Origin of the sequence: Quadrisphaera sp. RL12-1S (assembly GCF_014270065.1) — a bacterium.
Taxonomy (GTDB): domain Bacteria; phylum Actinomycetota; class Actinomycetes; order Actinomycetales; family Quadrisphaeraceae; genus Quadrisphaera.
The window spans coordinates 1-56813 of sequence record NZ_JACNME010000017.1 but is presented as its reverse complement, the minus strand read 5'-3'; the positions used below and the strand labels follow the sequence as shown (position 1 = coordinate 56813).

At 76.2% G+C, this 56813-nt stretch carries 52 protein-coding genes, 1 tRNA gene and 1 pseudogene (1 of these 54 running past the window's edge); 19 read left to right on the top strand and 35 right to left on the bottom strand.

Features of this window, described 5'->3' with window-relative positions:
* The 6 genes from H7K62_RS20285 to H7K62_RS24345 all read right to left on the bottom strand — a co-directional run.
* Positions 1-433, bottom strand: the start of a protein-coding gene (locus H7K62_RS20285; protein WP_186722103.1) for an MFS transporter. It extends 716 nt beyond the left edge of the window; only the first 433 of its 1149 coding nucleotides appear in the window; it begins with the start codon at positions 431-433; its stop codon lies off the left edge, out of view.
* 98 nt (positions 434-531) lie between these two features.
* The gene (locus H7K62_RS20280; protein WP_186722158.1) at positions 532-1260 is read right to left on the bottom strand and encodes a cysteine hydrolase family protein; all 729 of its coding nucleotides are present in this window, start codon (positions 1258-1260) and stop codon (positions 532-534) included.
* A gap of 12 nt (positions 1261-1272) precedes the next feature.
* The gene (locus tag H7K62_RS20275; RefSeq protein ID WP_186722101.1) at positions 1273-2688 is read right to left on the bottom strand and encodes a uracil-xanthine permease family protein; all 1416 of its coding nucleotides are present in this window, start codon (positions 2686-2688) and stop codon (positions 1273-1275) included.
* Between the two features lie 176 nt (positions 2689-2864).
* The gene (locus H7K62_RS20270) at positions 2865-3473 is read right to left on the bottom strand and encodes a helix-turn-helix domain-containing protein (RefSeq protein WP_186722099.1); all 609 of its coding nucleotides are present in this window, start codon (positions 3471-3473) and stop codon (positions 2865-2867) included.
* Complete coding sequence (locus H7K62_RS20265) at positions 3457-5019, bottom strand: potassium/proton antiporter (protein ID WP_186722097.1); 1563 nt, start codon at positions 5017-5019, stop codon at positions 3457-3459. Before H7K62_RS20265 ends, H7K62_RS20270 begins: the two co-directional genes overlap by 17 nt.
* A 120-nt stretch (positions 5020-5139) precedes the next feature.
* Positions 5140-5757, bottom strand: coding sequence for a 5-formyltetrahydrofolate cyclo-ligase (locus tag H7K62_RS24345; RefSeq protein ID WP_222437954.1), 618 nt, complete (start codon positions 5755-5757; stop codon positions 5140-5142).
* 47 nt (positions 5758-5804) lie between these two features.
* On the opposite strand from H7K62_RS24345, the gene H7K62_RS20255 reads away from it, so the two are divergent.
* From H7K62_RS20255 to H7K62_RS20235, 5 genes are read left to right on the top strand one after another with little or no spacing between them, the layout of a single operon-like run.
* On the top strand, positions 5805-6767 hold the full coding sequence (locus H7K62_RS20255; protein ID WP_186722095.1) for a UTP--glucose-1-phosphate uridylyltransferase: 963 nt from the start codon (positions 5805-5807) through the stop codon (positions 6765-6767).
* A gap of 6 nt (positions 6768-6773) precedes the next feature.
* On the top strand, positions 6774-8006 hold the full coding sequence (glp, locus tag H7K62_RS20250) for a molybdotransferase-like divisome protein Glp (RefSeq protein ID WP_186722093.1): 1233 nt from the start codon (positions 6774-6776) through the stop codon (positions 8004-8006).
* Between the two features lie 15 nt (positions 8007-8021).
* Positions 8022-8510, top strand: a complete 489-nt coding sequence (moaC, locus tag H7K62_RS20245; protein WP_186722091.1) for a cyclic pyranopterin monophosphate synthase MoaC — start codon at positions 8022-8024, stop codon at positions 8508-8510.
* The gene (locus H7K62_RS20240; protein ID WP_186722089.1) at positions 8494-8997 is read left to right on the top strand and encodes a MogA/MoaB family molybdenum cofactor biosynthesis protein; all 504 of its coding nucleotides are present in this window, start codon (positions 8494-8496) and stop codon (positions 8995-8997) included. Before moaC ends, H7K62_RS20240 begins: the two co-directional genes overlap by 17 nt.
* An 18-nt stretch (positions 8998-9015) precedes the next feature.
* Entirely contained in the window at positions 9016-9609 is a 594-nt protein-coding gene (locus H7K62_RS20235) for a GNAT family N-acetyltransferase (RefSeq protein ID WP_186722087.1), read from the top strand.
* A gap of 141 nt (positions 9610-9750) precedes the next feature.
* Here H7K62_RS20235 and H7K62_RS20230 read toward each other — a convergent pair whose 3' ends face one another.
* The 7 genes from H7K62_RS20230 to H7K62_RS20200 all read right to left on the bottom strand — a co-directional run bounded on the left by H7K62_RS20230 (position 9751) and on the right by H7K62_RS20200 (position 17816).
* Positions 9751-10509 carry a copper homeostasis protein CutC gene (locus H7K62_RS20230; protein ID WP_186722085.1) on the bottom strand — a complete coding sequence of 253 codons (759 nt, stop codon included), beginning with the start codon at positions 10507-10509 and terminating at the stop codon, positions 9751-9753.
* On the bottom strand, positions 10506-11699 hold the full coding sequence (locus H7K62_RS20225) for an ROK family transcriptional regulator (protein ID WP_222437953.1): 1194 nt from the start codon (positions 11697-11699) through the stop codon (positions 10506-10508). The genes H7K62_RS20230 and H7K62_RS20225 overlap by 4 nt, the downstream gene beginning before the upstream one ends.
* 143 nt (positions 11700-11842) lie before the next feature.
* Positions 11843-12877, bottom strand: a complete 1035-nt coding sequence (locus H7K62_RS20220; RefSeq protein WP_222437952.1) for an ROK family protein — start codon at positions 12875-12877, stop codon at positions 11843-11845.
* Entirely contained in the window at positions 12874-13806 is a 933-nt protein-coding gene (locus H7K62_RS20215) for a carbohydrate ABC transporter permease (protein ID WP_186722083.1), read from the bottom strand. Before H7K62_RS20215 ends, H7K62_RS20220 begins: the two co-directional genes overlap by 4 nt.
* Positions 13803-14759: a carbohydrate ABC transporter permease gene (locus tag H7K62_RS20210; RefSeq protein ID WP_222437951.1), complete on the bottom strand. Its 957-nt coding sequence runs from the start codon at positions 14757-14759 to the stop codon at positions 13803-13805. Before H7K62_RS20210 ends, H7K62_RS20215 begins: the two co-directional genes overlap by 4 nt.
* A gap of 43 nt (positions 14760-14802) precedes the next feature.
* Positions 14803-16110: an extracellular solute-binding protein gene (locus tag H7K62_RS20205; protein WP_186722081.1), complete on the bottom strand. Its 1308-nt coding sequence runs from the start codon at positions 16108-16110 to the stop codon at positions 14803-14805.
* Between the two features lie 146 nt (positions 16111-16256).
* On the bottom strand, positions 16257-17816 hold the full coding sequence (locus tag H7K62_RS20200; RefSeq protein ID WP_186722073.1) for a M81 family metallopeptidase: 1560 nt from the start codon (positions 17814-17816) through the stop codon (positions 16257-16259).
* A 137-nt stretch (positions 17817-17953) separates the two neighbouring features.
* Between H7K62_RS20200 and H7K62_RS20195 the strand changes: the two genes are divergently transcribed.
* Positions 17954-18844, top strand: a complete 891-nt coding sequence (locus H7K62_RS20195; protein WP_186722071.1) for a sugar phosphate isomerase/epimerase family protein — start codon at positions 17954-17956, stop codon at positions 18842-18844.
* The gene (locus tag H7K62_RS20190; protein WP_186722069.1) at positions 18844-19947 is read left to right on the top strand and encodes a Gfo/Idh/MocA family protein; all 1104 of its coding nucleotides are present in this window, start codon (positions 18844-18846) and stop codon (positions 19945-19947) included. The genes H7K62_RS20195 and H7K62_RS20190 overlap by 1 nt, the downstream gene beginning before the upstream one ends.
* Before the next feature lie 81 nt (positions 19948-20028).
* Here the strand turns inward: H7K62_RS20190 and H7K62_RS20185 are convergent, their stop codons facing one another.
* From H7K62_RS20185 to H7K62_RS20170, 4 genes are read right to left on the bottom strand one after another with little or no spacing between them, the layout of a single operon-like run.
* Positions 20029-20433 (bottom strand): RidA family protein, encoded by a 405-nt coding sequence (locus tag H7K62_RS20185; RefSeq protein ID WP_186722067.1) that lies wholly within the window; start codon positions 20431-20433, stop codon positions 20029-20031.
* A 56-nt stretch (positions 20434-20489) separates the two neighbouring features.
* A complete protein-coding gene (locus tag H7K62_RS20180; protein WP_186722065.1) occupies positions 20490-22148 on the bottom strand; it encodes an N-acyl-D-amino-acid deacylase family protein in 1659 nt (552 codons plus the stop codon).
* Positions 22145-23563: a type III PLP-dependent enzyme domain-containing protein gene (locus tag H7K62_RS20175; RefSeq protein WP_370591871.1), complete on the bottom strand. Its 1419-nt coding sequence runs from the start codon at positions 23561-23563 to the stop codon at positions 22145-22147. Before H7K62_RS20175 ends, H7K62_RS20180 begins: the two co-directional genes overlap by 4 nt.
* 8 nt (positions 23564-23571) lie before the next feature.
* A complete protein-coding gene (locus H7K62_RS20170) occupies positions 23572-24660 on the bottom strand; it encodes a lactonase family protein (RefSeq protein WP_186722063.1) in 1089 nt (362 codons plus the stop codon).
* A 184-nt stretch (positions 24661-24844) separates the two neighbouring features.
* On the opposite strand from H7K62_RS20170, the gene H7K62_RS20165 reads away from it, so the two are divergent.
* The 3 genes from H7K62_RS20165 to H7K62_RS24340 all read left to right on the top strand — a co-directional run bounded on the left by H7K62_RS20165 (position 24845) and on the right by H7K62_RS24340 (position 27462).
* Positions 24845-25618, top strand: a complete 774-nt coding sequence (locus H7K62_RS20165) for a hypothetical protein (protein WP_186722061.1) — start codon at positions 24845-24847, stop codon at positions 25616-25618.
* A gap of 34 nt (positions 25619-25652) precedes the next feature.
* Positions 25653-25725: transfer RNA gene (locus H7K62_RS20160), tRNA-Ala, on the top strand.
* A gap of 153 nt (positions 25726-25878) precedes the next feature.
* Entirely contained in the window at positions 25879-27462 is a 1584-nt protein-coding gene (locus H7K62_RS24340; protein WP_186722058.1) for a diguanylate cyclase domain-containing protein, read from the top strand.
* 36 nt (positions 27463-27498) lie between these two features.
* Here H7K62_RS24340 and H7K62_RS20150 read toward each other — a convergent pair whose 3' ends face one another.
* The 6 genes from H7K62_RS20150 to H7K62_RS20125 all read right to left on the bottom strand — a co-directional run bounded on the left by H7K62_RS20150 (position 27499) and on the right by H7K62_RS20125 (position 35245).
* A complete protein-coding gene (locus H7K62_RS20150) occupies positions 27499-29715 on the bottom strand; it encodes a beta-galactosidase (RefSeq protein WP_186722056.1) in 2217 nt (738 codons plus the stop codon).
* Positions 29712-30599 carry a carbohydrate ABC transporter permease gene (locus H7K62_RS20145; protein WP_222437950.1) on the bottom strand — a complete coding sequence of 296 codons (888 nt, stop codon included), beginning with the start codon at positions 30597-30599 and terminating at the stop codon, positions 29712-29714. Before H7K62_RS20145 ends, H7K62_RS20150 begins: the two co-directional genes overlap by 4 nt.
* Positions 30596-31540: a carbohydrate ABC transporter permease gene (locus H7K62_RS20140; RefSeq protein ID WP_222437949.1), complete on the bottom strand. Its 945-nt coding sequence runs from the start codon at positions 31538-31540 to the stop codon at positions 30596-30598. Before H7K62_RS20140 ends, H7K62_RS20145 begins: the two co-directional genes overlap by 4 nt.
* Positions 31537-32910 carry an ABC transporter substrate-binding protein gene (locus H7K62_RS20135; RefSeq protein WP_222437948.1) on the bottom strand — a complete coding sequence of 458 codons (1374 nt, stop codon included), beginning with the start codon at positions 32908-32910 and terminating at the stop codon, positions 31537-31539. Before H7K62_RS20135 ends, H7K62_RS20140 begins: the two co-directional genes overlap by 4 nt.
* Positions 32911-32983: 73 nt before the next feature.
* Positions 32984-34075, bottom strand: coding sequence for a LacI family DNA-binding transcriptional regulator (locus H7K62_RS20130; RefSeq protein ID WP_186722054.1), 1092 nt, complete (start codon positions 34073-34075; stop codon positions 32984-32986).
* Between the two features lie 138 nt (positions 34076-34213).
* Complete coding sequence (locus H7K62_RS20125) at positions 34214-35245, bottom strand: LLM class flavin-dependent oxidoreductase (protein WP_186722052.1); 1032 nt, start codon at positions 35243-35245, stop codon at positions 34214-34216.
* A gap of 137 nt (positions 35246-35382) precedes the next feature.
* On the opposite strand from H7K62_RS20125, the gene H7K62_RS20120 reads away from it, so the two are divergent.
* Both H7K62_RS20120 and H7K62_RS20115 read left to right on the top strand, forming a co-directional pair.
* Positions 35383-36288 (top strand): SGNH/GDSL hydrolase family protein, encoded by a 906-nt coding sequence (locus tag H7K62_RS20120; protein ID WP_186722050.1) that lies wholly within the window; start codon positions 35383-35385, stop codon positions 36286-36288.
* 114 nt (positions 36289-36402) lie between these two features.
* The gene (locus H7K62_RS20115) at positions 36403-36837 is read left to right on the top strand and encodes a hypothetical protein (protein WP_186722048.1); all 435 of its coding nucleotides are present in this window, start codon (positions 36403-36405) and stop codon (positions 36835-36837) included.
* Here H7K62_RS20115 and H7K62_RS20110 read toward each other — a convergent pair.
* The 3 genes from H7K62_RS20110 to H7K62_RS24335 form a co-directional block, all read right to left on the bottom strand.
* Positions 36834-38453 (bottom strand): dolichyl-phosphate-mannose--protein mannosyltransferase, encoded by a 1620-nt coding sequence (locus tag H7K62_RS20110; protein ID WP_222437947.1) that lies wholly within the window; start codon positions 38451-38453, stop codon positions 36834-36836. The genes H7K62_RS20115 and H7K62_RS20110 overlap by 4 nt on opposite strands.
* A gap of 156 nt (positions 38454-38609) precedes the next feature.
* A complete protein-coding gene (locus H7K62_RS20105) occupies positions 38610-39761 on the bottom strand; it encodes a pyridoxal phosphate-dependent aminotransferase (RefSeq protein ID WP_186722129.1) in 1152 nt (383 codons plus the stop codon).
* Positions 39762-39823: 62 nt separating this feature from the next.
* Positions 39824-42517: a diguanylate cyclase domain-containing protein gene (locus H7K62_RS24335; RefSeq protein WP_186722046.1), complete on the bottom strand. Its 2694-nt coding sequence runs from the start codon at positions 42515-42517 to the stop codon at positions 39824-39826.
* 50 nt (positions 42518-42567) lie between these two features.
* Between H7K62_RS24335 and rsmI the strand changes: the two genes are divergently transcribed.
* Positions 42568-43434 carry a 16S rRNA (cytidine(1402)-2'-O)-methyltransferase gene (gene rsmI, locus H7K62_RS20095; protein WP_186722038.1) on the top strand — a complete coding sequence of 289 codons (867 nt, stop codon included), beginning with the start codon at positions 42568-42570 and terminating at the stop codon, positions 43432-43434.
* A 3-nt stretch (positions 43435-43437) separates the two neighbouring features.
* Here rsmI and H7K62_RS20090 read toward each other — a convergent pair whose 3' ends face one another.
* The 6 genes from H7K62_RS20090 to H7K62_RS20065 all read right to left on the bottom strand — a co-directional run bounded on the left by H7K62_RS20090 (position 43438) and on the right by H7K62_RS20065 (position 49079).
* Positions 43438-44559: a hypothetical protein gene (locus H7K62_RS20090; protein ID WP_186722036.1), complete on the bottom strand. Its 1122-nt coding sequence runs from the start codon at positions 44557-44559 to the stop codon at positions 43438-43440.
* Positions 44547-45713, bottom strand: coding sequence for an ATP-binding protein (locus H7K62_RS20085; protein ID WP_186722034.1), 1167 nt, complete (start codon positions 45711-45713; stop codon positions 44547-44549). Before H7K62_RS20085 ends, H7K62_RS20090 begins: the two co-directional genes overlap by 13 nt.
* A 27-nt stretch (positions 45714-45740) precedes the next feature.
* Positions 45741-46415: a response regulator gene (locus H7K62_RS20080; RefSeq protein WP_186722032.1), complete on the bottom strand. Its 675-nt coding sequence runs from the start codon at positions 46413-46415 to the stop codon at positions 45741-45743.
* Positions 46416-46493: 78 nt separating this feature from the next.
* Positions 46494-47639 (bottom strand): acyltransferase family protein, encoded by a 1146-nt coding sequence (locus H7K62_RS20075; protein WP_186722024.1) that lies wholly within the window; start codon positions 47637-47639, stop codon positions 46494-46496.
* A gap of 141 nt (positions 47640-47780) precedes the next feature.
* Positions 47781-48260, bottom strand: coding sequence for a MerR family transcriptional regulator (locus H7K62_RS20070; RefSeq protein WP_222437946.1), 480 nt, complete (start codon positions 48258-48260; stop codon positions 47781-47783).
* A gap of 60 nt (positions 48261-48320) precedes the next feature.
* On the bottom strand, positions 48321-49079 hold the full coding sequence (locus H7K62_RS20065) for a DUF732 domain-containing protein (protein ID WP_186722022.1): 759 nt from the start codon (positions 49077-49079) through the stop codon (positions 48321-48323).
* Positions 49080-49309: 230 nt separating this feature from the next.
* On the opposite strand from H7K62_RS20065, the gene H7K62_RS20060 reads away from it, so the two are divergent.
* On the top strand, positions 49310-50014 hold the full coding sequence (locus tag H7K62_RS20060; RefSeq protein WP_186722021.1) for a GtrA family protein: 705 nt from the start codon (positions 49310-49312) through the stop codon (positions 50012-50014).
* Positions 50015-50018: 4 nt separating this feature from the next.
* Here the strand turns inward: H7K62_RS20060 and H7K62_RS20055 are convergent, their stop codons facing one another.
* Positions 50019-50786 carry a helix-turn-helix transcriptional regulator gene (locus H7K62_RS20055; protein WP_186722019.1) on the bottom strand — a complete coding sequence of 256 codons (768 nt, stop codon included), beginning with the start codon at positions 50784-50786 and terminating at the stop codon, positions 50019-50021.
* A gap of 249 nt (positions 50787-51035) precedes the next feature.
* Between H7K62_RS20055 and H7K62_RS20050 the strand changes: the two genes are divergently transcribed.
* Entirely contained in the window at positions 51036-52760 is a 1725-nt protein-coding gene (locus H7K62_RS20050) for a hypothetical protein (RefSeq protein ID WP_186722018.1), read from the top strand.
* Between the two features lie 31 nt (positions 52761-52791).
* Here the strand turns inward: H7K62_RS20050 and H7K62_RS23080 are convergent, their stop codons facing one another.
* Positions 52792-52914 (bottom strand): hypothetical protein, encoded by a 123-nt coding sequence (locus tag H7K62_RS23080; protein WP_255480858.1) that lies wholly within the window; start codon positions 52912-52914, stop codon positions 52792-52794.
* 190 nt (positions 52915-53104) lie between these two features.
* Here H7K62_RS23080 and H7K62_RS20045 point away from each other — a divergent pair, with 190 nt between their 5' ends.
* Positions 53105-54334: a glycosyltransferase gene (locus H7K62_RS20045; protein WP_186722016.1), complete on the top strand. Its 1230-nt coding sequence runs from the start codon at positions 53105-53107 to the stop codon at positions 54332-54334.
* A 2-nt stretch (positions 54335-54336) separates the two neighbouring features.
* Here H7K62_RS20045 and H7K62_RS20040 read toward each other — a convergent pair whose 3' ends face one another.
* Positions 54337-54582, bottom strand: coding sequence for a hypothetical protein (locus H7K62_RS20040; protein WP_186722160.1), 246 nt, complete (start codon positions 54580-54582; stop codon positions 54337-54339).
* 14 nt (positions 54583-54596) lie between these two features.
* On the opposite strand from H7K62_RS20040, the gene H7K62_RS20035 reads away from it, so the two are divergent.
* From H7K62_RS20035 to H7K62_RS20025, 3 genes and pseudogenes are all read left to right on the top strand, one after another.
* Complete coding sequence (locus H7K62_RS20035; RefSeq protein ID WP_186722014.1) at positions 54597-55223, top strand: hypothetical protein; 627 nt, start codon at positions 54597-54599, stop codon at positions 55221-55223.
* Positions 55224-55281: 58 nt separating this feature from the next.
* Positions 55282-55644, top strand: coding sequence for a hypothetical protein (locus H7K62_RS20030; RefSeq protein ID WP_186722013.1), 363 nt, complete (start codon positions 55282-55284; stop codon positions 55642-55644).
* A pseudogene (locus H7K62_RS20025) lies at positions 55641-56813 on the top strand (hypothetical protein); the annotation flags it as partial. The gene H7K62_RS20030 and the pseudogene H7K62_RS20025, both read left to right, overlap by 4 nt.

Below are 56813 nucleotides of genomic sequence, written 5' to 3'. Positions count from 1 at the left end.
CGGCCAGCGCACCGGCGAGGAGCGGTCCGAGGCCGAGCCCGGCCATGCTCATGGCGCCTGCGGCCGCGGACCAGCGCCGCCGCGCCACCTCGGGGGCCCGGGCGGCCAGCTCGCGCACCGCGACCGACGCCGTGGACGCCAGCACGCCGACGCCCAGGCCGCAGAGCACCCGTCCGGCCACCAGGCCGGCGGTGCCCGGGACCGCGGCGAGCACCGCGGCGGCCACCACCTCCAGGAGGGCCGCGGCCCGCAGCACCCTGCGCCGGCCCCACCGGTCGCTGGACCTGCCCGCCCCGGCCAGGCCCACCACCACACCGACGGCGAAGACGGCGAAGACGGCGGTCGTGGCCGTGGGCGTCAGACCGTCGCGCGCGGCGTAGAGGGGGAACAGCGGGGTGGGGGCGGTGGACAGGGCGGTGGAGGCGACGACCACGCCGACGACGGTCAGCGGCGCGCGCCACGAGGGACCCCCCGGCACCGGGGGTGCGGGGGAGTCCCTCGTGGTCCGAGCAGCCGCGGGGCTGCCGGTGATCACCGCACGGCCGCCACCGGGGCGACCCGCTGCTCGGGTGGGGCCAGCGCTGACCAGGCCCTCACGAGGTCGGAGGAGGACGTGACCAGTCCGAGGTGGAGCGAGACCACCGCCAGCGCCGAGGCCTCCAGCGCCGCGTCGGTGCCGCGGACCAGGTCCTCAAGCACGACGACGCGGTAGCTGAGGTTGCTGGCGTCGAAGGCCGTGTTGAGGACGCAGCAGTCGGCCATGATCCCGTCCAGCACCACGGTCCTGACGCCCATCTGCCGCAGCAGGAAGTCGAGGTCGGTGGGGTAGAAGGCGGACAGGCGCTTCTTGCCGGTCACCACCTCGTCACCGGGGAGGACCTCGGTGGTGAACCTCGTCCAGCGGCTCCCCGCCAGCGCGTGCTGGTCGGCGCCCGGGATGGGACCCACCCACTGGGGGAAGGTGGTGCGCCAGGCGCTGGGGACGCCGCGCACGTCGTCCACGCCGGAGGCGCGGACCTCGGAGCGGACGTGGATCACGGGCACGCCGGCCGCGCGCGCCGCGCGGTGGAACGCGTCGACCGGTGCCACCACCTCCCGCCCTCGGGGGGCCGGGCAGGGGCATCCGGGGTCCTCGGAGAGGTGGCCGTCGTGCATGTCGATCGACACGACGGCGGCGGCGGCGGGCTGGAGCCACTCGGCGAAGTCACCGGTCGGGTCCAGCGGCCGCTGGTCGCCGTGGACGCGGTGCGTGAGCTGCAGGTCCTCCACGGGTCAGGCCCTGGTCAGCTCGTCAGCGGCGCGCGGGGCCTGGCTGGGCAGCACGACCGCCTCCGGGCCCGCCGCCGTGTCCACCTCGGGCACCTCGGGCGTGCGCCTCGCGAGCAGCGGGCGCAGGCCCAGGTTCAGCAGGGCGTGGAGCACGAGCAGCAGGACGACGCCGACCATCATGGGGCTGGTGACGAGCCCGGCCAGCGCGGGCGGGGCGGCCTTCGCGACGTCGGCCGGGAGGAACTGCACGCCGAGCGCGACGAGGATGGACGGGCCGGCGACGGCGAGGTTGATGTCGTCCCACTCGACGTCGGCCAGCATCTGGATGCCCCCCACGGCGATGGTCCCGAAGAGGATGGTGGACGCGGCCGCCAGCACCGGGCCCGGCAGGCCGGCGACGAAGAGGCTGACGGCCGGGACGAAGGCGAGGACGACGGCGAAGGCCCCGGCCGCCATCGTGACGCGCCGGCTGCCGACGCCGGTCACGCGGACGATGCCGGCGTTCTCCGGGTAGGAGGTGGTGCCGATGCCGCCGAAGAGACCACCGACGACGCATCCGGCGAACTCGGTGAAGAGCCCGCGGTTGACGCGCTGGAAGGAGACCTGCTGCCCGGTCCAGCCGCCGATGAGGGAGTACATGCCCATCGACTCGGTACCGGCCTGCAGGAAGGCCAGCAGCATGAGGACCACCGCGGGCCACGCCACCCCGAAGCCGAAGGGGGGCGGGTGCGGCGCGCCCAGCACCGCGGCCGGCGCGGCGGGGGCCCAGGTGCCCAGGGCGGCGGCCACCGCGGTGCCCGCGGCGATGCCCCAGACCACCGCCCCCCGCTTGACGAGGCCCTCACGGCCCAGGACGAGGCAGGCGAGCACCACCACGGCGGTGACGGCGGCCACGGCGAAGCTGCGGACGCCGAAGGCGGGCGTGCCGGGCACGCCGAACCAGTTGGGCAGCCCGATGGCGGCGAGCTGGGCGCCGATGATCACGAACAGGGAGCCGAACACCACCGGGTGCGTGGCCACGCGCGACACGTGGCCGAAGACCCCGAGCCTGCCGAGCGGGACGGTCAGGGCCATGAAGACGAGGCCTGCGACCACCATGGACCCGAAGGCCGTGCCGAGGCCGTAGGTGGCGCCCGAGGTCATGAGCGCCACGAAGAACGCCGCCGTCGGGCCCTGCACGACGGGCAGCCGGAGCAGGCGGCTCGACTGCAGCAGGGTGACGACGCCCGTCAGCAGGAAGCACGCCTGGACGATCTGGGCCACCTGCGCGGTCTGCAGGTGCAGGGCGGCGCCCAGGAGCACCGGGAAGATGAAGATGCCGGTGAGGGCCAGGAGGTGCTGGACGCCGAAGAGCGCCGTCCTGCCGGCGGGGAGCCGGTCCTCGGGGCCGATGGAGAGCACGGGGGCGGGGGCGGGCATGGGGCCACCTCGGGTCGTCGGAGTGCGGGAGCGAGTCGTTCGACTTCGCTGACAGTGCAATTCCTACAACCCGGTTGTTGCTCCGGTGTTGCCCGCGACCCCTGCGCCGGTTACGGCGGCGTTACCGGCTCCTCCCCTCGGCCCGCGTGGGGCGGGCCGGGGCGGGCCGGGGCGGGTCAGAGGCGGCGGACGTTGACCCACACGGCGCGCGCCGGGGTGCCACCGGTGTTGCGGATGAGGTGCGCCTGCTTGGCCTCGTAGTGGACGGCGTCCCCCTCCTCCACGAGGTGGACCTCGTCGCCGAGCTCGACCTCCAGCGACCCCTCCAGCAGCACCCCGTACTCCTGGCCCGGGTGCTGGGAGGGGCGCGCGGCGTGGCTGGTGCCGGGCGGGTACTCGTCCACGTAGACCTCGACGTCGTTGTCGGGCTGGAAGACGGCGAGCCGGCGCACCAGCCCGCCCGGTGTGGTGTCCACGATCTGGTCGGCCGCCCGCAGGACGGGCGACCCCTCGCCGGGAGCGGCCGCGAACAGCGACGCCACGCTCACGCCCAGGCCCTGCGCGAGGCGCGCCAGCGTCCCCAGGGAGGGCGCGGTGCGCCCCCTCTCCACGGTCGAGACCATCGAGGCGCTCAGCCCGGTCGCGTCGGCCAGCTCGGACAGCGTCAGGCCCCGCTGCGAGCGCAGGGCCCGGACCCGGGCGCCCACGCCGGCGACGAGCCCGTCCAGGTCCGCGGCGCCGCCGGCGGGGGACCTGTCGCCGTCGTCGTCAGCGCTGGGAGTCACGCTGCGGCACTGTACGGTCGCGGCCGGGCGCCGGTCGCAGCTCCGGCACCCGGGTGGCCCCCGGCGTCGTCCAGCCCGCCAGCCTGCCGCGCTCGGACAGCGCGAACAGCCGCTCCTCGGTGAGCTCGCGCACCCCGGAGACGGCGACCACCAGCAGGTCGTCGCCGCGCTGCAGGGTGGTGGTGCGGGTGGGGACGCGGGCCCGGCCGTCGCGCACGAGCAGGGAGACCTCGGCGCCCTCGGGCAGGCGCAGCTCGAAGACCTCCAGGCCGTGCAGGTGCGAGCCCGGGCCCACCTTGACCTGCAGCACGTCGGCGCCGATCTCCTCCAGCGGGCTCGACTCCACCTCGAGGTCCCGCACGGCCGGCTCGCTGATGCCCAGGCGCCGCGCCACCCACGGCAGGGTCGGCGCCTGCACCAGGGTGAAGGCCACCACCAGCACGAACACCATCTCCACCACGCCCTCGGTGCCGGGCACGCCGGCCGCGGCGGGCACCGTGGCCAGCACGATGGGCACCGCGCCGCGCAGGCCGCCCCAGCTGAGCAGCACCTGGTCGCGGACGGGCACCTTGAACCACGACACCGAGACCAGCACCGACAGCGGCCGCGCCACCAGCAGCAGGGCGAACCCCACCACGAGCGCGGGCACCACCTGCCCGGGGATGTCGGAGGGCGAGACCAGCAGCCCCAGCAGCACGAACAGCCCGATCTGCGCCAGCCAGCCCACGCCCTCGGCGAAGCCGCGGGTGGCGGGGCGGTGCGGCAGCTCGGCGTTGCCCAGCACCAGGCCCGCGAGGTAGACGGCGATGAAGCCGGAGGTGTGCACCTCGGCGCTCAGCCCGTAGGCGAGCGCGCAGACCGCCAGCACGGTGATCGGGTACAGGCCCGAGGCGGGCAGCGCCACGCGCCGCAGGCCCAGCGCGCCCAGCCAGCCCAGCGCCAGCCCGATCGCGGCGCCGCCCACCAGCTCGGCCCCCGCCTCGAACACCAGGAAGCCCCAGCCGTGGGAGGACTCCCCGCCCAGCACGGAGGTCAGGGAGACCACGGCGATGACGACGGGCGCGTCGTTGAACCCCGACTCCGCCTCGAGCAGGCCCCCCAGGCGGTGCGGCAGCGGAGCGCGCCGGAGCACCGAGAACACCGCTGCCGCGTCGGTGGAGGAGACGACGGCGCCGAGCAGCATCCCGGTGGCCCAGTCGACGCCGAGCGCCCAGTGCGCCACGGCGCCCACCACCACCACCGAGACCGCGGTGCCGAGCGTCGCCAGCAGCGCCGCCGGGGCGATCGCCTGCCGGATCGAGGCCCACCGCGTGGTCAGGCCGCCCTCGGCGAGGATCATGACCAGCGCGCCGTACCCCAGCACCTGCGTGAGGTCGTAGTCGTCGAACTGGATGCCCAGCCCGTCCTCGCCGAGCGCCACGCCGAGGGCGAGGTACAGCAGCAGCGACGGGGTGCCGGTGCCGACCGAGAGGCGCACCGCGAAGACCGCCACCACCAGCACCAGCGCGCCGACGAGCACCGCGACGTTGAGGTCGTCGACCGTCATGCGGGGCCTCCCGTCGAGGTTCCGGCGGCGGCCGGGCGGCGCGCGAGGTGGGGGTGGGGCGCACGGTACCGGCGCGGCGCCCTCCCGACGCGTGGATCAGCCCACATCCGCCGCGCGAGGTCAGCGCAGGGCGGTCCAGCCGGCGGGGGTCAGGGCGGCGTCGACGCGGACGTCGTGGGGCTCGCGGGGCAGCTCACCCGCGGCCAGCACCTCCGGCTCGCGGACCACCGCGGCCAGCAGCGGCCTGCCGGGGGAGCCCTCGGGCGGCAGCAGCGCCAGCGTCCGGTCGTAGTGGCCGCCGCCCTGGCCCAGGCGCGACCCGCTGCCGTCCACGGCCAGCGCGGGCAGCAGCACCGCCGCCGCCCCCGCCAGCCCCTCCGGACGGGCGGGCGCGCCCGGGGCGTCGACCACCCACGCCAGCGGGGCCGCGCCCACCACCACCGGGAGGACGACGACGGCGCCCCGCGCGGCCAGCGCCGCCCGCAGCGCGCGCGTGCCCGGCTCGGTGGGGCGGGAGTCGTACAGGGCCACCACGGCGCCCGGCGCGAGCGCCGCCAGCGGGGAGCCGTCGGCGAGCGCCGCGCGCGCAAGGGCCGCGTCGAGCGCGGCGCGCTCGTCGTCGTCGAGGGCTCGGCGGGCGGCGCGCACGCCGGCGCGCAGCGCCGCCTTGCCGGGCGCCTGGTCGTCCGCCGTCCGGGGGGCCGTCTCCACCGGGCGGCCCTGCTGCTGGTCGTCCACGGGCGCTGATCCTGCCTCCCGTCGTCGCGCCCCGATAACCTCCCAGCATGAGTCCCGCTGGCACGCGCCCGATCCGCAAGGCGGTCATCCCCGCCGCCGGCCTCGGCACGCGGTTCCTGCCCTTCACCAAGTCGACGCCCAAGGAGATGCTCCCGGTCGTCGACAAGCCGGCCATCCAGTACGTCGTGGAGGAGGCCGTCTCCGCCGGCCTGACCGACGTGCTGCTCGTGGTGGGCCGCACGAAGCGCCCGCTGGAGGACCACTTCGACGTCGTCCCCGAGCTCGAGCAGAACCTCGCGGCCAAGGGCGACGACAAGAAGCTCGCGCTGGTCCACGAGACCACCGAGCTCGCCGACGTGCACTACGTCCGCCAGCACCAGGCCAAGGGCCTGGGCCACGCGGTGCTCACCGCCAAGGCGCACGTGGGCGACGAGCCCTTCGCGGTGCTCCTCGGCGACGACCTCATCGACGAGCGCGACCCGCTGCTCGCCCGGCTGGTCGAGGTGCAGCAGCAGCACGGCGGCTCCGTGGTGGCGCTGCTGGAGGTGCCGCGCGCGAACGTCGGCATGTACGGCTGCGCCGAGCTCCTCGACGACCCGTCCACGCAGGGCGAGGACGACGTGGTGACCCTCAAGGGCATGGTCGAGAAGCCGGACCCGGCCGACGCGCCCAGCAACCTCGCGGTGATCGGCCGGTACGTGCTGCACCCCGCCGCCTTCGAGGTGCTCGAGAGGACCGCTCCCGGCAAGGGCGGGGAGATCCAGCTGACCGACGCCCTCGAGACCCTCGCCGGGATGCCGGCGGAGGCCGGTGGCGGGCTGCGCGGCGTGGTCTTCCGCGGCCGCCGCTACGACACCGGCGACAAGCTCGACTACCTCAAGGCCGTGGTGCGCCTGGCCTCGGGCCGCGAGGACCTCGGCGGGGAGTTCAACTCCTGGCTGTCGGAGTGGGTCGCGTCGGGCTTCGACACCGAGCAGCCCACCCACAGCACTGACGACGCAGGGGCCTGAGCAGCCGTGCGCTCGGTCGAGGAGCACCTGGCCGCCTGCCTGGCTGCTGTCTCCCCCCTCGCCCCCGTCGAGCTGCCGCTCCTGGACGCCGTCGACTGCGTGCTCGCCGAGGACGTCGTCGCGACCTCCTCGCTGCCCGCCTTCGACGGCTCCGCCATGGACGGGTACGCCGTCCGGCACGCCGACGTCGCCACGGCGCGCGCTGACGCACCCGTCTCCCTGCCCGTGGTGGCCGACCTGCCGGCAGGGGTGCGCGAGGTCGCGCCCCTGGCGGCCGGCGCCGCCGCGCGCATCATGACCGGCGCCCCGGTGCCCCCCGGGGCCACCGCCGTGGTGCCCGTCGAGGACACCGACGGCGGCGTGGCCACGGTGCTCGTGCGCCGCGCGGTGCCCGAGGGCCTGCACGTGCGCCGCGCCGGGGAGGACGTCCGGCCCGGCACCACCCTGGTGGCGGCGGGCACGCGGCTGTCGGTGCGCCACGTCGCGCTGCTCGCGGCCGTCGGGCGCGAGCGCGCCCGCGTGCTGCCCGCGCCGCGGGTGTCGGTGCTGAGCACCGGCAGCGAGCTGGTGGACCCGGGCCGTCCCGCGGGGTTCGGGCAGGTGGTGGACGCCAACTCCACCGCGCTGACCGCGGCCGCCCTGGACGTCGGCGCGCGCGCCACCCGCGTGGGCATCGTCGACGACGACCCCCAGCGCCTCCTGTCCGTGCTGGAGGGCCAGCTCGAGGGCTCCGACGTCATCGTCACCTCCGGCGGCGTCAGCGCCGGCGCCTACGACGTGGTCAAGGAGGTGCTGAGCCGCCTCGGCACCGTGGAGTTCACCAGGGTGGCCATGCAGCCCGGCATGCCGCAGGGCCTGGGCGTGCTGACCCGCGGCGGGCGCAGCGTGCCGATCTTCACCCTGCCCGGCAACCCCGTCAGCGCCTACGTCTCCTTCGAGGTGTTCGTGCGGCCGGCGCTGCGCCGGATGCTCGGCGAGGCGGAGCTGCACCGGCCGGCCGTCGTGGCCACCGCCACGCAGGGCTGGTCGAGCCCGCCCGGCAAGCGCCAGTTCACCCGCGCCGTCGTCACCACCGACGACGACGGCCGCCCCCGGGTCCGCCCCGCCAGCGGCCCCGGCTCCCACCTCGTCTTCGGGCTGGCCGGGGCCAACGCCCTGGCCGTCACCGGCGAGGACACCACGTCCGTGGAGCCCGGGGACGTCGTGCGGTGCATGCTCCTCGAGCGCGGGAGACGATGAGGCGGTGGTGACCCCATGAGCGGAACGGCGGGCTTCCCGCACCTGGACGCCCGCGGCAACGCGCGCATGGTCGACGTCAGCGCCAAGGACGTCACCGTGCGCGAGGCGCGCGCCGAGGGGTTCGTCGTCTGCTCGCCCGAGGTGGTGGCGGCGCTCCTGGACGGCACCGTGCCGAAGGGCGACGCGCTCGCCGTGGCCCGCATCGCGGGCGTCCAGGCGGCCAAGCGCACCCCTGAGCTGGTGCCGCTGGCACACCCGGTGGCGGTGCACGCCGTCGACGTCGTCGCGGAGGTCAGCACCGCCCCGCAGCGGCCGGGCGTCGCGCTCACGGCCACCGTGCGCACGGCAGACCGCACCGGCGTGGAGATGGAGGCGCTGACCGCCGTGGCCGTGGCCGGGCTGGCGCTGGTGGACATGGTCAAGGGCCTCGACAAGCGGGCCGAGATCACCGGTGTGCGGGTGGTCGCCAAGAGCGGGGGACGCTCCGGTGACTGGCACCGCTGACCCCTCGCCCCGGGCGCTGGTCGTCACCGTCAGCAACCGCGCGGCGGCGGGCGTCTACGAGGACACCGCCGGGCCCGTGCTCGTCGAGGGCCTGCGCGCCGCCGGCCTCGCGGTGGACGGCCCGCAGGTGGTGCGCGACGGCGACCCCGTGGGCGAAGCCCTGCGCGCGGCGGTGGCCGCCGGCTTCGACGTCGTCGTCACCACCGGCGGGACGGGCCTGAACCCCCACGACCAGACCCCGGAGCAGACCGCGCCCCTCCTCGACCGGCCGGTGCCCGGCATCGCCGAGGCACTGCGCGCCGCCGGCCTGGCCCAGGGCGTGCCGACGGCGGTGCTCTCCCGGGGGCTGGCCGGGATGGCCGGGAGCACCCTGGTGGTCAACGTGGCCGGCTCGCCCGGGGCCTGCCGCGACGCCGTGGAGGTGCTCGCGGCGGTGCTTCCCCACGCCGTCGACCAGCGCCGCGGCGGCGACCACCCCCGGTCATGAGCCGCTGGTGAGCGGGGCGTGAGCACCACGGGCTGGCCCGCCGTCCTGCACGACGGCGAGGTGGTGCTGCGCCCGCTGCGCGTGCGCGACAGCTCCGCGTGGCGCGAGGTCCGCGCCGCCAACGGCGCCTGGCTGCGGCCCTGGGAGGCCACCAACCCCGACGGCGCCGCGCCCGTGCGCACCTTCGCGGGCCTGGTCTGGGAGCTGTCCCGCCAGGGCAGGTCGGGGACGGCGATGCCGTTCGCCCTCGAGGTGGACGGCGCCTTCGCCGGGCAGGTCACCGTCGGCGGCATCACGTGGGGCGCCATGCGCTCCGCGCACGTCGGCTACTGGATCGACGGCCGCCAGGCCGGGCGCGGGATCGTGCCCCGGGCGGTCGCGCTGGTGGTGGACCACTGCCTGCGGGTGGGGCTGCACCGCGTCGAGGTGAACATCCGCCCGGAGAACGCCGCGAGCCTGCGGGTGGTGGAGAAGCTCGGGTTCCGCGACGAGGGGCTGCGCGCGGGGTTCCTCCACATCGACGGCGCCTGGCGGGACCACCGCACGTTCGCCCTGACCCGCGAGGACCTCCCCGAGGGCCTCGTGGCGCGCTACCGCGCCACCCACCCCTGACCCCCGCGGGCGGGCCCTCACCCCGCCTCCCCGGTGCTCCCGCGACTGCTGGGGAGCCTGGCGTCCGCTTCCGGCCCCGGACCCGGACCCGGACCCGGACCTGCCCACCGGACGCGAGCCTGCCCGCCTGCTACCCCATGATCACGGTGAGGGGAGGGCGTCGAGGGCGGCGCGGACGGCGGCCACCAGGGCCGGGTCGGTCTCGGAGTGCGCTCCGTCGTCGGCGGCGCCGACCGCCACCCGCGGCCCGGCGGCGCGCACCGGGCGGCGGGCCGACAGGTGCACCGCGTGCACCCCGGCCGCCACCAGCGCCGCCACCTGCTCGGGCCGCACGCCAGCACCCGCCATGACCTGCACACCGGCCGCCCGTCCCGCCTCGGCCACCGCCGCCAGCTCGGCGAGCCCGTTGACCGCGCGCGGCGCGCCGCCCGAGGTCAGCACCCGGTCCACGCCGCACCGGGCCAGCACCGCCACCGCGGCCGAGGGCTGCGCCAGCTGGTCGACGGCGCGGTGCAGCACCACGTCGACGTCGGCGCGCACCGCACGGGCCCGCGACACCGCCTCGGCGAGGAAGGCCTCGTCGAGCACCAGGGCACCCCCGCGCACCCGCAGCGCGCCCACCACCACCCCGGCTGCCCCCGCGGCGACCGCCGCCTCCACGTCGCGCAGGGACGTCGCCAGCTCGTCGTCGTCGTAGGTGAAGCCGCCCGGGCGCGGGCGGACCAGCACGTGCACGGGCAGCGCCCGCTCCACCCCCAGGCACGCGGCCAGCGCCCCCGGCGACGGCGTCAGCCCGCCCAGCTCCAGCGCCGAGCACAGCTCCACCCGGTCCGCGCCGCCGTCGCGGGCCGCGCGGGCACCGGCCGGGGAGTCGACGGTGACCTCCAGCGCCACCGTCACAGCGCCGTCAGCGCCTGCCGCAGCGCCAGCTGCCCCACGCCCAGCACCCCGGCGTCCGCACCCGCCACGCTCTGCGCGATCCGCAGGTCGCGGGTGGCCAGCGGGTGGCAGTTCTCGTACAGCTGCGAGCGCACCGCCGCCACGAACGGCTCCAGCGTCGAGATGAGGCCGCCGAGCACCACCGCGTCGGGGTTCACGAAGTTCACCACCGCCGACAGCGTCTGCCCCAGCAGCCGCCCCGCGGCGCGCACGCGGGTGGTGGCCACCGCGTCCCCGTCTCCCACCAGCCGGGCGATGTCGCGGGGCTCGCGGGCGTCGATGCCCCGGCTTCGCAGGTCGGCGAGGATGTACGAGCCCCCCACCACGGTGTCGAGGCAGCCCCGGTTCCCGCAGTTGCAGGGCGCGTCGCCGGTCGACCCCACGACGACGTGCGCCAGGTCCCCGGCCAGCGCCGTCGCCCCGCGGTAGAGCCGACCGTCGAGCACCAGGCCGCAGCCCACGGAGGAGCCGGCCTTGACGAACAGCAGGTTGGCCGGCGCGCCCGCGGGCGGGGCCGCCTCGTCAGCGTCGTCGTCGGGGGCGGCCTCGGCGGCCCCGAGGGCGGTGCACTCGCCCAGCGCCATGGCGTTGGCGTCGTTCTCCACCACCGCCGGCAGCCCGAGCTCGGCCGACAGGTGGGCCCCCACGCCGAAGCGGTGCCAGCCCGGCATGGCCGCGGGGGAGTCGACGGCGCCGCTGCGGCTGGACACCGGGCCGGGCAGCGCCACGCCCACCGCCCGCACCGCCTCCGCGGGGATGGCCCCGCGCAGGTCCGTCCACGCGGCCACGAGGTCCGCCAGCACCGGCTCGGGACCCGCCGCCACGTCGAGGGCCAGGTCGGAGGAGCTCACGAGCGAGCCCGACATGTCCAGCAGCGCGATCCGCGCGTGGTGGCGGCCCAGCTCCGCGGCGAGGATGCAGCCGCCGTCCGGGGTCAGCCGCAGCACCCGCGCGGGCCGGCCGCCGGTGGCGGACGCCGCGCCCGCCTCCACCAGCACCCCGGCGGCGATGAGCTCGCCGACCTTGACGGTCACGGTGGACGGCGCCAGCCCGAGCCGGCGCGCCAGCGCCGCTCTGTCGGTGGCGGCGCCACCGGCCACGGCGCGCAGGATGGCCGAGGAGGTCCCCCCGGCGAGCTCCGCGTCGCGCACGGGCCGCGCCGGCCGTGCTGCTGGCCGTGCTGCCGGCCGAGCCGCCGGCCGAGCCGTGGTGCCCGGAGGCGTCAGGACGGCGGGAGGCCCCGGCCTGCGCGTCCCGTCGGGGCGGTCGGTGCTCACCGCACCGATCATGCCGCTCACGAGGACGGACCCTGCTGCAGCGGGAGCACCAGCTGCTCCAGCAGCTCGTCGGCGCGCAGCGCCGAGGCGATCACGCCGGCGCCGTCCCCGAAGCGCGCGGGCACCAGGCGCGGGCGCCGGTGGAACGTCAGCAGCTGCTCCAGCCGCTCGTGCAGCGGGTCGAACAGCTCCGCCCCGGCGCGCGACAGGCCGCCGGCGATGACCACCACCTCCGGGGCCAGCACGGTGGCCAGCTGCGCGACGGCCAGGGCGAGGGCGTCGAGGCCGTCACCGACCACGCGCGCGGCGTCGTCGTCGCCGGCCCTCGCGGCGTCGAACACCTCCCGGGCGCCGTGCGCGGGCCTGCCGGTGACCCGCGCGTACGACCGCGCGATGCCCCCGGCCGAGGCCCACTGCTCCAGGCAGGACGGCCCGCCGCAGGCGCACACCACGGGCGCGCGCCGCCCGGGCACGAGCACCGGCATGTGGCCGAGCTCGCAGCCGAAGCCGTCGCCGTCGTGCAGGCGGCCGTCCACGAAGACGGCTCCGCCGATGCCCGTGCCGATGCTGATGACCACGGCGGTGCGCGCCCCGCGGGCAGCGCCCATGCGGAACTCCGCGGTGCCCGCGCCGCGCGCGTCGTTGCCCAGGCTGACCGGGAGCCCGGTGCGGGCGGCCAGCTGGTCGCGCAGCGGCACGTCGCGCAGCCCGAGGTTCTCGGCCAGCAGCACCGTGCCGCGCGCGTCGTCCACCAGGCCCGGCACGTGCACGCCCACCGCGGCGGGCACGGCGTCGGGGTGGCCCTCGGCGTGGGCGGCGGCGAGGTCGGCCACGGCGAGGGCCAGCTGGTCGAGCAGCCCGGTCGCCGAGCGCAGCACGGTGGGCTCGGAGCGGACCTCCAGCACCTCGCCGCGGCCGTCCACCAGCGCGGTCTTGGTGAGGGTCCCGCCCACGTCCACCGCCACCACGGGGCGGCCGGCGCGCAGGTCCAGGCGGGGGAAGAGACCCGGGGCTGGCCCGGCCGCGGTGGCGGGCGGTGCGGGGGTGCTCACTTGACGGCGCCCGCCGTGAGGCCGGCGGCCATGCGCTTCTGCACGGTCATGAACAGCACCACCACGGGCACCGCCATGAGCGTGGACCCCGCCATGATCGCGCCCCAGTCGGTGACCTGGTTCTGCCCGCTGAAGCTGGTCAGCCACAGCGGCAGCGTGCGGGCGCCGTCGCTGGTGAGCGCCACCAGCGCGAGGGTGTACTCGTTCCAGGAGGCCAGGAAGGCGAAGATCGAGGACGCGACGAGGCCCGAGCCCAGCAGCGGGAACGTGATGCGCACGAACGCGCCCATCCGGGAGCAGCCGTCGAGCATGGCGGCCTCCTCCAGCTCCACCGGGACGCCGTCCACGAAGCCCTTGAGCATCCAGATGGTGAAGGGGATGTTGGCGCCCAGGTACAGCAGGCTCATGCCGGCCACGGAGTTCAGCAGACCCCAGCCGTCGAGCATCCGGTACTGGGAGATGAACAGCGCCTCCGCGGGGATCATCTGGATGACGAGCACCGCGACGACGAGCTGCGTGCGGCCGCGGAAGCGGAAGCGGGACAGCGCGAGCGCCGCGAGGAAGCCGAACACCATCGCCCCGAGGACGACGACGAGCGCGATGGCCAGGCTCATCCGCATCGCCGACCAGAACGCGGGGGAGGAGAGCACCTGCGCGAAGTGGGAGGCCGTGCCCCCCACGGGGAAGAGCACCGGCGTGCGCTGCTGGATCTGGCTGTTGGTGAGGAACGCCGTGTTGAGCATCCAGTACACGGGGAACAGCCACGCCAGCCCGAAGACCACGGCGACGGCGTTGGCGAGCACGCCCAGCACGCGGCGCCGCGGGCTGCGCCGGGCCCTGGCCACCGCCGCCAGCGGCGTGGTGGCCTGCAGGCCGGGAGCGGCACCGCCCGCGGACGGCGAGGTGGGCGGGTTCGACACGACGGTCATGCCGGCTCCTTCAGCAGCAGGGCGATGTACCGGGCGCTGATCGCGAGGGTCAGCAGCAGGAGGATGAGGGCGGCGGCGGAGGCGGCGCCGTAGTTCCCGCCGGCCAGGCCCACCTGGTAGACGTACGTGCCCAGCACGTTGGTCTGCTCGGTGATGCCCCCGTTGGACTGCAGGACGTGGAACTGCGTGAACACCCGCAGGTCCCAGATGATCTCCAGCAGCGACACCAGCGCGAGCACCGGTGCAATGGACGGGGCGATGACGTGCCGGAACGCCTGCGCCGGGCCGGCCCCGTCCAGGGCCGCCGCCTCCAGCACGGAGGTGTCGATCTGGGTGACGGCGGCGTAGACCATGAACACCACCAGCGGCACGCTCATCCACGTGACGAGCAGGCCCGCCACGAAGAAGAACGCCACCGGCGTGGAGAACCAGTTGTAGCCCGCCATGGAGCCGAAGCCGGCCTGGACCAGCGCCCAGTCGACCACCCCCGAGCGGGAGTCGAACATCCACTGGAAGACCTGCAGCGAGCTCAGCACGGGCATCGCCCACGCCAGCAGCATCACCACCTGCACGCTGACCGCCACCGGCCGCGAGCAGGCCGTCAGCAGCAGCGCGCCCGCCGTCCCGACCACCATGGTGAGCAGCGCCACCACGAAGCAGAAGCCCACCGAGCGCCCGAGCACCGCCCAGAACGACGGGTCGGACAGCACCGTGGTGAAGTTGTCCAGCCCGACGAACGCCGGCGGCTGCCCGAACTGCTGGGCCAGGCCGAACTGCTGGAACGACATCACCACCTGGCGGACCAGGGGGTACCCGAGGGCGAGGGCCACCACGGCCACCGCCGGCACCAGCAGCAGCGCCGCCATGCGGCGCTCGGAGCGCCGGCTCAGGGGTTCGCTGACGCGCTGAGGGCGGCGTGCGCGCGGCGCTCGCTGCTGCACTGCGGTGGTCACGTGGCGGCTCCTCGCCTCGGGTCCGGTCGGGAGGGGGTGGCGGTCAGGCCTGGTTGAGGACCTTCTCCATGGCGGCGTCGGCGGCGGCCGCGAGGGAGACCGGGTCCTTGCCGGCGCCCATCGCCACGTAGAAGTCGTCCACGGTCTTGGCGCCCTCGACCAGCGCCCAGTTCTTGGCGGCCGGGGTGCCGACGGAGTTCTTCACCGCGGCGGTGGTGAGGGTGGACAGCTCGTCGCTGCCGAGGGCCGAGGCGTACTTGAGGTTGCCGGGCACCCAGCCGCCCTCGGTGGCGAAGGCCTCCTGGAAGTCCTTGGAGAAGATCAGCTGCATGGCCTTCTTGGCGAGGTCCTTCTTGGAGGACTTCGCCGAGATCGCCACGTTGGAGCCGCCGGCGAACGGCTTGCCGACGCCGCCCGCGGCCGCCGGCGGGAAGCCGAAGTAGCCGACCTTGTCGGCGCTGACCAGGCCCTGGTCGATGGACTTCAGGTGCCAGTTGAAGCCGAAGAACATCGCCGTCTCGTTGGTGTTGAACGGCACGAACGGCTGGCTGGCGGTGGTGGAGTCGGTGACGGTGCCGGACGTCGAGCCCGTCTTCCAGATCGCCTGCAGCTGCTGCAGGGACTTCTGGGCCTCCGGGGTGGACAGCCCGCCCTTCCAGGTGTCGCCCTGCTGGGAGGCCAGCAGCCCGCCGTTGGTGAACAGCCACGCGATGCAGCTCTGCCAGCTGATGCCGGGCAGGTAGATGCCGGAGAAGTTCGCCGTGGAGGCGTTCGCCTGCTGCAGCGTGGTGGCGGCGGCGGTCAGCTCGTCGATGGTGGTGGGCACCTGCACACCGGCGGCGGCGAAGAGGTCCTTGCGGTAGAAGAAGATCCGGCTGCCGGCGTAGAACGGCGCGGCGTACATCTTCCCGTCGTAGCTGCCCAGGTCCACGAGGGACTTGGTGAGGTCGTCCCCGCCGAGCTCGGACTTCATGTCCGACAGGTCCTCCAGGGCGCCCACGGCGCAGAAGGTGGGGGCCTGGGTGTTGCCCAGCTCGATGATGTCGGGGGTGGAGTCCGCGCTGGCCAGCGCGGTCTGCAGCTTGGCCACGATGCCGTCCCACACCTGGATCTCGTAGGTGAGGGTGGAGCCGGGGTTCTGCTGCTCGAAGGTCTGCTTGAGCCAGTCCATGCCCTTCTGGCTCACCGAGTCCTTCATGAACCACACGCGCAGGTTCCCCGAGGAGCTGCCGCCGCCGGAGGCACCGGAGCTGCCGCCGCTGCCGCAGGCGGCGAGCAGGCCGGCCAGGCCCAGGGCGCCGCCCATGCCGAGGACGGTGCGGCGGGACGGGGTCGACGTCGAGAGGTCCATGGGTGTGCTCCTGGGGTTCCGCGGTGCGCGTGGCTGGATCGGGGTGCTGCTCGACGTCGTCGTCGGAGAGCCGGTGGTGCCAGGTGGTGCGAGGTGGTGAGCGCAGATCTGAGCAGACCCCGAGCCGTTGCGAAAGAACCTCCGACTTAGTTCGGTGACGAACTTTCCAGCCCGCCCACCAGCACCGCCTCCAGCGACGGCTCCGGGGCCCCGCCGGGGCCGCCGAAGGCGTCGTAGGGGTGCATCGGGCGCGCGATGCGCTCGTGCGGCAGCCGCGCCAGGTCCTGGTCCACGCCGCCGGGGGTGAGGGCGAGCCGCCAGTCGGCCGCCATGGCGAACAGCTCCGGCTCCAGGTAGCCGATCTTGACGACGACGACGTCGGCCGCCCGCGCGTCGATCCCGTTGCGGAGGAAGTCGCCCTCGAGGTGGTAGGGCTTGCGGCGCTCGGTGAGCAGCAGCCGCAGGCCGCCGGTGCGCAGCACCACCTCGGTGCGGGCGACGGGGTCGCCGACGTGCACGTGCTCGACCACGGCGTCCAGGGCCACCGGCGGCGCGTGCACGTCGTCCACCCGCGCCCCCACCCGCAGCTGCACGCGCGCGCCGACCCCCGCGGCCGCGGCGGCGCGCGCCGCCTCGGCGTCCGGGACGGAGGCGTAGACCACCTCCAGCTGCCCGGAGGCCACCTCCGGGCGCTCCAGCAGCCGGGTCAGCGTCCACGTCGCGTCACCGCTGCCGCCCGCGGTGGGGTTGTCCCCGGAGTCGGAGACGAAGAACGGCCGCACCCCGCGGGCCACGGCCTCCGCGGCGGCGTCGAGGCACTCGGCGAGGGAGCCGGTGGGGGCCACGAACGCGAAGTCGTCCCGCACGGCCCACATGGCCCGCGCCAGCTCCTCCGCGCCGGCCCTCACGGCGGCCTCGTCGTCCCCGGTGACCACCACGCACGCCGAGCTGCGCGGCAGGTCGGCCCAGGCGTACCCGATCCAGATGCCGGCGTCGAGCACACCGGGGCGAGCCTCCACCTGCGGGACCAGGGCGTACAGGGACGCCGCGGGCTCCACGCGCGTGCTGGTCTTCTCCCCGGGCAGCAGCACGGGCACCGGGACGCGCGCCTTGAGCGGACGCAGCGGCACCTCGCCGCGCGCGGCGGCGAGCAGGCGGTCCACGAGGTTGCGCGCCGCGCGCTCCTTGGTCTCCTCCGCGTCCTCGTGGGGCGCCATCCGGTAGCAGGTGAGCAGGTCGCAGGCCTGCGCCAGCAGCTCGGAGACGTTGCCGTGCAGGTCCATCCCGGTGCTGACCAGGCAGTCCGGCCCCACGAGGCGTCGCACGGCCGCGGCGAGCTCGGCCTCCGGGTCGTCGGTGCCCACCACGCTCATGGCGCCGTGGACGTCGAGGAGCACCCCGTCCAGCGGGCCCTGCGCCAGGGCGCGCTCCAGCCCGCCGAGCAGCACCCCGGTCATCTCGGCCCAGTCCGCCGCGGGCACGGGCGCGCCGGGGATGGCCCGGTAGTGCGTCAGCCCCACCCAGTCCGCGGTCTCGCGCAGCGGGGTGCCGGGCGCCAGCCACGGGCGCGAGGCGAGCAGCTCCTCGCCGTCGAGCCGCACGAAGTCGCTGGTCAGGGTGGCACCGGGGGAGTGGGTGCTCGCCTCGAGGCTGGCGCCGAGCACGGCGATGCGGGGGCGGTGGGGGCTGGTCACGGGGCTGGTCACGGCGCGATCCTGCGCATCGAAGGTTGCACTTCGGTTAATTCGATGGTGGCCGATCCGCCACCTCCTGGCCACGGCGGGAGCCGCGTGCCTAGCGTCACGCAGACCACGCCCGACCCGGATCCGACGGAGGACCGCACGTGCAGCTCGGCGTCAGCTCCTACAGCTTCGCCTCGACCATCGCCGCCGGGGGGATGGGCCTGCTCGACGTCGTCGACCAGGTCGCAGACCTCGGCGCCGACCACCTCGAGATCGCCCAGGCCGGCTCCGGCGGGGCCGACCTCCCCGACGACCCGGCGCTGGCCGACGCCCTCGCCGCCCGCGCCGCCCAGCGCGGCCTGCCCCTGACCAGCTACGTCATCGCCGCCGACTTCCGCTCGGCGCACGAGGCCGGCGACCTCGAGTCCGAGGTCCAGCGCGTCTTCTCCCACCTCGAGGTGGCGCGCCGGCTCGGCGTGCAGCGCGTCCGCCACGACGTCGTCGCCTGGGCCTGGCGCGAGTCCTCGCCGGCCGAGGCCCGCGAGGTGGCCGAGCTGGTGGTCGGGCCGTGCCAGCGCGTCGCCGACCGCGCCGCCGAGCTGGGGCTGGCGACGATGGTGGAGAACCACGGCTTCTTCATGAACGACCCCGCCCGCGTGCAGGCGCTCGTGGCGGCCGTCGGCCGGCCGAACTTCTCCACCCTGGTCGACGTCGGCAACTTCTGCTGCGTGGACGCCGACCCGCTCGAGGCGGTCCGCGCGAGCCTGCCGACGGCGTCGGTGGTGCACCTCAAGGACTTCCACGTCAGGGCGCAGCTGGAGCCCCCGGGCGACCCGGCCGCGCAGGGCTGGCTGCGGACGGTCGGCGGCGCGGGCCTGCTCGGCTCGGTGGTCGGCGACGGCGACCTGCCGCTCGCGGCGATCGTCCGCGAGGTGCGAGCCTCCGGTTTCGACGGGCCCGTGACCATCGAGTTCGAGGGCCCCGAGGACGACGCCGCGGCCGTGGCGAAGGGCCTCGCGCACGCGCGCCAGCTGTGGGCGGAGGCCGCCTGATGGCTGGTGAGGAGGGCGCCCCGCTGGGCATCGGCGTGGTGGGCGGCGGCTCCATCGCCGAGTGGCACCTGGGCTCCTACGCGAAGAACCCCGACGCGCGCATCGTCGCCGTCGCCGACGTCGACCTCTCCCGGGCGCAGGCCAGGGCGGCGCAGTACACGGCGCTGGCCGCCGAGCTGGGCCGGGACCAGCCGCCCGTGCGCGCCGTGGGCTCGCACACCGAGCTGCTGGCCGACCCCGAGGTCGAGGCGGTGTCCGTCTGCACCCGCAACGACACGCACGCGAGCGTCGCCGTCGACGTCCTCGCCTCCGGGCGCAGCGCGCTGGTGGAGAAGCCGATGGCCCGCACGGTGGCCGAGGCGGAGGCCATCGTGGCCGCCGAGGCGGCCTCGGACGGCGTGGTGCAGGTCGGGTACGTGCGGCGCTGGTCGCCCAACGCCCAGGTGCTCAAGGCCTTCGCCGACGCCGGCGACCTCGGCGAGGTCTACTACGCGAAGGCCACGTACCTGCGCCAGGCCGGCAACCCCGGCGGCTGGTTCGCCGACAGGTCGATCTCCGGCGGTGGGCCGCTCATCGACGTGGGCGTGCACTTCCTGGACCTGGCCTGGTGGTTCATGGGCGCGCCGCGGGCCGTCGCCGTGAGCGGCTACACCTCCGACCGGCTCGGCAACCGCGGCAACATCGAGTCGCTGAGCCGGTGGAAGTCCGCCGACTACGACGTCTCGAAGAACTCCGTGGAGGACCTCGCCGGCGCCGTCGTGAGGTTCGAGGGCGGCGCGGTGCTGCACCTGGACGTCTCGTACTCCCTGCACGGGCGGCCGCAGGTCGGTCTGGCGCTGTTCGGCGAGCGCGGCGGCGCCGAGCTCGAGCCCGAGCTCACGCTGTTCACCGAACGGCACGACACCATCACCGAGGTGGTGCCGCACGTCGACAGCCGCAGCTTCGACATCGTGCCGGCGTTCCAGAACGAGATCGACGGCTTCATGCGGGCGGCGCGCGGCCTGGAGCCGTCCATCGCGCCGGCCGCGCACGGCCTGGAGGCGGTGCGGATCGTCACCGCGGTCTACGAGTCCGCGGCGAAGGGCACCGAGATCACCCTCTAGCCCCCGTGATCATGGGCTTCCGAAGCACTTTCCCCCCGTGATCATGGGCTTCCCGCGCACGGCGTCCTCGCCGTCGTCAGCTCAGGCGATGACGGCGAGGGCGTCGACCTCCACGAGCATCTCCTCGCGCGGCAGCTCGACCATCACCGTGGTCCGCGCCGGCAGCACCCCGTGACGCACCCGCCGGGTCACGAACGCCTCGTAGGCCTCGTTCATCGCCGCGAAGTGGTCTCGCGTCGTCAGGTACACGCGGAGCATGACGACGTCGTCGATTGTCGCCCCGCCCGCAGCGAGCACGGCCTCGACGTTGAGCAGGGTCCGCTCGACCTGCGCGGCGACGTCGCCGGGGTGCAGGTACTCACCCGAGGCGGGGTCGACCGGGCCCTGCCCCGAGACCTGGACCACGTTCCCGGCGCGCACCCCCTGCGAGAAGGAGTGGGCGGCGGCGGGCGCGTCAGGGGTGGTCAGGGCTGTGCGCTTGGTCATGCCACCCGATCCTGCCCCCGCGGGGCGCCGCCGGAAAGTGCGCGGGAAGTCCATGATCACGGGGGAGGGAGGAGGGGGCGCAGGGCGCGGCCGGGGGTCGCGCCGGTGCGCACGCCGTCGGCGACCACCGCGACGCCCGCCACCAGCACGTGCGGGATCCCGCGCGGTGGGCGGCGCGGCTCCTCGAAGGTCGCCCCCTCCACGGTCGCCGGGTCGACCAGCACGAGGTCCGCCACCGCCCCGGCCCGCAGCACGCCCCGGTCGGTGAGCCCCAGGCGCCGGGCCGGGCGGGAGGTCATGTGCTCGACGGCCTCTTCCAGCCCCAGCACGCCGTCCCGCACGCACGGCCCGAGCACGTGCGCGAACGCCCCCCACGCCCGCGGGTGCGGCCGCTGCCCCACCAGCAGCCCGTCGCTGCCCACGCTGTGGCGCGGCGAGCGCATCACCGCGCGGACGTTGCCGGGGTCTCCCACGTGCTGCAGCACCGTGGTGCCCAGCCGGTCCCGCACCAGCAGGTCGACGACGATGGCGAACGGCGCGCGCCCCTCCCGCTGCGCCAGCTGCGCCACCGAGAGGCCCACCGACGCGGCGAGCCACGGGTCGTCGGGGTGCGCCACACCGCTGACCTGCACGGATTCCCAGTCGGCCGGCACGCCGTGGCAGCCGTCGGAGCCGGCCACCTCGACGTCGTGGCGCAGCCGGGTGAGCTGGTCGGCGCTGCCGAGCCGCTCCAGCAGCGCGTCCGGGCCGCCGGCGGCGGCCCAGCCCGGCAGCAGCGCGGCGAGCGTGGTGGACCCCGGCAGGTACGGGTAGCTGTCCAGCGTGACGTCCTGCCCCGCCGCCACCGCGGCCTCCACCAGGGCGAGCAGCTCCCCGGCGCGCCCGCGGTTGACGGGGAAGTTCATCGTCGCGTGCGTGAGGTGGACGGCGGCGCCGCTGCGGCGGCCCACCTCGAGGGCCTCGGCGTAGGCCTCCAGCGCCCCCGCCCCGTACGAGCGCGTGTGCGGCGCCCAGTACCCGCCGGCGGCGGCGACCTCCTCGCACAGCGCCACCAGCTCCTCGGCGCCGGCGTACATGCCCGGGGCGTACGTCAGCCCGCTCGACATCCCCACCGCCCCCTGCTCGAGCCCGGCGCGCACGAGCGCGCGCATGCGGAGCAGCTCGTCGGGGGTCGCCGGGCGGTCCTCGGCGCCGACCACCACCCGCCGCACCGTCCCCTGCGGCACGAGGTAGCAGGCGTTCACCGCGGCGCCGGCGTCGACGCGGTCCAGGTAGCCGGCCACGTCGTGCCAGGTCACGAGCCCGTCCGGCACGCGCCCGTTCCACCCGGCCAGCTGCACGTCGAGCGCGGCCAGCACCTCGGCGGCGCGTCCGCCGTCGTCGTCGTCTTCGGCGAGGGGCGCGTAGGACAGGCCGTCCTGCCCGAGCACCTCCGTGGTCACCCCCTGCAGCGCCCGGGAGGGGTGGGCCGGGTCCGTGAGGACGGCGAGGTCGGAGTGGGCGTGCAGGTCGACGAACCCCGGGCACAGCACCAGGCCGCCGGCGTCGAGCAGGCGGGTGCCCGGCGGGGCCTGGCGGGCGAGGCCCTCCCCGAGCGCGGCCACCCGCCCGCCGACGACGAGGGCGTCACCGCGGCGGGCCGGGGCGCCCGTGCCGTCGACCAGCGATGCACCCCTGACCAGCAGGGGACCGGGCGAAGGGGCCGCGGAGGTCACCCGAAGACCGTCCGCAGCAGGCCCACCACCCGCGGCTCGTCGGCGCGGGCGTCGTCCAGCACGGGCAGCAGCGCCCACCTGTCGAACGCCGTGCACGGGTGCGACAGCCCCAGGCGCACCACGTCGCCGACGGCCAGGTGCTGCGCGGCGCCGCTCAGCCGCAGGAACAGGTGCTGGTCGTTGAGGGCGGTGGTGGTGGCCGTGCCGGGCTCCACCGGCACCGCGGGGCCGCGGCCGCCGCGGCGCACGGCCTGCGCCACGGGCAGGCCCTCGTCGACGGGGAGGTCCCGCTTGCCCGCGTCCAGCAGCGCCAGGCCCGGCTCCGGGCGGGAGATGACCCGGGCCCAGCCGTGCAGCCCGGCCCGCAGCGCCGGGCCCGCGCCGCGAGTGGCCGGGGTGATGCCGGCGTAGAAGCCGTCGTCGTGGGCGACGCTGGCGCCGGCCCGCACCACCACGCGGGTCGCGGGACCGGCCTCGCCGCGCGGGTCGTGCAGGTCGGCCAGCTCCTCGGCGACGAGGTCGAAGTAGGCGCTGCCCCCGGCGGAGACCACCGCGGCGCCGGGACCGGTGAGCAGGCCCTCGGCGAGCAGCCGCCCGTGCAGGTCGCGCAGCACGCGCAGCCACGCCCGCACCACCTCCAGCGAGCGCGGTGACGCGTCGTGCGCCAGAGCCCCCTCGTACCCCGCGACTCCCGCCAGCCGCAGCCCCGGCGCCGCCACCACGGCGCGCGCCACGGCCAGGGCCGCCTCCGCGGAGCGGGCCCCGGTGCGGGCGCCCGGGGCGCCCAGCTCCACGAGGACGTCGAGCGGCGGCGAGCCGGTCCCCTCGCCGGCCTCCGCGTCGGCGCCGCTGCGCGCGCGGGCCTGCGCCGTGGCGGTGACGACGTCCACCCCGTCCGCCCACGCCAGCACGCGCTCCGCGCTGCCGTCGGCCAGGGCGCGGGCCGCGAGCGCGTGCACCCGGGCGTCGAGCAGCGGTCCCGCCACCAGCACCCGGGGGACGCCGGCGTCCAGCGCCACCGCCAGCTGCCACGGGGTCGCCACCGTGACGGCCCACGCACCCGCCGCCAGCTGGGTGCGCCACAGCGCCGGCGCCATGCTCGTCTTGCCGTGCGGGGCCAGGTCCACGCCCCGGACGCCCGGTCCGGCGGCAGCGCGGTCCGAGGTGGCCGAGCGGGCCGTGCGCGCCCAGGCCGCCATCGCCGCGGTGTTCTCCGCGACCGCCCCGGCGTCCAGCGTGAGCACGGGGGTGGGCAGGTCCGCGAGCGTCGGGGGGCGGCCGCCGGTCCCGTCCACCCAGTCCGCGCCGGTGGTGCCCCACGCGGAGACGGGCACGGCCTTGGCCCACGGGCCGAGCGCGCCGACCGCGTCCGCGTCGAACCGCTGCTCGTGCGGGCCGTCCACAGGGCTGTCCACAGGGCTGTTCACAGGGCCACCGCCGCGGTGGGGGAGCCGAGGCGCACGGCGCTGTGCGCCACCACGCGCGGCGGCCCGGCGTCGTCCTCGTCCTCGTCCAGGCCGGCGAGCTCCAGGTGCAGCAGGAGGTCGGAGTCCTGCGCGCACACGTAGAGGTGGCGGCCCAGCGCCAGCACGTGCCGCGGGTTCCGGGCGCCGAAGGGCTCCAGGGGCAGGTCGACCAGCGGCCGGGGGGTGCCGTCGGCATCCACGGCGTGGACCGCGAGGGCCGGCTGCTCGCCGCGGGTCGCGACCACGAGGTGGCGCCGCCCGACGGCGGTGACCTCCGACGGCGGACCCGCCGGGCCGCTGCCGGCGAGGGCGGGGGAGGAGCGCAGCGCGCCCAGGCGGCCGTCGGCGAGGTCGGCGGTGAGGAGGGTGCCGTCGAGCTCGCCGGTGACGTGCAGGCGCCCGTCCCGCACCAGCGCCGTGCGGGGACCGCTGCCGGGCGGGGTGCGCACCACCTGGACCGGGTCGGGGTCGAGGCGGGCGGGTGCACCGTCCTCGACGACGACGGCGTGGACGCGCAGCTCGTCGGTGCCGAGGTCGGCCACCACCACGTGCCGGGCGTCGAGGAAGGCGGCGGAGTGCGGGTGCGGGCCCGCCTGCCGGTCGAGCACCGGGCCGGGGGTCCCGCCGGGCAGCACCGGCGTGATGACCTGCGCGAGCTCGTCGGCGCGGGCGACGGGCCGGCCGCGGACCGCGACCACGCCCACGGCGCCGTCGTAGCCGCTGGCCACCAGCAGCAGGCCCGACGGGTGGACCGCCACGTGGCAGGGGGAGCCACCGCCGCTGCCCACCCGCGCCAGCTGCAGGGCGCCTCCGGAGCCGTCGAGGCGCCAGGTGGAGACCGCGCCCTCGGGCAGCTCGTGCGCGGCGTGCACCACCCGCAGCGGGCCCTCCCCGGAGGTGACCAGGAACGACGGCGACGGTGCGGGGTGCGTCGCGAGGACGCCGCCCAGGCGCCCCGTAGCGCTGTCGCGCGCCACGAGCGCGATGCCCCCGCCCCGTCCACCCGTCTCGGCGGTGTAGCAGCCCACGGCGAGGACGTCGCTCACCCCGTCGACCCTAGGCCGCCCCCGGGCAGCGCCGTGAGCTGAGGGCTCCCGGGTTGCGGTTCGGTCACGACGGCGGTGGGGCAGGGGTGCAGAACGGTCATATCTGGACTTCCGCCACTTGAGTCACACGAGACACACAGGCAACGTGGTTCACGGGAGCCTCGTGAGCATCTACAGTATCGGCGTGGGCAGCAGCGGACTCCTCCTCCTGGGGATCGTGGCGCTGTGGGCGTTCGGGGCCGTCCCTCACTGGGTGCAGCGCCGCGAACAGCTCGCCGCCGCCTGGCGGGCCGAGGCCACCGAGGAGGAGCTGCGGCTGTTGGAGCGCCGCGAGCTCTCCCGGACCTCCTCGGCCCCCGCGCGCAGCACCGGCCGCCTGCTGGCGGCCCCCCGCGCCGCCGCCGGCTCGGCTCCCACGGGGAAGGGGAGCCAGCCGGTGGCCCAGCCCGCCCAGCAGCCGGTCGAGCAGCCGGTCGAGCGGCCGGTCGAGCGGCCCGCGGCCCCCGCGCGCCTGGCCCCCGCCGCGCGCCGCACCGCGCCCGGTGCGGCCCCCGCCCTGCTGCTGCTCGTCGGCACCGGCCTGGTGGCGGCCGTCCCCGCGCTGCTCGCCGTCTTCGGCCTGGTGCCGCTCTCGGCGGCCCCCGCGGGGCTGGCGGTCCTCGGCCTCGCCGTCCTCGTCCTGCGCCGCCGCGCCGCCGTGCGCCAGCGCTCGGCCGAGCGCGCCGCGGTGCTGCAGGCCCAGGCCCGCACCCGCGCCGCCCAGCAGCGCGCCGTGGTCCGCCGCGACGCCGAGGGCCGGGCCGTCGTGGCCGCCCGCGCCGCTGCCGCGAGCGCCGCGGCGGCCGCCGCGACCTTCGCGGCCGAGCGCGCCGTGGCCAACGCCGAGGCCGTCGAGCGCGCCTCCCGCGCGGCCGAGCGCGTGGCGGCGGCGCCCCGCCGCCGCGCCGCCGGGGAGTGACCCGCACCCGGGTGGTAACGTTTTGCCGTCCTACGGGGCTGTGGCGCAATTGGTAGCGCACCTCGGTCGCATCGAGGGGGTTAGGGGTTCGAGTCCCCTCAGCTCCACCCGCAGGCGAAGGGCCGGCACCGCGAGGTGCCGGCCCTTCGCGCGTCAAGGGCCGGTGAGGGCCACCCCCCCCCGCTGCGCCATTGCGGTGGAGCGCCAGCTGGGGCCTGCGAACTCCTCCTGCCGCGTCACGGGCGTGCCGATGGAGGGGAGTGACCTCTCGCGCAGCGCACCGGGGCCGTCGCCGCTCCGGCGACCGCTGGCGCGCGCGCCGGTGGCTCCTCGCGGCGCTGCCGGTGCTGCTGGTCGCCCTCGCCGACCCGGTCCAGCGCGGCGCCGGCCTCCCGCTGGTCGCCGCCACCGCCGTCGTCGGGGTCACCGAGGCCGCGGTGGCCGCGACCGCGGCCGTCCTGGCCGCGGCGCGGGCCCTGCGCGAGCGCGCCGGACAGGGACCCGGGCGCCGGCCCGCGGGCTGGTGGCTGCTGGCCGCGGCCACCGGCTCCTGGGCCGCGGGCCAGTGCGCGTGGGTCGGCTACGAGTCGGTGCTGCAGGTGGAGGTCCCCTCGCCGTCCGTCGCCGACCTCGGCTTCCTCGGCTTCGGCGCCCTCGCGCCCCTCGCCGTCCTCGCCATCAGCCGGGGCGCGGTCCGCACCTCCTCGCGCGTGCGCAGCCTGCTCGACGGCGTCATCGTGGCGGGGGCGCTGTTCCTGCTCAGCTGGACCCTCGTGCTGGGCCCGGTGGTGCACACCGCGGCGCCGTCCTGGTTCGCGCTCGCCGTCTTCGCGGCCTACCCGGTCTCCGACGTCATCGCGCTCACCGCGGCGATCGCCGTGCTCTCGCGCACCCGCGCCCACCGCGCCCTGGTGGGCATCAGCGCCGGGGTGGCGCTCATGGCCGTCAGCGACTCCCTCTTCGTGTACCTCAGCGCCGTGGGGACGTTCTCCACCGGCGGCCTCCTCGACGTGCTGTGGACGGCCGCGTTCGCGGTCATGGGCGCCTCCACCCTCGTGCCGGCGCGGCCCGTGCACGGCGACCACCGCTCGTCCGGCTCGCTGCACACCTCGGCCGCGCTCAAGGTGCTGCCGTACGCCCCGTTCGCCGTCGCCACCGCGGTGGTGGTCCTGGAGGCCACCCGCCACCCGCTGGCGGGCACCACCCTGGCGGTGCTCGTGGCGCTCATGGCCCTGGTGTTCCTCCGCCAGGCCCTCGTCGTGCTCGACAACGTGCAGCTCACGCACGAGCTGCAGGAGCGCTCCCTCGCGCTGGCGCGGATGGCCTACACGGACCCGCTCACCGGGGTGGCCAACCGGGCCGCGTTCACCGCCGCCCTCGAGGACGCCCTGGGCGCGCGCTCACCGGTGGTCACCGCTTTCTGCGACCTGGACGCGTTCAAGGCCGTCAACGACGCCTGCGGCCACGCCACCGGCGACGCGCTGCTGGTCGCCGTGGCCGCCCGCCTGCGCGGGGTGGTCCGGCCGCACGACGTGGTCGCGCGCCTCGGCGGTGACGAGTTCGCGGTGCTGGTCCGCGACGACGAGAGCACCCGCGGCGAGGACACCGCCCAGGTGCTGCGGGCCCGGCTCGCCACGGCGCTGTCGGTGCCGTTCTCGCTGGACCCGGAGCTGGCCAGCGCCGCGGCCGACCCCCGGGGCCTGCAGGTGCTGGAGGCCGTGTCGGCGAGCCTGGGGGTGGTGTCCACCGCGGAGCTGGGCGGGAGCCCGTCCGCCGAGGAGCTGCTGCACGAGGCCGACCAGCGCATGTACGCCAGCAAGCGGACCCGCCAGACCACCCGCTGAGCCCGTCGGGCGGGCCCCGCGGGTGGCCCGGCAGCCTCAGACCTCGACGAGGACGCGCACGTCCCAGGCGCCGAGCGCGACCTCGTCGCCCACGGGCGCCGAGCCCGCCGCGAGCAGGTCGCGCACCGGTACCGGCGGGCGCACCGCGGCCGGGGTCCACGACCAGTTGTGGACGACGTGCACGCGCGCGCCGTCCGCCGCCGTGGCCGAGCTGACCGTCACCGACTCCGGGCCGTCCCACCGGCGCTGCGCCGTGCTGGTGCGGGCGACCGGGGACGACGACGCCGCCACCGCCCACGCCACCAGCGCGGCGGCCGTGGCGGCGTCAGGCTCGGTGCCCACCACCGTGACCCGACCGGCGCCTCGCGCCGCCGTGGTGACGGCGGGGAAGCGCCCGAAGTGGGGGTGGTCGTACCCGAGGAGCGCCGCGGCGCCACCGTCCGCGCGCAGCCCGTCCACCCAGGTCCGCGCCTGCGCGCCGGCCGGCAGCTCCAGCGCCGGGAGCCCGTCCGGCGACGCGCCGGGCACCAGCGGCAGCGGAGCGTCCAGGTTGGAGAACTCCTGGTAGGAGGCTCCCGCCGCCTCGGCCAGACGGCTGGGCTTGACCTCCAGGCGCGCCCGGGCCAGCTCGTCGGCGTAGCCGCTGCGGATGCCGAGCACGAGGTGCCCGCCCGCCTGCGCGTACGCGTCGAGCCAGTCGAGCAGCTCGTCGGAGGCCACGTACAGGCCCGGCACCAGCAGCACCGGCAGCTCGGCGGCCACCTCCGCGGGGGAGGGTCGCTCGGAGGTGAGGTCCTCCAGCGGCGGCACCAGCTGGCGGTCGTGCACGAGCCGGGTGGCCAGCGCCGCGTCGAAGGCGCCGCGCGCCCAGGTGCCCACCAGGGTGTCGTACGTGCCCTCCACCACGGGGTAGGGCCTGGTGCCGTCGTCGGCGGAGGCGGAGTGGGGCTGGAACGACAGGCCCCACTTGCTCGGCACCGAGTACAGCAGCCCCACCTGCGCGTCGGGGTGCAGACCGGCGGCGGTGGCCCCGGCGGCGCCGAGCTCGGCGCCCAGCTGCGCCAGCTGCTCGTACACCCGGCCCGGCTGCTGGTCGTGCGGCAGCACGCCGCCCCAGTAGGTCTCGGTGCCGGCGTGCAGCGTGTGCCAGTGCCAGTACTCGACCATGCGCGCCCCGCGGGCCACGAAGGCCCACGCTGCCTGGCGCCACTGGCCGTCCCACGCCGGGAAGTTGACCGCCGCCCCGCCGATGGCCGCGGCGTTGGTCTCGGTGATGAGGAACGGCGCCTGCTGGGAGGCGAACATCCGGTCGGCCGTGTGCACCAGGGTCCACGTGCCGGTGGACGTCCAGTACTGCTGCGGCAGCGGGTCCGGCGCGGGCAGGGCGAGGGCGTCCTGCATCGCGTAGTACGGGTTGCCGGCGGCGACGTCGAGCTCGGCGTTCACGCCCAGCTCGTCCACGGCGGGACGGGTGTAGGACACGCAGGTCATGACGAACTGGTCGTCCCGGCCGGCCGCCGCGGCCACCTCGCGCACGATCCCGGCCTGCCAGGAGATGAGGTCGGACGTGCACAGCGTCTGGTACTCGCGCCAGGCGAGGTCGTACTGGGGCTGGGCGTTGCCGTGCGGCGTCCACAGGTCCGCCCACCGGGAGAGGCGGTGCGACCAGTACGTCAGCCCCCACGCCTCGTTGAGCTCCTCGACGGTGCCGTACCGGGCGCGCAGGTGGTCCACGAAGCCCTCGAACGCCCCGGGGTTGTGGATGAGGTGCAGGCCCGGCTCGTTGTCCACCTGGTAGCCGACGACGGCGGGGTGGGCGGCGTAGCGGCCCACCACCTTCCGGACGACGCGCTCGGCGTGGAACCGGAACGCCGGCGCGGTGAAGTCCACCTCCTGGCGGCTGCCCCAGCGCATCGGCGTGCCGGTGCCCGGGTCGAGCGCCAGCTCGGGGTGCTTGCGCGCCAGCCACATGGGGACCGCGTAGGTCGGCGTGCCGAGGATGACGGAGATCCCGCGCTCGTGGCAGCCGTCCAGCGCGTCGGCGAGCCAGTCGAGGTCGAAGACCCCGTCGGAGGGCTCCCACGTCGACCACACCGACTCGCCCACCCGCACCACGGTCATGCCGGCGTCGACCATGAGGTCGAGGTCGGTCTTCACCCGCGGCGAGGGCGTGTACTCGGGGTAGTACGCGGCGCCGAACAGCACTCGCGGCGGCAGGCCCTTCTGGTGGTGCCTCGGGTCGAACAGGCTCATCCCTTGACACCTCCGGTGGCCAGCCCCGCCTGCCAGTACTTCTGCAGGTAGAGGAAGGCGATGACGAGCGGCACGATCGAGACGAGCGAGCCGGTGATGACGCTGGAGAACAGCACCTGCCCACCGGAGCCGGCGGCGGCGGCGGACTGCCACCGCGCCAGGCCCACGGTGAGGGGGTAGAGCGTCGGGTCCTTGAGCATGATCAGCGGCAGGAAGTAGTTGTTCCAGGTGGCCACCAGCGTGAACAGCAGCACCGTGATGAAGCCGGGCGCCAGCAGGCGCATCGCCACGGAGAAGAAGATCCGCAGCTCCCCGGCGCCGTCCACGCGGGCGGCCTCCAGCAGCTGGGTGTCCACCGCGTCCGCGGCGTAGACCCGCATGAGGTAGACCCCGAACGGGCTGACGAGGCTGGGCAGGATCACCGCCCAGCGGGTGTCGGTGAGGTTCACCCCCGCGAAGAGCAGGTACGTCGGGATGGCCAGCGCCGTCGTCGGCACCATGATCGACCCGAGCACCACCGAGAACAGGGCCGTGCCCGCCGGGAAGCTGTACTTGGCGAAGGCGTACCCGGCGGCGGTGGCCAGGAAGGCCGCGCCGACCGCGGAGACCAGCGAGTACAGCAGCGTGTTGCCGATCCAGGTCCAGAAGATGCCGTCCTGCGCGGTGAAGACCTCCCGCAGGTTGCCGATCAGGTTGACCTGGTCGAACCACAGGCCGAACGTGGAGAACAGCTGGCCGTTGTCCTTGGTGGAGGCCACCACCAGCCAGTACAGCGGCAGGAGGAAGTACGGCAGCACGAGGATCACCAGCACGGTGATGAGCGGGCTGCGGCGGTCGGTGGGGCTGCGCCGCTTCGGGGCGGTCTGGGCCGCGGTGGTGCTCACGAGCGGCGCTCCTTCCGCTGGGCGGAGAGCTGGACGACGTAGGACAGGACGGCGATGACCAGCGCCAGCAGGAAGGCGACGGCCGCCGAGTAGTTCACGTTCTGGTTGGTGAACGCGAGGTTGTACGCGTAGAGGTTGGGCGTGTACGCGGTGTCGATGACCGACGGCGCCAGCGTGCGGAGCAGCTGGGGCTCGTTGAACAGCTGGAAGGACCCGATCACCGAGAAGATCAGGGTGAGGAGGATCGCGCTGCGGATGGCGGGGATCTTGACCGACCACGCGATGCGCAGCTCGCTGGCGCCGTCCATCCGGGCCGCCTCGTAGAGCTCGGTGGGGATGCCCCGCAGCGCCGCGAACATGATGATCATGTTGTAGCCGGCGAACGACCACGTGACGATGTTCATGATCGAGCCGAGCATCCAGCTGGACAGGAACGGCGGCTTCGGCAGCGACAGCGCCGAGGCGACCTGCGCGAACGGGCCGAAGTCGGGCCCGTACAGGTAGCCCCACATGAGCGTGGCCACCACGCCGGGCACGGCGTAGGGCAGGAAGACCGCCAGCCGGATGAAGCGCTGGGCGTACAGCACGCCGGAGTCGAGCAGCAGCGCGATGACCAGCGCCACGCCCAGCATGATCGGCACCTGCACGACGAGGAAGAGCAGCACGCGCACCAGGCCCGACAGGAACGCCGGGTCGGACAGCGCGTCGACGTAGTTCTGCACGCCGACGAACGACACGCCGCCGATGAGCTGCTCGCGGTACAGCGACAGGTAGGCGGCGTACCCCAGGGGCACCACGAGCATGGCGGCGAAGACCACCATGAACGGGAGCACCAGCAGGTACGCGGCGCGGTGCTGGCGGCGCAGCGCCGGGGAGGCACCGCGCCGCCGCGGCGCCGGCGAGCTCGCCGGCGCCGCAGCGGTCGTGGTCGAGGACGTCACTTGACCGTGAAGCCCTGCGACTTCGCGAAGTCCTTGAGCTTGCTCTCCCACGAGGACAGCGCCGTCACCATGTCGCCGCGGCCGGTGATCGCCGGGCCCATGATGTCGGTGTAGCTGGAGTAGACCGTGTCCATGAACGGCAGCCACTCGAAGTCGGTGTTGACGTTCTTGGACGCCTCCACGAACACCTCGTTGACCTTCTGGCCGCCGTAGAACTCGGGCGTCTGGCCCACGAAGGCCGAGTCCTGCAGGACGGAGTTCAGCGGCGGGAAGAGGAACTGCTTGGTGGCCAGCTCCATGGCCGGCTCCTTCTCCACGTTGATCCAGCGGGCCAGCTCGGCCGCCGCCACGGGGTTCGCCGTCGTCGCGATGACGGCGTCGGTGGACCCGCCCCAGTTGCCGGTGGCCTTGCCGCCGGCGGTGAACTGCGGCAGCTGCGCCGCGCGCCAGTTGCCGGAGGTGTTCTTGGCGGTGCCCTGGAGGAACACCGGGCCCCACGCGGCGGTCAGCCACGAGGCGTACGTGCCGGCCGACAGGCCCTGGTACCACTGGTCGGTGAAGTCGGGGTCGACGGCCACGAGGTCCTTCTGCACCAGGCCCTGCCAGAACTCCACGACCTGCTTGGCCTCGGTGCCGGTCAGGTCGATGGTGACCGTCTTGTCGCCGTCGTAGGCGAACGGCTTGGCGCCGTTGGCCCACATGAAGCCGATCATCTGGCCGGCCTGGTTGGGGGGAAGGTCGGTCAGGTAGCTCTTCGGGTTGGCCGTGCGGTACGTCTGCGCGGCGGTGGCGAACTCGTCCCACGTGGTGGGCGCCTGCACGCCGGCGGCCTTGAGCAGGTCGTCGCGGTAGAGCATGCCCATCGGCCCGGTGTCCTGCGGCACGGCGTACACCGCGGCGTCGCGGGAGACCTGGTTCCAGACCCACTCCGGGTACTGGCTCTTGAGGTCGCCGAAGCCGTTCATGCCGGACAGGTCCAGCAGGTTCTTCCCGATGAGGAAGGAGGAGATGTACTGGTACTCGATCTGGACGACGTCGGGAGCGCCCTTGCCGGCCTTGAGGGCCGTGCGCAGCGCGGTGTACTGGTCCAGGCCCTGACCGGCGTTGACCACCTTGACGGTGATGTTCGGGTACTGCTTCTGGAACAGGTCGACCTCGTTCTGGATGTCGGGCACCCAGGTCCAGAAGGTCAGCTCGGTCTTGGTGCTCATGGCCTTGGCGAAGTCGTCGGAGGAGACGGGGGTCGCTGAGGCGCCGTTCCCGCCACCGGTGCCGCTACCCGCGCAGGCCGCGAGGCCCAGGGCGGAGACGCCGAACAGGCCCGCCAGGGCGGCGCGGCGGGACAGGGGCGTGCTGGGGATCTCGAACAAGGGGGCTCCTTCGTCCAGGTGTTCGTGTGGTGCGGGTGCGTGCTGGTCGGGTGCTGGTCGGGTGCTGGTCGGGTCAGGGGGAGGGCGGGCCTCCCGGGGTCTCGCGCCGGGGGCCGGAGCTGGCGCGCACCGAGAGGGAGGCCCGGACCGAGACGGTCCGCTGCGCCACCGCTCGCCCCTCCAGGGCGCACACGATGTGCTCCACGGAGGTGCGGGCCATGGCCTGGAAGTCCTGGCGGACGCTGCTCAGCGGCACCACCTGGAACTCGGACTCGGGCAGGTCGTCGAAGCCGACCACCGCCACGTCGTGGGGGACCCGCAGGCCCCGCTCGGTCAGCGCCCGCACGGCGCCGACGGCCATCGCGTCGTTGGCGGCGAACAGCGCGGTGAAGGCCTCGCCCCGGTCCAGCAGCTCCCCGGCGGCGCGGTAGCCGCTGCGCGCCGACCAGTCGCCCCGCACCGGCTCCAGCACGGGGGCTCCGCAGCGCTGCAGGGCGCTGCGCCAGCCCTGCTCGCGCAGCGCGGCGGGCTGCCAGGCGCGCGGCCCCGCCAGGTGGGCGATGCCGCGGTGTCCCAGGTCGAGCAGGTGCTGGGTGGCCAGCTGCCCGCCGTGCACCTCGTCGGTGGTGACGTGGGAGTGCAGGGGGGAGCGGTCGTCGTCGGGGGCGTCCCCGTGCTGGGGGGAGACCACCGGCACGTCGGCGTAGGGGACCAGCAGGTCGGGGTCGCGCCGGAACGGCTCGACCAGCAGCACCCCCTCCGCGCCCAGGGCCAGGGCCCTGTCGATGGCGGGTCGCACCTCGGCGTCGTCGCCGTCCTCCCCGGTCGCGACGACGACGGTGGTGTAGCCGCGCTCGCGGGCGGCGCGCTCGGCGCCGATGACGTGCTCGGCGATGCCGTACAGGGGCGAGCCCATCGCCACGATCGCGATGAGGTGGGTGCGCCCGGCGGCCAGCGCCCGGGCCGCGCCGTTGCGGCGGTACCCCAGCCTGTCGATGGTGGCCAGGACCCGCTCGCGCACCTCGGGGCGGACCTGGGGGGAGTCGTTGACCACGCGCGAGACGGTCTTCTGGCTGACCCCGGCCTCGCGCGCGACGTCGACCATCACCACGCCCCCCGCGAGGCGGCCGGCGAGGCGGCCGGTGCGTTCGGGCGTGGCGGGCACGGGTGGTCACCTCCATCATGACTGCGCTGTCATCTACGAGCGGCCACGACCGTAGGTCGACGTGACTGCGCAGTCAAGCAACGATCTGGTCACGCCCCGTGACCACGGGTGACGTGCAGCGGACGCCACCGCGGGACCTCACGCGGTGGCGGCCCTCACGGCCGGGGCCACCTCGGTGCCCAGCAGCTCGATGGCCCGCAGCACCTCGCGGTGCGGCATCGACCCGGGGGAGACGTGCAGCATGAACCTGTCGATGCCGAGCACCTCGACGTTGAAGAGGATCTTCTCGGTGACCTCCGCCGGGCTGCCCACGAACAGCGCGCCGCGCTTCGCGCGGCCCGCCTCGAAGTGCGGGCGGTTCAGGGGCGGCCAGCCGCGCTCGCGCCCCAGCTGGTCCATGACCACCTTGTAGGAGCCGTAGAAGGTGTCCACGGCGGCCTGTGACGTGTCCGCCACGAAGCCGTGGCTGTGCGAGGCCACCGGCAGGGCCATCGGGTCGTGCCCGCCCTGCACCGCGGCGCGGTGGAACAGGTCCACCAGGGGCGCGAACCGCTCCGGCTGCCCGCCGATGATGGCCAGCGCCAGCGGAAGCCCCCGCACGCCCGCGCGCACCACGGACTCGGGGTTGCCGCCCACGCCCACCCACACCGGCAGCGGCTGCTGCAGCGCACGCGGCTGGACCTCGACGCCGTCGAGCGCCGCGCGGTGCTTCCCGCGCCAGGTCACCGGGCCGTCCTGGCGCAGGGCCAGCAGCAGGTCGAGCTTCTCGGTGAACAGCTCGTCGTAGTCGGCGAGGTCGTAGCCGAACAGCGGGAACGACTCGATGAACGACCCGCGCCCGGCCAGCACCTCCGCCCGCCCCGAGGACAGCAGGTCGAGGGTCGCGTACTGCTGGTAGACCCGCACCGGGTCCTCGCTGGACAGCACGGTGACCGCGCTGGTCAGCCGGACCCGCTGCGTGCGCGCCGCCACCGCGGCCAGCACCACCGCGGGCGCCGAGGACGCGTAGTCGGGACGGTGGTGCTCGCCCAGGCCGTACACGTCCAGGCCCACCTGGTCGGCCAGCACCGCCTCCTCCACCACCTCGAGCAGCCGCTGGTGGGCGCTGGGCGCGACGCCCGTCGCCGGGTCGGGGGTGGTCTCCGCGAACGAGCTGATGCCGATCTCCACCCCCTGACGCTAGGTCACGCGCCGCGCGGCCCACCCGGCGGACCACCGGCAGACCACCGGCAGACCACCGGCAGACCGCCGGCAGACCACCGGGCGAACCGCCCCCGCGGCGGCCGCGGACCGAGAAGATGGGACGCGTGCTTCCCCTCACGCGCGTCCGCAGGGTCCAGATCGCCGCCACCGGCGCGCTGACCGTCCTCGCGCTCGCGCTGGTCGGGTGGCTGCTGCTGCGCCCACCGGCCCCCGTCGCCGGGGCCGGCTCCTCACCGTCGGCCACCGCGGCGGGGCTCACCACCTCCCTGGAGCAGGCGGCACCGGGCGCCTCCGCGACCGACGCGTCGTCGTCGGCGTCGTCAGCGTCGTCGGGGGCGCCGGCCTCGCTGGCCCCGGCGCCCACGGCCACCGCCCCCCTCACCGCCACCCCGCCCACCAGCACCACCGCCGGCCCCGACGCGTCCGTCGCGGGCGGCGCACCGGTGGCCTTCGTCGGCGACGGCCTCGACCCGGCCGGCACCGCCAACGACTGGTCGGCGCTGGCCGCCACCGCACTCACCCGGGCGGGCTCGCCCGTGGCGCGCAGCGTCGCCGCCGCGGACGGCGCCGGGTGGGCCGCCCGCGCCGCCGACGGCCGCACCTTCGCCGACCTCGCCGACAGGGTCACCAGCGACCAGACCCGCGTGGTGGTGCTGCTCGGCAGCCGCAACGACCTCACCGACCCCTCGGCCGTGGGCGCGGGGGCCCAGCAGGTGCTGCGCGTGGTCAAGGCCAAGGCCCCGCAGGCGCAGGTGGTGGTGGTGGGGCCGCCCGCCCTCGGCGACGCGGACTCCGCCGCCCTGGTCGCCACCCGCCGCGCGCTCAACGCCGCGACCGCCGAGGCCGGCGTCATCTACCTGGACCCGGCCGCCACGGGCTCCGAGCTCAGCAGCGGCGCCACCACCACCGCGGACGGGTCCGTGCGCCTCACGTCCACGGGGCAGGTGGAGCTGGCGGACCAGGTGCTGCCCGTGCTGCAGCGCCTCCTCGTGGTGCCCACCGGCGGCTGAGGTCGGCTGGCGGCGGCCGGCGACGGCTGGCGGCGGCTGGCGGCGGAGCGGTTCCCAGCCTCCTGCCAGGCGCTGCCGCTGAAGCCGCCGCGCCTGCGCGCCGATGCACTGCTGGTGAGCGACGACCAGACCGCGACCCCCACCGACACCGCCACCCGCACCGCCACCCGCACCGCCACGGCCACCCGGCCCGCGCCCCGTGCCGTCCCGGGGCCGCGCCCCGCACCCGCGTCGGCGGCCCCGGTCCCGGTCCGGGACGACTTCACGTTCACCGCGCCACCGGCCCGCCGCGTCCCCGCGCCCTCGACCGCGCCCCGCGCCTCCCTCGGGCTCGTGTGGATGGCCACGGCCACCGCCGTCGCCGTCCTGAGCGGGTTCTTCGTGCTCATCGTCTCCGGGCGGGTGTTCACCGAGGGCCCCGTGGTGCTGGTGCTGACCCGCACGCACGGCATCCACCTCGGGGACCTCTTCGCCCTCGGGGCCTGGTGCCTGGCCACCGGCGGGCTGCTGGTCTCCGCGCTGGCCGGCACGCCGCTGCGCCGCCGCTAGATCCAGGAGGCGAACCACATCCGCGCGCGCCACGCGTCGTACGTGATGAGCTGCGCCGTCCACACCGGCCAGAAGTAGGCCGCCGCCAGCACGGCCAGCACCACCACGGACCCGCTGACCACCACGCCGGCCAGCCGCCGCCCGGTCAGCACCCCCCCGCCCGACGGCTGCGGCGGTGGTGGCCCGATCAGCAGGCCGAAGCAGTACACGACCGCCATCACCACGAACGGCGCGAACACCACCGCGTAGAACTGGAAGATCGTGCGGTCGCCCACCGTGAACCACGGCAGCCAGCCCGCCGCGACCCCCGCGAGCACCGCACCGGCCCGCCAGTCGCGCTTCAGCGCCCAGCAGAACAGCAGCACCAGCAGCGCCAGGCAGCCGGACCACCAGATGACCGGGTTGCCGAGCGAGGTGATCGCCTCGGTGCACGAGTCCGCGCCGCAGCCGGTCACCCCCTGCGCCTGGCCCTGGTAGTAGAACGAGGTCGGCCGGCCCTGCACCATCCACGCCCACGGCGAGGACTTGTACGCGTGCGGGGAGTCCAGCGTGGTGTGGAACTGCCACATGTCCTGGTGGTACTTCCACAGCGACCGCAGCGCCGGCGGCAGCCACTGCACGCCCTCGCCGGGGTTCTCGATCGCCCAGTTCCGCAGGTGGCCGGTGGTGGAGGCGAACCAGCCCGCCCACGTGGCCGTGTAGACGACGACGAGGGTCGGCAGGGCGACCACGGCGGCGGGCAGGCCGTCGCCCAGCAGGGCCGTCCACCACGCCGGCTGCCCCGCGCGGCGCCGCGCCGCGACGTCCCACAGCACGCTCATCAGCAGGAACGCCGCCGTGAAGTAGAGCCCCGACCACTTCACGCCGCACGAGAGCGCCAGCGCCACCACGGCCGCGAACCGCCACGGCCGCCACCACAGCCGCGGCCAGCCGGACCCGCTGACCACGGCCGCCGCCAGGCGGCGGCGCATCCAGTCCCGGTCGATCAGCAGCAGCGCGAACGCCACCAGCACCCAGAACGTCAGGAAGACGTCGAGGATGCCGGTGCGGCTCATCACCAGCGACAGGCCGTCCACGGCCAGCAGCAGCCCCGCGGTGGTGCCCAGCAGGGTCGACCCCAGCAGCCGGCGGGTGGCCCGCGCCACGAGCAGCACGCACAGGGTGCCGAACAGCGCCGAGGAGAACCGCCACCCGAACGAGCTCTGCACGCCGAAGAGGTGCTCGCCGAGCGCGATCATCCACTTGCCCACCGGCGGGTGGACCACGTAGTCGCCCGTGCTGGAGTACACGTCCACGTCGCCGGCCTCGAAGCTCTTGTCCGAGCCCTGCGGCCAGCTCATCTCGATGCCGGTGGCGAGCATCGTCCAGGCGTTGCGCACGTAGTACGTCTCGTCGAAGACGAGCGCGTGCGGGCGGGCCAGGTCCCAGAACCGCAGGACCCCGGCGAACGCCGTCACCAGCAGCGGCAGCACCCAGCCCCACAGCCGCTCGCGCGGGGTGCTGGCCAGCGGCGGCCCGACGAGGCGCTCCAGCTCGGCGGCCAGGGCCGCGTCGTCGCCGCGGGCGTGCGGGGAGGCCCGGCGCCGCTGCGCGGGCCGCTCGGCGGTCACGGTCACGCCCACATCCTCACCCGTGCGCGCCGTTCCCCGTGACACCCCGCCGATCTCCGCGCCTCGCCCCGGCGCCGCTGCCGCCAGCTCGGCCCAGGGTGGCCCTGGCCCACTCAGACCGGACCAGGGCCACCCTGAGCCGACGAAGGCGGACCGGTGCGGTCAGGCGAGCGCGGCCAGGCGGGGGCCCGCGGCCGCGAGGCGCTCCACCGCGGCGTGCAGCACGTCGTCGCGCTTGCAGAACGCGAAGCGCAGCAGCGACGGCGCCGCGGACGGGTCGTCGCAGAACACCTGCACGGGGATCGCGGCCACGCCGACCTCCTCCGGCATCCGCCAGGCCAGCGCGGAGGCGTCGGTCAGCCCCAGCGGGCGCACGTCCGCGGTGACGAAGTACGTGCCCTCGCAGCGGTTCACGGCGAAGCCCGCCGCGGCCAGCCCCTCGGAGAGCAGGTCGCGCTTGGCCTCCAGCTGCGCCGCGAAGCCGGTGAACACCTCCTCCGGCAGCCGCAGCGCCGCCGCCACCGCCGGCTGGAACGGCGCCCCGGAGACGTAGGTGAGGAACTGCTTGACCGCCCGCACCGCTCCCACCAGCTCCGACGGCCCGTGCACCCACCCGACCTTCCAGCCGGTCACGGAGAACGTCTTGCCCGCCGAGGAGACCACCAGCGTCCGCTCGGCCATCCCCGGCAGCGACGCCAGCGGCACGTGCCGCGCCCCCGAGAAGACCAGGTGCTCGTAGACCTCGTCGGAGACGACGACGGCGTCGTGCTGCACCGCCAGGCGCGCCACCAGCTCCAGCTCGGCGCGGGAGAGCACCCGCCCGGTGGGGTTGTGCGGGGAGTTCAGCAGCACCAGGCGCGTGCGGTCGGTGAACGCCGCGCGCAGCGCCTCCTCGGTGACCTCGAAGTCCGGCGCCCGCAGCGGCACCGTGCGGCGGGTGGCGCCGGACAGCGCGATGGTGGCGGCGTAGGAGTCGTAGTACGGCTCGAGCACCACCACCTCGTCGCCCGGGCCGGTGAGCGCGAGCACGGCCGCGGCGATCGCCTCCGTGGCACCGGTGGTGACGAGCACGTCGGCGGGGGAGACGTCCAGCCCCCAGAACCTCGCCTGGTGCTCGGCGACGGCCTCGCGCAGCTCCGGGACCCCCGGCCCCGGCGGGTACTGGTTGCGCCCGCCGCGCAGCGCGGCGGCCGCGTCGGCCAGCAGCGACACCGGTCCGTCGGTGTCGGGGAAGCCCTGCCCGAGGTTGACCGCCCCGGTCCGCAGCGCCAGCGCGCTCATCTCGGCGAAGACGGTGGTGGTGAAGGGGCGCATCCGCTCGACCAGCCGCGCCGAGACGGCTGGGCCCTGGACGGACGGTGCTCCCGTGCCTCGCGTCACCCCTGGAGTCTGCCAGCGCTCCTCGGGCGCGCCTCGCGCCGGCGGCGGCGCTTCACCGAGTACATGCTGTGGTCGGCCTCGTCGAGGAGGCGCTGGGCGTCGTCCTCGCCCACGGCCGTCGCGGTCCCGGTGCTCGCGCTGACGCGCACCACGGCGCCGCCGGGCAGCGGCACCGGCGCGGTCACCGCGGCGTCGACCCGCGCCAGCAGGTCCGGCACCCGCTCGGCGGCCAGGCCCGGGCACAGCAGCGCGAACTCGTCACCGCCCAGGCGCGCCACGGTGTCGCCGCTGCGCACCGCGCGCCGCAGGCGCTCGGCCACCACGCGCAGCAGCTCGTCCCCGGCGGCGTGCCCGTGCTCGTCGTTGACCGGCTTGAACCCGTCCAGGTCCGCGTACAGCACCGTGACACCGGCCAGCAGCCGGGCGTCGGCGCGCAGCGCCTCCTCGAGCCGCTGCGCGAACAGCGCGCGGTTGGGCAGGCCGGTCAGCGGGTCGTGCAGGGCCGCGTGCACCAGCGCGGCCTGCTCGCGACGGCTCTCGGTGACGTCCTCCACCACCACCAGCAGGTGCGGGAGGCCGCCGTCGGCGGGCTCCACGAGCGACGGCGTGGTGCGCGCCCAGCGCACCTGCCCGTCGGGCCTGACGAAGCGCTGCTCCCGGGAGGCCCTCTCGGTGGTCCGCTCCCGCGCGATCTGCTCGAGCCGCTCCAGGTGGCCGGCGGTGTCGTCGGGGTGCAGCAGGTCCCGCACGCGCCGGTCCAGCAGGTCCTCGGCCGGGCGGCCGGTGAAGGCCGCGAACGCCTCGTTGACGCGCGTGAGCCGGCCCAGGGCACCGGGCTCCAGGCTCATGAGCACCATGCCCGTGGGGGCCGTCTCGAACGCCAGGCGGAACTGCAGCTCGGCCTCGGCGCGCCCCGCGTCCGCGGCCACCTCGGCGGTGACGTCGGTGATGACGGCGGTGGTGGAGCGCAGCGCGCCGTCGTCGTCGCGGGTCTGGGTGAGGGTGACCTCGCCGGTGAAGGTGGAGCCGTCGCGCCGCACCAGCGTCCAGCGCCGGGTGGTGTGCCCGCCCTCAGCGAGTCCCGCGAGCAGGGCCGGGGCGCCCACCGGCACCCCGAGGGCCAGCGCGCGCTCGTGCACCTCGGCGTGCCTGACGAAGCGCAGCGGGCTGCCGCCCACCACCTCGCCGGCCGCCCACCCCAGCATCCGCTCCGCGCCGGAGCTGAACACCGTGATGCGGTGCTCGGCGTCGGTGGCGATGATCCCCTGGGTGGTCGCACCGTCGAGCACGCCCGCCAGCAGGTCCCTCGCCCGGGCGGCCTCGGCGGCCTCGGCGCGCTCCTGCGTGACGTCGTGGAACACCACCACGGCACCCCGCGACCACGCGGCCCCCGCCACCTGCGGCAGGGGGTGGGCGTCCACGCGGTACAGCCGCGGGCGCGGGTCTGCCGGGCCGGTGACCTGCAGGTCCACGCCGGTGACGTGCTCGCCGCGCAGCGCCCGGGTGATCGGCAGCTCGGCGGGTGCCACGGCGGACCCGTCGGCGGCCCGCAGGGCGTAGGTGCCCTCCCAGGAGTCCGGCTGGTCCTCCCGGGGGTTGTCCCCGAGCAGGGCGCGGGCCGCGGGGTTGGCCAGGAGCAGCGCCCCGTCCGCGGTGTACACCGCCACGCCGTGGCTGACGGCGGAGTGCACGGCGCCGAGCAGCGCGGCGTGGTCGCGAGCGCCGGCCAGGGCGGCGTCCAGGCGGCGCTCGGCGTCCAGGCGGTCCTCGCGGTGGAGGGCCACCACGAGCCCCAGCAGCGCCAGCACGCACGCGCACGCCTGAGCCAGCACGACGGCGGTGACCGGCCCCTGGTCAGCGAAGGGCCCGCGACCTGCCACGGCGCCGCCCACCACCAGCGCGCACGAGGCGAGCAGGTGGGCGCCCGCCCACCGCGGCGCCAGGCGCAGCGCCGCCCACACGGCCACCGGGAGGGCGCCGAAGGCCACCGGGACGCCGTCCAGGCCGACGAACACCACGGCCAGCGCGCCGAGACCGCCGAGCCAGACCACCGCCGCCTCGAACGGCCCGGCGCCGCCCGTCCCACCGCCACCGATCCCGCCGCCGACACCGCCGCCGACGCCGCCGCCGGGGAGACGGCGCGCGGCCGCCAGCACCACGAAGGAGCCCGCCAGAGCTCGCACCAGCTCTGCCGGCGCGCGCTCGGGCGCGAGGGTCCACGCCTCGCCCAGACCGGCCTGCACGAGGGTGGACACCAGCGCACCGCCCAGGCAGGCCACCAGCAGCGTGCACGCGCCGCGAGCACGAGCGGCGCGGCGCCCCGCGCCCAGCGCGTCCAGGCAGGCGGTGGTGGCCGCGGCCCCGGCCGCGACCCCGGCCGTCCCGGCCAGCCCGTCCGCGCCGGTGAGGGCGACGACGACGGCGGCCGCGGCGAGCGTGACCACCCGCTCGCGCCAGGCGCGGCGGCGCAGCACCCAGAGCACCACCAGGCCCGTCAGGGGCCACGCCGCGCCCAGGTCGGCGCCGTGCAGCAGCGGCGAGGACGGGCGGGTCGCGGCGGCCGTCGCGGCCACGAGCGCGGCCCAGCCGGCGTCCGGCAGGAGCCCGCGCCAGCGCCGGCCGAGGTGCCGGCCGCGGTCGGGGCGGGCTGCGGTGCCGCCGGTGCTCGGGGGCGCCGGGGCGGTCGTCACCGGGTGGACATCGGCATCCGGCCACCGGGCCTTGACGGCCGGGCACCACGATGGGGGGTGTGAGCGCTCCAGAGCCCGTGCGCGGGCGCGTCGTCCTGGCGGGCACCCCCATCGGCAACGCCGAGGACGCCCCGCCGCGCCTGGTGGCGGCGCTGGCGAGCGCCGACGTCATCGCCGCCGAGGACACGCGCCGCCTGCGCCGCCTGTGCGCGGCGCTCGGCGTCGAGCCGCGCGGGCGCGTCGTGAGCTCCCACGAGCACAACGAGGACGCCCGCGGGGAGGACCTGGTGGCCGCCGCCGCCGCGGGGGCGACCGTGCTGGTGGTCACCGACGCGGGCATGCCCACCGTCTCCGACCCCGGCTACCGGGTGGTGGTGGCGGCCGCGGCGGCCGGGGTCCCGGTGACCACCGTGCCGGGACCGTCCGCGGTGCTCGCGGCGCTGGCCGTCTCCGGCCTGGCCACGGACAGGTTCTGCTTCGAGGGGTTCCTCCCGCGCAAGGCGGGGGAGCGGGCCTCGGCGCTGGCGGAGCTGGCCCGGGAGCGCCGCACGATGGTGTTCTTCGAGGCCCCGCACCGCCTGGCCGCGTCGCTGACGGCGATGGCCGAGGCCCTCGGCGCCGACCGGCGCGCGGCGGTGTGCCGCGAGCTCACCAAGACCCACGAGGAGGTCCGCCGCGGCACGCTGCCCGAGCTGGCGGCGTGGGCGGGGGAGCTGGCGAAGATCGGTGAGGTGACGCTCGTGGTGGCGGGAGCCCCCGCCACCACCGCCGACCCGGCCACCGCGCTGGCCGAGGTCCTCGCGCGGGTGGCGGCGGGGGAGCGCCTCAAGGACGCCGCGGCGGACGTCGCCGACGCCACGGGCGCCTCCACGCGGGACCTCTACCAGGCAGCGCTGGCCGCGCGCAGCCAGCGCTGAGCGTCACCGCTCGACCTCCACCACCACCGCGTCCTCGTCGGCGGAGACGTCCACGACGGCCACCGCGGACTGCACCAGCTGCTCGGCGTGCGCGGCCACCGCGGCGTGCACCGCCGTGAGGGAGGCCGGCGAGCCCACGTGCACCAGCGTCAGCACCGGCCCGCGCGGGGGGCGGCGGGCGGTGATCTCACCGTCGGTGCAGCTGTGCAGCGCCGCTGCCACCAGCGCTCTCACGGACGGCAGCAGCGGCAGGTCCGCCGCGGGCGGCGCGTGGTCGACCACGTCCACCTTCACGCCGCGCGCCCGGGCGGTCGCGGCGCCCCGGCGCACGGCCGGGTCCAGCAGGTCCCGCCCCCGCAGCTCGGCGCGCAGGTCGGCCTCGACCGCCGTGAGCTGGATGCGCACGTCCACCCCCAGCGGCCCCTCGGCCCGGGCCACCGCCTCGAGCAGGGGCACCGCCGCCACCTCCAGCAGGGCCCTGCGGCGTTCGTGGGCCTCGGCCCGCTCCCGGGTGCGGCGACGCCGCTCGCGGGCCAGGGCGTAGGCGCTGTCGCTGCGCAGCAGGTCGATGCGGGTGGTGCGGACGAGGTGCGCCGCCACGACGCCCCAGGCCCACCAGACCAGCACCGGGCCCACGAGCAGCACCGTCTCCGGCGCCCACAGGGGCCCGGGCCCGGCCCAGTGCCGCAGCCCGAGCAGCGAGGCCACGACCCCCAGCACGCTGGCGTGCGCGAGGCCGCGCCGGTCCCGGACCACGAGCAGGGCCAGCGCGGGGCTCAGCAGACCGGCCGCCACCGGCTGGTCGCTGAACCGGGTGCCGGGGGCGATCGCGTAGGCGTTGGCGAGCACCGCCAGCGGCAGCAGCAGCGCCGCCGCGGCGGCGGGGAGCCGGCCGAGGGGACCGCCGGTGGGGGGGGCGCCGCGCCGCCCCGGCAGCAGGAGCAGCGCCGCGAGCACCGCCGCCGCCCCCAGGGAGGAGGCGAGCGCCAGCACGGGCGAGTTCGCCCGGGGCAGCGCCGCGAGGCAGAGCAGGCCCTGCAGGCCCACCCACAGCCCGATGGAGACGAGCAGGGGCTGGCGCCTCAGCTCCAGAGCCCCCGGCCCGCCCGGAGTCAGCGCGGCCACCGCAGCTCCACCGTGGTGCCGCGCCCGGAGCTGGTGACGTCGGCGTCCCCGCCGACGCTGCGCATGCGGCCCACCACCGAGACCCGGATGCCGAGGCGTCCGGTGGGCAGGGCCCCGGCGTCGAAGCCGCCGCCGTCGTCGCTGACCACCACGCGAGCGTCCTCGTCGGCGAGACGGCCGTGCACGCGGGCCCGCACCCCCGGCGGGTTGTGGTGGACGGTGTTGCGCATGAGCTCGGCGGTGGCGTCGGCCAGGGCCTCCACCACCCGCCCGGGCAGCGTGCCGGGGTCGCTGGCCAGCTCCACCGACGCGGCGTCGAAGGCACCCCGGGCGGCGGCGGCCACCTGCTGGGCGGCGAGCGCCGTGCCCACGGTGAGGGTGGCCGGCGGGGCGGCGATGCTCACCAGCGCGGCGGAGGCGGCGGCGGCGGCCTCGCGGACCTCCCGCTCGGTGGTGGCCGCGGCTCCGGCGCGCAGGGCGGTGAGGACGTCGTCGTGGACGGCGGCCTCCCACCGGCCCCGCTCGCCCTCGGCGAGTGCCAGCGCCTCGGCCTCGGCGTTCGCGCGCAGCACCGCGCCCCGGGCCTCGCTCACCCGGCCGGTGGTCTGCTCCAGGCCGCGGGCGAGGTAGTAGACCGAGCCGGCGACGAGCGCGAGCACCAGCCCGTAGACCACCCGGGCTGCGACGCCGTCCTGCAGCAGCGGTGGTGGCGGCGGGCCGGCGGTCGCCACGAGGGCGCTGGAGACGCCCGTGCCCAGCACCCCCCAGGCGCGGGGGGCGTTGCGGGCCAGCACCGCGCCGGCCTGCGTGGCGCTGATCATCAGGTACACCGGCCAGGCGCCGTGGGTCGCGGACGGGGACCCCTCGGCCGCACCGGTGCGGAGCAGGGCGGCGTACGACACCGCCGCGAGCAGGCCCACCGCCACCAGGGCCGCCGCCGGTGGGTCGGGCGAGGCTCCCCGCACGAGGGCCACGGCCGCGGCCGCCAGCGCCGCGACGAAGGCGACGAGCAGGGGCACCGCCCACCACAGGGGACCCACCGGACCGTCCAGGGCGAGGGTTCCGGCGACGGCGAGCAGCGGGGTGGCGTTCGTCAGCAGCACCACCGCGCCCACCAGCCGCCGCGCCGTGGTGCGCGCGGCGGCGGGGCTCACCCGTGCCCCTGGGGCCGGCTGGGGGCGTCAGCGGGGCTGCGCAGCACCGCTCGTGGCGTCATCGTCGTCGAGCAGGCCCATGGTCTCTGCCACGTTGCGCAGCTCCAGCTTGCTGGAGGCGCGCACGTCCACGGCGGCCAGCTTGCTGCGGATGCGCTTGAGGTACTCCTTGACCGTGCCCTCGCCGATGCCGAGGCGGCGCGCCACGGACTTGGCGGGCAGGTCGGCGGCGTACAGCCTCAGCACCTGCCGCTCCTGGGGGGAGAGCAGGTCGTCCAGGTGGGGGGCGGTCTCCAGGGCGCGCGCCATCCGCACCGACACCACGGCCTCGCCGCGGTGCGCGGCGCGCACGGCCTCCACGAGCACCTCGAGCGGCTCGTCCTTCAGCACCACGCCCAGCGCGCCGCGGGCCACCGCGGAGTAGACCTGGGCGGGCTTGGCGCCGTCGGTGTACACCACCACCTGCGCGCCCGCGGCCAGCAGCCGCCCGGTGTTGGTCCCGGGCGTCGAGGCGTCGCCGAGGCGCAGGTCGAGCAGCACCACGTCGAGGTCGTCCCGTTCGGCGAGCAGCTCGTCCACGGTCGGCGCGTGGGCCACCAGGCGCACCTCCGGTGCGGCCTCCTCGATGACCGTCTTCAGCCCCGCGAGCACCACGGGGTGGTCGTCGACCGCTCCCACCAGCACCACTGCGTTCTCCTCCACAGGTGTCTCCCCTTGACGACCGTCGCCCTCGCGGCGCGCTGCACCGTGAGGACCATCGCCCAGATCCTCGCAGGCCGCTTACCGGATAAGTCCTGGTCTGCCGGAGGGGATACCGCCGGAGTCCCTCCGCCGGGGGGAGCGCAGGTCCTTGAGGCGCAGCGCCGGGGACTCCACGAGGTGCCAGGAGGCCAGGGCCACCAGCGCCGTGCCGCCCAGCACCGCGAGGAGGACGACGGCGAACGGCGCGGCCGCCAGCGGCGTGCTGAGCACGAGCAGCGCCACCGGCCAGTGCCAGACGTACGCCCCGTAGGACAGGTCGCGCCGCAGGCGGGGGCGCCAGGGCAGGCGGGCGGCCACCACGAGCAGCAGGAGGGCGAAGCCGGGTGCGCCCAGCGCGCGGTAGTCGTCGAGCAGCAGCAGACCCGCCACCAGGGTGGCGCCCGCGGCGGCCAGCGCCACCGGGGTCACCGGCACGCGGTCGGCCACCAGGTGGGCGGCGGCGCCGAGGGCGAACAGCAGCAGGAGGCGGGGGAGGTTCTCACCCGGGAGCAGCGTCGTCCCGGTGGCCTCCTGGGCCGCGGTGGCCAGCTGCAGCGCGGCCACGCCGGCCACCACGAGCAGCGGTCGTCGGCGCAGCAGCCCGAGCACGCCCAGCCCGAAGACCGCCGCATAGCAGAGGGCCTCGTAGAACAGGGTCCACAGCGAGCCGTTGACCACGGGGTCCGGCGTGGCCGCCGGCAGGCCGGCGATGCCGAACTGGGCCATGAACAGCCCGGCGTTGTGGAGCACGTACGTGGTGGCCGACCCCGGCCCCGTGAGCACGGCGCTCACGCTGCCGCCGTTCAGCACGGCCAGCAGGGGGGCCACGACCAGCGCGGTCACCAGCAGGCACGTCCAGAAGCCCGGCAGGATCCGCAGGGCGCGGTGCCAGACGAAGCGGCCCGGCGAGCGCAGCCGCAGCCAGCTGGCCGTGATGAGGAAGCCCGAGAGCACGAAGAAGCCGTCCACCGCGAGGGCGCCGACCTCGGTGCCACCGATGCTCGGCTGCCAGCCCAGGGCCAGCTGCATGGCGTGGGTGACGGCCACGGCGCCCGCCAGCGCCAGGCGCAGCACGTCGAAGGCGTTGCTGCGCGGGTCGTAGGCCTGCGCGAGCGTGCGGGGGCGCGGTGCGCGAGCGAGGGGCGCAGCGGGGACGCTGTCGCGGGGCGTCGCGGTGGCGGTCACCCCACCACGGTCCGTCAACCTTCCCCTTACGTCAAGGTGAACGTGCAACCTTCACGTGAACGGAAGGTTGCAGGCCTGCGTCGAAGCCCCGGCGAGGGGCTGGGCGGGGTGGGGGTGGGGTGGGTGCCGAGCGGGAGCTGCTCAGGGCAGCAGCGGGCGCAGCGACGCCAGCAGGTCGTCAGCGCCGGCCAGCTGCTCCACGAGCTTGTCGCGCCGCTGGCGCACGTCGGCCTCCAGGGCCACCAGCTGCTCGAGGCGCTCGGCGCGTCCCGCGTCGTCCGCGGCGCCGGGAGCGGCCACCGCGTCGAGCAGGGCGAGCACCTCGCGCATCTCGTCCAGGGTGAAGCCCAGCGGCTTCAGGCGCCGGATGGTGAGCATCTTCGCCAGCGCGTCCTGGCCGTACAGGCGGTAGTTGCCGGGGGAGCGCCGCGCGGGCAGCAGCCCCTCGTCGTCGTAGTAGCGCACGGTCCGGTGGGACAGGTTGACGCGCTCGGCCATCTCGCCGACGGTCATGAGCCCCGCGGGCAGGCCGCCGGTGGGGATCCCGCCCGCGGGCGTCACCGGTGCGCCGGAGCCGCCGCTGCCGGCGGACGTGGCGGGAGAGGCGGACGGTGTGCTCACGGCTGCCTCCTCACCAGTGCCCGACCTGGTCCCGGCCGGGCCGCCCATCCTGCCACCGGGTCAGAGCGACCAGGTGGCCGCGGTCGTCGTCGTGGCGACGGTGACGGTGGTGGTGGTGGTGGTGGTGGTGGTGCTGCCGGGGGTGTCGGTGGTCGAGGGGTCCCACGCCTGGAACTCCTCGGCGTGCTGCTCGCACAGCGAGGCGGTGGCCGACCACTCGACGTCGTAGGCGGCGTCGAGCGTGAGGTCGTCGCGGGACCAGCGGTCCACCAGGGACGCGTCGGCCTCGGCCGGGGAGCTGCCGGCGTCCATGTCCGCGCAGAAGCCGTACGCCATGTCGAGCAGCGTCGCGTCGTCGAAGGCCTGGTAGGTCTCCTCGTACAGGTCGTCGATGAACGCCTGCTCCGGCTGCGACAGCGACGCCACCGTCCCGTCGGGGGTCCTGGCGGCAGCGGAGTCCCCGTCGAGGGCCACCAGGGCCGCGACCGCGCCCGCGGCCAGACCCACCGCGCTCACCAGCAGGACGACGACGGACAGCACCGTCCCCACCACGGCGTGCGCGAAGCCGGCGCCTCCCCGCCGCCGGGAGCGGACGAGACCGAGGACGCCCAGCACCAGCCCCAGCACGGCGCACGGCACCGCGACCACCCAGGACCAGACGGCCGCGGGGTTCCCGCGGGGCTCGGCCAGCCACGGCGCCGGCGGCTGCTGGGGGTGCTGCGCCCAGGGCGGAGGGGCGGGGGAGGTCGGGGCGCGCCACGGGGAGTCGGCGGGACCCGGGTGGGCGCCGGGCGGCGCCGTCTCGTCCACGTGCTCCACGTCGTCCTCCCCGCTGCGCGCGGGGGAGCGGCGCGACCAGCCCGGCGACGGTAGGCGCGCCCGCCGCGGGGCGGTACCCCGTCCGCCGTCCGACCACCCGGCCGGGTGCACCGACGGGCCCGTGCGGCCCCTCCCGGACGGGGGAGGGCCAGCTGCGCGGAAACGCCTCGCGGCGCTGCGCGGCCGTCCCATACTCCTCGCATCCGGCCCGTTCCGGTGCAGGGAGGACCATGGACGTGCAGCGCGCCGAGGCGCTGGGACCGCGCTCAGCAGTCAGGGCGCTCGCGGTGGCCAGCCGTGACCCCCGTGCGCGCTTCCTCGTGGTGGGCGTCGGCTCGACGCTGGTGCACCTGGCCGTCATGACCTCGCTGCTGCCGCTGGTGCTGGCGGAGGTCGCCAACGCCACGGCGTTCGTGGTGGCGACCCAGGCCAACTTCACCGCCAGCTACTGCTGGACCTGGGCGTCCCGCCGCAGCGGCGGGGAGGGCCGCGCGCACGTGCTGCGGCGCCTGGCGCTCTTCAACGCCGCCGCGGTGCTCGGCTTCGGCGTGAACTCCGCGAGCTTCGCCGCGGCGCACCGCCTGCTGGACGCGCCGCCGCTGGTCAGCGCGCTGCTGGCCACGGCCGTCTCGTGCGTCGTCTCGTTCGCCGTGACCTCCCGGCTGGTGTTCGCCCAGCGCCCGGTCGAGCGCCCGGTCGAGCGCCCGGTCGAGCGCCCGGTCGAGCGCCCGGTCGAGGCCCCGGGACCCCTCGCCCGCCCGTCCGCCGTGCGCCGGCGCGCCGGGACGGCGGCACCCGCTCCCGCCGTCCCGGCGTTCGTGCTGGTCCCGGCGCCGCGCAGCGCGCCGCTGTCCGAGGTGCTGCTGCTCCCGGTGCCGTCGGCGCTGCCGGACTTCTCCGTGGTGACCGCGCCGCGTCCGGTGGTCACCGCCTGACCCGCTACCCGGCCACCTCGCGCAGCGTGCGCACGTCCACGACGGGCGCCCCCGACCCGCAGCGCTGGGCGGGGCTGAGCAGCCCCAGCTCCTCGGCCAGCACGCGCAGGTCCACCTTGGTGCTCACCGCGATGCCGCGGGCGGCGAGCTTGGCCCGCAGCCGCTTGAGGTACTCCTTGGCGGTGCCCACGGTGATGCCCATCCGCCGGGCGACGGTCTTGACCGGCAGGTCGGCGCCGTAGAGGCGCAGCACCTCCTGCTCCTGGCGCGACAGCAGCCCGCGCACCTCCCGCACGCGGGCTCCCGCGGCCCGCACCGACGCGCTGGTGCAGGGCTCGCCGGCCCCGGCGGCGCGCACGGCCCGGCGCACCTCCGCCACCGGTTCCCACGCGCCCACCGCGGCGAGGGCGCCGCGCGCCAGGGCCTCCTCGGCCAGCCCCAGCGTCCCCTGCCCGACCAGCAGCACCAGCCGCTGGTCGCGGGCCAGGAGCGCCAGCTCCTCAGCGGTGGGGGAGCAGCCGGCGCAGCTGAGGTTGGCCAGGACGGTGCCGCGCGCCGTGCTCGCGGTGAGGCGGGACAGCTGGTGCGAGCCGGCGAGCGCACCGCACAGCCCGAGCAGGCCCAGCGGGTGCCCGCCGACCACCGCCAGCTGCTGCAGGGGCCCCGCGACCGCCACCCGCCCCACCACCGCGGACGGCTCCTGGCCGCCCTGGCGGACGAGCAGCCGCCTCTCGGCCTGCGCCGTGGCGCGACCGCCTCTGTCCTCGTGCATGGTCCCCCCTGGTGTTGCGCCCTGATACGGGCAGGGGCAGGGTGCGCGACCCCGCGGGCCCACGGCCAGGCCTGGACGTGACTTCCACGAGCACTCGAGGAGGTGCGAGGCCCGTTCCGAGCGGCGCGTCGCCGCTGGTCGCGCCAAGATGATCACCCGCTGCGGGCGGGGCGTCCGGGCCGCCGGGGGCCGCACGGGAGCGCACGGGAGCGCCCGGGAGCGCCCGAGGGCGGGCGAGGGGGGGTGGCGGTGGAGCAGCACGGCGGGGAGGAGGGCCTCGGCGACGTCCTGGCGCGGCTCACCGACCCCGCCACCTCCACCCGGCGCACCGAGCCGGCCCGCCGCCGCCTGGCCACGGACCCGGTCACCCGCGCCCTGCTCGAGGCCGGGGTGCTGGTGCTCCAGCGTGAGCTGGGCACCCTGGTGCCCGCCGAGGGGCCCGAGGTGGGGTCCGCGGGTCAGGACGACGACGTCGAGGGCGCGCGCCGGCCGGTGCGCTTCTTCGACCTGCTGTCGGCCAGCCGGGTGTGCGCGGCGGCCACCGCCGTGGGCCCCCTGCGCGTGACCACCAGCCACCTGCGCGACCGCTGGGCGATCCAGCGGGACTTCGTCGAGGACCTGCTGGCCCACGTCCTGTGGCGCCGCCACTGGGACGACCTGCTCGAGCAGCGCACCCGCCACCTCGCCCCGCCCTCCTCGGCGGGGGAGCTGCCCGCCGTGGCCGAGGCGCTGGCGCGCGCCCACCTGGTGACCGCGGGCCTGCCCGTGAGCACCCGCCTGGAGCTCGTGGCCACCGCGCTGGCCTCCGAGCACCCCGTGCTGCGCCGCCAGCGGGAGGCGCACTACCGCGCCGGGGCCGCGCGCTGGGGCCAGGTGTGGGAGCGCTGCTTCGAGCGGGTCGGGCACCGGCTGCGCGCCGGTGCCGACCTGCACCGGACCAGCTCGGCGCTGTCGGCCGTGGCCGAGGGGGCCAACCTGCGCCTCATCGCGGCGGGTGAGCCGCCCGAGCTGGTCGAGGAGTCGGTGCGGGTGCTGGTGACGGCCGGGATGGCGCTGGCCCGGCGCAGCTTCGAGCCCGACCCGGGGGCTGGCGGTGGCCGGACCGCGGCGGGCCCGCCCGAGGGCCGCCCGCTGTGGCCCGGACCCGGCACCGGCGACGTCTCCGACGTGCTGGTGCACCTCACGGACCCGGTCACCGGCTCGCGGCGCACATCGGCCGCCCGCCACCGCCTGGCCCACGACGTGATCACCAGGCAGCTCCTGCACGGCGGCACGGGCGTGCTGGGGCAGGAGCTCGGGGTGGTGGCCACCGGGCCGTCCGGCAGGGTGAGCGCCGCCATCGCCGCGCAGCCCCGCTTCTTCGGCCTGCTCTCGGCCGCCGCGGTGGAGGCCGCCGGCCGGTGCCTACCCGCCGGCACCCCCCGGCCCACGGCCGCGCAGCTGCGCGACCGCTGGCGCAGCCAGGACGACTACGTCGAGGACCTCCTGGCCTACGCGGCCCACCGCGTGCGCCGGGTGCGCTGGGAGGTGCTGGGACGGATCCGCGCGGTGGCGCTGGCGCCCTTCGCCGACGGGGGCGGCGGGTGGCAGCGCCTCGTCGCGTCCCTGGAGGCCGCGGCTGCGGCGGTGCTCGCCGACGAGGACCTCGAGGGCCACGACCGGCTCCGCCTGCTGCTCGTGGCGCTGTCCGCGGCGCGCCCGGCCGTCGCGCAGCGGCTGTGCGAGCAGGGGGCGCGCGAGGAGCGGGCCACCGGTGAGCTGGTGGCCGAGCTGCTGGCGCTCGCCGGGCTGCAGCTGCGGGCCGACGTCTCCGCCGCAGAGCTCGGGCGCACCCTCGTGGCCCTGCGCGACGGCGTCGTGCTGCGCGCGCTGGCCACCGGCCAGCAGGGTGACGAGGAGGCGAGCGCCGTGCCCCCCTTCGCCCGGGCCACCGTCGAGGTGGTGGCCGGGTGCCTCGCGGACCCGGTCGGCTGAGCCCGGCTGAGCCGCCCCGGGGCGCCTGCCGTCAGACCACGAGGCGCTCCCGGCCGCACCGCGCGCAGTAGTACGGGGACTCACCCGGCTCGCGGCGCAGCGCGGAGGGCCACAGCACCCAGCGGTGCAGGCCCAGGCGGCAGCGCCACGGCATGGAGCGGATGGTGCTCGTCCCGGCCGGTGATCGCAGCCCGGGACGGGGCCGTTGGGGCGGTCGGGAGTCCGGTACGTCCCGGTGCGCCGGACCTGCCCGAAACCTCCGCGGTTTGGGCAATCGCCTGTGCGGCGCCGCCTCGGCGGCCACGATGGAGGTCCGGAAGCCGTCGTCCACCGGAAGGCCTCCCATGTCCACCGCGCACCGCGTCACGATCGTCCACGAGCGCTTCACCGAGCACGGGGGCTCGGAGGCGGTGGTGGAGGCGATGGCGCGCCACTGGCGCGACGCCGCCGTGCTCGCGCCCGTCGCCCGGCCCGGTGTCATCGCCCCGGACCTGGAGCACCGCCTGCGCAGCACCCCGCTGTCGCGGCTGCTGCGCGGCAGCACCTACTCCCACCTCCTGCCCGCGCTGCCGGTGGCCATGAGGGCGCTGCGCCTGCCGCCGTCCGACGTCGTCGTCGCCTCCCACCACGCCTTCGCCACGCAGGTGGCCCTGGCCAGCAGGGCACCCGTGGTCGCCTACGTGCACACCCCCGCCCGCTGGGTCTGGGACGCCGCGCTGCGCTCCAGCGAGGGCCGCGGGCCCGGCACCGCGGCGCTCGCGGCGTTCTCGGCGGCGTTCAAGCGGCACGACGTCGCCGCGGCGCAGCGCGTGCACACGCTGCTGGCCAACTCCACGTGCGTGGCCGAGCGGATCCGCCGGTGGTGGGGCCGCGAGGCGCAGGTGGTGGCGCCCCCGGTGGACACCGGCTACTACGCGCCCGACCCGTCGGTGCCCCGCGAGGACTTCTTCCTGCTGGCCGGGCGGATGGTGCCCTACAAGCGCCCTGACCTGGCCGTCCGCGCCGCCGCCCGCGCCGGGGTGCGCCTGGTGGTGGCCGGGGAGGGACGCGCCCGGCACGACGTGGAGGCGCTGGCCGGTCCGGGCACCACCTTCCTCGGGCGGGTCAGCGACGCCGAGCTGCGCGACCTGTTCCGCCGCTGCCGCGCGCTGCTCATGCCCGGCGTGGAGGACTTCGGGATCGTGCCGGTGGAGGCCATGGCCTGCGGGGCCCCCGTCATCGCCGCCGGCGAGGGCGGCGCTCTCGACACCGTGCTGCCCGGTCTGTCCGGGGAGCTGGTCGAGCAGGTCGGCCCCGAGGGCGAGGTCGACGCGTGGGCGCAGGCGCTGGCCTCCTTCGACGCCACCGGGCTCGACCCGGCGCGCGTGCGCCGCCACGCCGAGGGGTTCTCCCGCGCGAGCTTCGACCAGCGCCTGGGCGCGGTGGTCGAGGCGGTGGCCAGCGGTGTCGTGGTGCCCCGGCCGCGCGCGCAGACGGTGGACGAGCTGCTGGCCCGCACGGTGGCCGAGGCCGGCGCCGGGCGCGAGCGCATCGTGCTGCCGGAGACCTCCTCCCGCAGCGCCAGCGCCCTCTGAGGTCAGCCCTCGCGCTCGGCGCCCAGCTCCGCGTGCCGCTCGTGCAGGCGCGCGCGCACCTGGTCGGGGGTCAGCTGCTGGCGACGCCGGGTGTCCCGGGCGACCACCGCGCCGGTCGCGACGACGCCGGCCAGCCCCGCCACCCCCAGGAGCTTGAGCAGCGTCGAGCGCCGGGAGGTGCGCCCGGCGCGCCGTCCCGCTCGCCGTGCTGCTCCGCCTGCCGCTGGGTCGTCCGCGCTCGGTGCCACGGCAGGATCCTGCCGTGGACGCGACGCGCAGCACAGGGCTCCCGCTCGACGAGGCGGTCGAGCTGACCCGCACCGGCGACCTGTGGCTGTTCCGGGGGCGCAGCCCCGCCGACCACGCGATCCGCGCGCTGACCAACGCGCCGGTCAACCACGTGGGCATGGCGGTGGTGCTCGACGACCTGCCGCCGCTGATGTGGCACGCCGAGCTCGGCCGCGGCCTCGTGGACGTCTGGACGGGCACGCAGCACCGCGGCGTGCAGCTGCACGACCTGCGCGCCGCCGTCGACCAGTGGCGCGGCCGGTACGCCCAGCGCGCCTGGCTGCGCCAGCTCGACGTGCCGGGCGGGCTGGGGCGGTTCGCGGAGGACGCGCTGCTGCAGGAGGTCGCGCGCAGGGACGGGACGCCGTTCCCGGCGACGGCGGCGCTGGCCGGCCGGTGGCTGCGCGGGCGCGCCCGCGTGCGGGCGAGCGCGGCCACGGCGTACTGCGCGGAGGTCGTGGCGAGCGCGTACCAGGCGATGGGGCTGCTGCCCCGGGACCGGCCCGTCAACGCCTACGACCCGGGCACCTTCTGGAGCGGCGACCGCCTGGCGCTCCTGCGTGGAGCGCGCCTCGGGGCGGAGGTCGCGATCGGGGAGTAGCGGCGCATGCCCCCTCATGGTGGTACAAATGTGACTCATGGGGCTCATGGGTTGGGTGATGACGGCGACGTCGCCGTCCCCGTCCGCCACGCCCCTGCCGAGCGCCTCGGCGTCGGGCAGCACCGACTACGGCAGCACGCGCGAGTTCCTCCAGCGCATGCTCGCCGAGGCCTCCCCGACGCCCGGGCCGTTCGGCGGCTTCGCCGGGCCCGCAGGCCGCCTGCTCGGCGTGGTGCTGTTCCTCGTGCTCGTGGCCGCGGTGCTCGGGCTCGCGGTCTCCCTCGTCGCGGCGGTCGGGAGCCTGCGCAAGGGCGGACGGGCCACCGGGCACCTGCTTTCCGCGGTCGGCTGCGCTCTCGTGATCCTCATCATCGGCACCTTCTCGACCTTCACCCTCGGCTGGTTCGACCTGCTCTCATGAGCCCGGCCGCCGTCAGCTCCGCAGCCCCGACGGCGGGCGGCCCGGCCGAGCGCCCCGAGCCGCGCACCCCCGGGGGCGCCGCCGCGTCGCTGCTCGTGGCCCTGCTGCTGGTGCTCGTCCCCACGGGTGCCGCGATCGCCTCGGCCGCGCTGCCGGTGCCGAGCCCCGCCCCGGCCGCCTCGTCCACGACCTCGTCCACGAGCCCGTCTACGAGCCCCACTCCCAGCCCCGCGCCCTCCGTGACGCCGTCGGCGCCCACCGACCCGGGGACGACGACGGCGGCCGCGTGCCCCAGCGGCCTCCTCGGCTGGCTCACCGCGCCGTACGCCGCCGACGACTGCCTGGCCGCCACCCTCGCCGAGTCCGTGGGCTGGCTGTTCTCCTACACGGTCACGGCGGTGACCACCTACGTGGCGTTCAACCCGCTGCGCGGCACGTACTGGCAGGTCTACCTGTGGCACTGGGCGCTGCTCAGCGCTGTCGCGCTGGTGGTGGCGGTGGTCCGCTGGCTGGTGAGCCTCGTCCTGGAGGGGGCGGTGGAGGGCGTCCGCTCGGCCGGGCGCTCGTTCGCCCTGCTGGCCGTGGGACTGCCGGTGGCGTTCTCGGTGCCGTTCTTCGTGCTCCTCGTCGACGCCGGCGTGCTGGCCGTCACCGGCGCCTTCGCGGGCGTCTTCGCCGCGCGCGTCACCGAGCTCACCGCCCAGCTGTCCCACGGGCTGCTCCTCGGCGACTCCCCGGGCGCCCTGCTGGCCACGCTGCTGCTGGTCGCGTTCCTCTTCCCGCTGCTCCTGGTGGTGCTGTTCGCGTTCGTGCTGCGGCAGATCGCCGTGTACGCCATCCCCGTCTTCGGGCAGTTCGGGCTCCTCCCCGCCATCGCCGGGGACGGCGGGCACGCCCTGCGCTCCTACGTGCGGGTCATGGCGGGCACGCTGCTGTTCCCGCTGCAGGTGGTGGACCTGCTGGTCATCGGGGTGTCGTTCATGGACTTCACCACCTACGGCGAGGGCTTCGTCACGCTGCTCTACCTCATCGGGATCGTGCTGTTCGCGCTCATCGGCGGCTCGCTGCTGTCGCTGCTGTTCGGCACCGCCGCCGGCAACGCCGCCTACGCCGGCGCCCGCGCGCGGGCCCGCCGCCGCGGCCGGCTGCGGCTGCGCCCGGCCCGCGAG

Bases quoted from the DNA above. Each gene is read 5' to 3' on its own strand.
- H7K62_RS20275 (WP_186722101.1), bottom strand. From the start codon at position 2,688: ATGCCCGCCCCCGCCCCCGTGCTCTCCATCGGCCCCGAGGACCGGCTC.
- H7K62_RS20265 (WP_186722097.1), bottom strand. From the start codon at position 5,019: ATGACGGTCGACGACCTCAACGTCGCGGTGCTCGTCGGCGCGCTGGTG.
- H7K62_RS20255 (WP_186722095.1), top strand. From the start codon at position 5,805: ATGAGTCCCGCTGGCACGCGCCCGATCCGCAAGGCGGTCATCCCCGCC.
- moaC (WP_186722091.1), top strand. From the start codon at position 8,022: ATGAGCGGAACGGCGGGCTTCCCGCACCTGGACGCCCGCGGCAACGCG.
- H7K62_RS20215 (WP_186722083.1), bottom strand. From the start codon at position 13,806: ATGACCGTCGTGTCGAACCCGCCCACCTCGCCGTCCGCGGGCGGTGCC.
- H7K62_RS20205 (WP_186722081.1), bottom strand. From the start codon at position 16,110: ATGGACCTCTCGACGTCGACCCCGTCCCGCCGCACCGTCCTCGGCATG.
- H7K62_RS20190 (WP_186722069.1), top strand. From the start codon at position 18,844: ATGGCTGGTGAGGAGGGCGCCCCGCTGGGCATCGGCGTGGTGGGCGGC.
- H7K62_RS20185 (WP_186722067.1), bottom strand. From the start codon at position 20,433: ATGACCAAGCGCACAGCCCTGACCACCCCTGACGCGCCCGCCGCCGCC.
- H7K62_RS20150 (WP_186722056.1), bottom strand. From the start codon at position 29,715: ATGAGCCTGTTCGACCCGAGGCACCACCAGAAGGGCCTGCCGCCGCGA.
- H7K62_RS20105 (WP_186722129.1), bottom strand. From the start codon at position 39,761: ATGCGCCCCTTCACCACCACCGTCTTCGCCGAGATGAGCGCGCTGGCG.
- rsmI (WP_186722038.1), top strand. From the start codon at position 42,568: ATGGGGGGTGTGAGCGCTCCAGAGCCCGTGCGCGGGCGCGTCGTCCTG.
- H7K62_RS20060 (WP_186722021.1), top strand. From the start codon at position 49,310: ATGGACGTGCAGCGCGCCGAGGCGCTGGGACCGCGCTCAGCAGTCAGG.
- H7K62_RS20055 (WP_186722019.1), bottom strand. From the start codon at position 50,786: ATGCACGAGGACAGAGGCGGTCGCGCCACGGCGCAGGCCGAGAGGCGG.
- H7K62_RS23080 (WP_255480858.1), bottom strand. From the start codon at position 52,914: ATGCCGTGGCGCTGCCGCCTGGGCCTGCACCGCTGGGTGCTGTGGCCC.
- H7K62_RS20045 (WP_186722016.1), top strand. From the start codon at position 53,105: ATGTCCACCGCGCACCGCGTCACGATCGTCCACGAGCGCTTCACCGAG.
- H7K62_RS20030 (WP_186722013.1), top strand. From the start codon at position 55,282: ATGACGGCGACGTCGCCGTCCCCGTCCGCCACGCCCCTGCCGAGCGCC.